Annotated in this window: 64 protein-coding genes, 1 pseudogene and 1 riboswitch (1 of these 66 only partly in view); of the genes and pseudogenes, 15 read left to right on the plus strand and 50 right to left on the minus strand. The window is 47.2% G+C overall.

Annotation, left to right across the window (positions count from 1 at the left end):
• From AKG09_RS06725 to zwf, 5 genes are all read right to left on the minus strand, one after another.
• Positions 1–1,445 carry the 5' portion of a DUF3360 family protein gene (locus AKG09_RS06725; protein WP_054618685.1) on the minus strand. It extends 28 nt beyond the left edge of the window, so only the first 1,445 of its 1,473 coding nucleotides appear in the window; it begins with the start codon at positions 1,443–1,445; the stop codon falls past the left edge of the window.
• Positions 1,446–1,653: 208 nt separating this feature from the next.
• The gene (locus AKG09_RS06730; protein WP_054618686.1) at positions 1,654–2,514 is read right to left on the minus strand and encodes an SIS domain-containing protein; all 861 of its coding nucleotides are present in this window, start codon (positions 2,512–2,514) and stop codon (positions 1,654–1,656) included.
• A 282-nt stretch (positions 2,515–2,796) separates the two neighbouring features.
• A complete protein-coding gene (locus AKG09_RS06735) occupies positions 2,797–3,819 on the minus strand; it encodes a glucokinase (protein ID WP_082391866.1) in 1,023 nt (340 codons plus the stop codon).
• Positions 3,800–4,501: a 6-phosphogluconolactonase gene (gene pgl / locus AKG09_RS06740; RefSeq protein WP_054618687.1), complete on the minus strand. Its 702-nt coding sequence runs from the start codon at positions 4,499–4,501 to the stop codon at positions 3,800–3,802. Before pgl ends, AKG09_RS06735 begins: the two co-directional genes overlap by 20 nt.
• A 121-nt stretch (positions 4,502–4,622) precedes the next feature.
• Positions 4,623–6,059 (minus strand): glucose-6-phosphate dehydrogenase, encoded by a 1,437-nt coding sequence (gene zwf, locus AKG09_RS06745; protein WP_054618688.1) that lies wholly within the window; start codon positions 6,057–6,059, stop codon positions 4,623–4,625.
• A gap of 527 nt (positions 6,060–6,586) precedes the next feature.
• Between zwf and edd the strand changes: the two genes are divergently transcribed.
• The 6 genes from edd (at position 6,587) to AKG09_RS06775 (ending at position 13,685) form a co-directional block, all read left to right on the plus strand.
• Positions 6,587–8,416, plus strand: coding sequence for a phosphogluconate dehydratase (edd, locus tag AKG09_RS06750; protein ID WP_054618689.1), 1,830 nt, complete (start codon positions 6,587–6,589; stop codon positions 8,414–8,416).
• Positions 8,417–8,495: 79 nt separating this feature from the next.
• A complete protein-coding gene (locus tag AKG09_RS06755; RefSeq protein WP_054618690.1) occupies positions 8,496–9,125 on the plus strand; it encodes a bifunctional 4-hydroxy-2-oxoglutarate aldolase/2-dehydro-3-deoxy-phosphogluconate aldolase in 630 nt (209 codons plus the stop codon).
• A 110-nt stretch (positions 9,126–9,235) separates the two neighbouring features.
• Entirely contained in the window at positions 9,236–10,057 is an 822-nt protein-coding gene (mutM, locus tag AKG09_RS06760; protein ID WP_054618691.1) for a bifunctional DNA-formamidopyrimidine glycosylase/DNA-(apurinic or apyrimidinic site) lyase, read from the plus strand.
• 207 nt (positions 10,058–10,264) lie between these two features.
• Complete coding sequence (locus tag AKG09_RS06765) at positions 10,265–11,071, plus strand: 1-acylglycerol-3-phosphate O-acyltransferase (RefSeq protein WP_054618692.1); 807 nt, start codon at positions 10,265–10,267, stop codon at positions 11,069–11,071.
• Positions 11,072–11,282: 211 nt separating this feature from the next.
• On the plus strand, positions 11,283–12,017 hold the full coding sequence (locus AKG09_RS06770; RefSeq protein ID WP_054618693.1) for a glutathione peroxidase: 735 nt from the start codon (positions 11,283–11,285) through the stop codon (positions 12,015–12,017).
• Positions 12,018–12,239: 222 nt separating this feature from the next.
• Positions 12,240–13,685, plus strand: a complete 1,446-nt coding sequence (locus AKG09_RS06775) for a dihydrolipoyl dehydrogenase (RefSeq protein ID WP_054618694.1) — start codon at positions 12,240–12,242, stop codon at positions 13,683–13,685.
• A 100-nt stretch (positions 13,686–13,785) separates the two neighbouring features.
• Here the strand turns inward: AKG09_RS06775 and AKG09_RS06780 are convergent, their stop codons facing one another.
• Entirely contained in the window at positions 13,786–14,424 is a 639-nt protein-coding gene (locus AKG09_RS06780) for an MBL fold metallo-hydrolase (RefSeq protein ID WP_054618695.1), read from the minus strand.
• Positions 14,425–14,580: 156 nt separating this feature from the next.
• On the opposite strand from AKG09_RS06780, the gene AKG09_RS06785 reads away from it, so the two are divergent.
• Both AKG09_RS06785 and AKG09_RS06790 read left to right on the plus strand, forming a co-directional pair.
• Positions 14,581–15,384: a DNA ligase gene (locus AKG09_RS06785; protein WP_054618696.1), complete on the plus strand. Its 804-nt coding sequence runs from the start codon at positions 14,581–14,583 to the stop codon at positions 15,382–15,384.
• An 87-nt stretch (positions 15,385–15,471) separates the two neighbouring features.
• The gene (locus AKG09_RS06790) at positions 15,472–15,666 is read left to right on the plus strand and encodes a hypothetical protein (RefSeq protein ID WP_054618697.1); all 195 of its coding nucleotides are present in this window, start codon (positions 15,472–15,474) and stop codon (positions 15,664–15,666) included.
• A 125-nt stretch (positions 15,667–15,791) separates the two neighbouring features.
• On the opposite strand, the gene AKG09_RS06795 is transcribed toward AKG09_RS06790, so the two are convergent.
• Together AKG09_RS06795 and AKG09_RS06800 are read right to left on the minus strand one after the other, a co-directional pair.
• On the minus strand, positions 15,792–16,193 hold the full coding sequence (locus tag AKG09_RS06795; RefSeq protein WP_054618698.1) for a hypothetical protein: 402 nt from the start codon (positions 16,191–16,193) through the stop codon (positions 15,792–15,794).
• A 106-nt stretch (positions 16,194–16,299) separates the two neighbouring features.
• Positions 16,300–17,775 (minus strand): DNA recombination protein RmuC, encoded by a 1,476-nt coding sequence (locus tag AKG09_RS06800; RefSeq protein ID WP_054618747.1) that lies wholly within the window; start codon positions 17,773–17,775, stop codon positions 16,300–16,302.
• A gap of 179 nt (positions 17,776–17,954) precedes the next feature.
• On the opposite strand from AKG09_RS06800, the gene dusB reads away from it, so the two are divergent.
• The 3 genes from dusB to purH all read left to right on the plus strand — a co-directional run bounded on the left by dusB (position 17,955) and on the right by purH (position 20,931).
• Positions 17,955–18,947 carry a tRNA dihydrouridine synthase DusB gene (dusB, locus tag AKG09_RS06805; protein WP_054618699.1) on the plus strand — a complete coding sequence of 331 codons (993 nt, stop codon included), beginning with the start codon at positions 17,955–17,957 and terminating at the stop codon, positions 18,945–18,947.
• 77 nt (positions 18,948–19,024) lie between these two features.
• Positions 19,025–19,270 (plus strand): Fis family transcriptional regulator, encoded by a 246-nt coding sequence (locus AKG09_RS06810; RefSeq protein WP_054618700.1) that lies wholly within the window; start codon positions 19,025–19,027, stop codon positions 19,268–19,270.
• A gap of 83 nt (positions 19,271–19,353) precedes the next feature.
• The gene (purH, locus tag AKG09_RS06815) at positions 19,354–20,931 is read left to right on the plus strand and encodes a bifunctional phosphoribosylaminoimidazolecarboxamide formyltransferase/IMP cyclohydrolase (RefSeq protein ID WP_054618701.1); all 1,578 of its coding nucleotides are present in this window, start codon (positions 19,354–19,356) and stop codon (positions 20,929–20,931) included.
• A gap of 199 nt (positions 20,932–21,130) precedes the next feature.
• Here purH and AKG09_RS06820 read toward each other — a convergent pair whose 3' ends face one another.
• Together AKG09_RS06820 and AKG09_RS06825 are read right to left on the minus strand one after the other, a co-directional pair.
• On the minus strand, positions 21,131–21,676 hold the full coding sequence (locus AKG09_RS06820; protein WP_054618702.1) for a DNA-3-methyladenine glycosylase I: 546 nt from the start codon (positions 21,674–21,676) through the stop codon (positions 21,131–21,133).
• 119 nt (positions 21,677–21,795) lie between these two features.
• Positions 21,796–22,194 carry a hypothetical protein gene (locus AKG09_RS06825; protein ID WP_156320812.1) on the minus strand — a complete coding sequence of 133 codons (399 nt, stop codon included), beginning with the start codon at positions 22,192–22,194 and terminating at the stop codon, positions 21,796–21,798.
• A 165-nt stretch (positions 22,195–22,359) separates the two neighbouring features.
• Here AKG09_RS06825 and AKG09_RS06830 point away from each other — a divergent pair, with 165 nt between their 5' ends.
• Positions 22,360–22,800 (plus strand): glyoxalase/bleomycin resistance/extradiol dioxygenase family protein, encoded by a 441-nt coding sequence (locus AKG09_RS06830; protein ID WP_054618704.1) that lies wholly within the window; start codon positions 22,360–22,362, stop codon positions 22,798–22,800.
• 79 nt (positions 22,801–22,879) lie between these two features.
• Positions 22,880–23,230 (plus strand): DUF1801 domain-containing protein, encoded by a 351-nt coding sequence (locus AKG09_RS06835; protein WP_054618705.1) that lies wholly within the window; start codon positions 22,880–22,882, stop codon positions 23,228–23,230.
• Between the two features lie 74 nt (positions 23,231–23,304).
• On the opposite strand, the gene AKG09_RS06840 is transcribed toward AKG09_RS06835, so the two are convergent.
• The 5 genes from AKG09_RS06840 to aldA form a co-directional block, all read right to left on the minus strand.
• The gene (locus AKG09_RS06840; protein ID WP_054618706.1) at positions 23,305–23,994 is read right to left on the minus strand and encodes an aspartate/glutamate racemase family protein; all 690 of its coding nucleotides are present in this window, start codon (positions 23,992–23,994) and stop codon (positions 23,305–23,307) included.
• A complete protein-coding gene (locus AKG09_RS12335; protein ID WP_255351131.1) occupies positions 23,991–24,122 on the minus strand; it encodes a hypothetical protein in 132 nt (43 codons plus the stop codon). The genes AKG09_RS06840 and AKG09_RS12335 overlap by 4 nt, the downstream gene beginning before the upstream one ends.
• A 26-nt stretch (positions 24,123–24,148) precedes the next feature.
• Positions 24,149–24,532 carry a glycine cleavage system protein GcvH gene (gene gcvH / locus AKG09_RS06845; protein ID WP_054618707.1) on the minus strand — a complete coding sequence of 128 codons (384 nt, stop codon included), beginning with the start codon at positions 24,530–24,532 and terminating at the stop codon, positions 24,149–24,151.
• A gap of 101 nt (positions 24,533–24,633) precedes the next feature.
• Positions 24,634–25,212, minus strand: a complete 579-nt coding sequence (locus AKG09_RS06850; protein WP_054618708.1) for a DJ-1/PfpI family protein — start codon at positions 25,210–25,212, stop codon at positions 24,634–24,636.
• A 183-nt stretch (positions 25,213–25,395) separates the two neighbouring features.
• Positions 25,396–26,838, minus strand: coding sequence for an aldehyde dehydrogenase (aldA, locus tag AKG09_RS06855; protein WP_054618709.1), 1,443 nt, complete (start codon positions 26,836–26,838; stop codon positions 25,396–25,398).
• A 583-nt stretch (positions 26,839–27,421) separates the two neighbouring features.
• On the opposite strand from aldA, the gene AKG09_RS11905 reads away from it, so the two are divergent.
• Positions 27,422–27,586, plus strand: a complete 165-nt coding sequence (locus AKG09_RS11905; protein WP_156320813.1) for a hypothetical protein — start codon at positions 27,422–27,424, stop codon at positions 27,584–27,586.
• Between the two features lie 166 nt (positions 27,587–27,752).
• On the opposite strand, the gene gcvT is transcribed toward AKG09_RS11905, so the two are convergent.
• Complete coding sequence (gene gcvT, locus AKG09_RS06860; RefSeq protein WP_054618710.1) at positions 27,753–28,853, minus strand: glycine cleavage system aminomethyltransferase GcvT; 1,101 nt, start codon at positions 28,851–28,853, stop codon at positions 27,753–27,755.
• Positions 28,854–29,015: 162 nt separating this feature from the next.
• Positions 29,016–29,112: riboswitch (glycine riboswitch) on the minus strand.
• A gap of 227 nt (positions 29,113–29,339) precedes the next feature.
• On the opposite strand from gcvT, the gene AKG09_RS06870 reads away from it, so the two are divergent.
• Entirely contained in the window at positions 29,340–29,825 is a 486-nt protein-coding gene (locus AKG09_RS06870; RefSeq protein WP_054618712.1) for an Lrp/AsnC family transcriptional regulator, read from the plus strand.
• 229 nt (positions 29,826–30,054) lie between these two features.
• On the opposite strand, the gene pntB is transcribed toward AKG09_RS06870, so the two are convergent.
• The 34 genes and pseudogenes from pntB to AKG09_RS11670 form a co-directional block, all read right to left on the minus strand.
• On the minus strand, positions 30,055–31,437 hold the full coding sequence (gene pntB, locus AKG09_RS06875) for a Re/Si-specific NAD(P)(+) transhydrogenase subunit beta (protein ID WP_054618713.1): 1,383 nt from the start codon (positions 31,435–31,437) through the stop codon (positions 30,055–30,057).
• A 10-nt stretch (positions 31,438–31,447) separates the two neighbouring features.
• Positions 31,448–32,983 carry a Re/Si-specific NAD(P)(+) transhydrogenase subunit alpha gene (locus tag AKG09_RS06880; RefSeq protein WP_054618714.1) on the minus strand — a complete coding sequence of 512 codons (1,536 nt, stop codon included), beginning with the start codon at positions 32,981–32,983 and terminating at the stop codon, positions 31,448–31,450.
• A 410-nt stretch (positions 32,984–33,393) separates the two neighbouring features.
• A complete protein-coding gene (locus tag AKG09_RS06885) occupies positions 33,394–34,743 on the minus strand; it encodes an NCS2 family permease (protein ID WP_054618715.1) in 1,350 nt (449 codons plus the stop codon).
• 79 nt (positions 34,744–34,822) lie between these two features.
• Positions 34,823–36,148, minus strand: coding sequence for a tRNA (N6-isopentenyl adenosine(37)-C2)-methylthiotransferase MiaB (miaB, locus tag AKG09_RS06890; RefSeq protein ID WP_054618716.1), 1,326 nt, complete (start codon positions 36,146–36,148; stop codon positions 34,823–34,825).
• A gap of 374 nt (positions 36,149–36,522) precedes the next feature.
• Positions 36,523–36,897: a 50S ribosomal protein L17 gene (gene rplQ / locus AKG09_RS06895; protein ID WP_009115879.1), complete on the minus strand. Its 375-nt coding sequence runs from the start codon at positions 36,895–36,897 to the stop codon at positions 36,523–36,525.
• A gap of 24 nt (positions 36,898–36,921) precedes the next feature.
• The gene (gene rpoA, locus AKG09_RS06900) at positions 36,922–37,905 is read right to left on the minus strand and encodes a DNA-directed RNA polymerase subunit alpha (RefSeq protein ID WP_054618717.1); all 984 of its coding nucleotides are present in this window, start codon (positions 37,903–37,905) and stop codon (positions 36,922–36,924) included.
• Between the two features lie 25 nt (positions 37,906–37,930).
• Complete coding sequence (gene rpsD / locus AKG09_RS06905; protein ID WP_054618718.1) at positions 37,931–38,551, minus strand: 30S ribosomal protein S4; 621 nt, start codon at positions 38,549–38,551, stop codon at positions 37,931–37,933.
• Between the two features lie 18 nt (positions 38,552–38,569).
• The gene (rpsK, locus tag AKG09_RS06910; protein ID WP_054618719.1) at positions 38,570–38,965 is read right to left on the minus strand and encodes a 30S ribosomal protein S11; all 396 of its coding nucleotides are present in this window, start codon (positions 38,963–38,965) and stop codon (positions 38,570–38,572) included.
• 20 nt (positions 38,966–38,985) lie between these two features.
• Positions 38,986–39,348 carry a 30S ribosomal protein S13 gene (rpsM, locus tag AKG09_RS06915; protein ID WP_054618720.1) on the minus strand — a complete coding sequence of 121 codons (363 nt, stop codon included), beginning with the start codon at positions 39,346–39,348 and terminating at the stop codon, positions 38,986–38,988.
• A gap of 59 nt (positions 39,349–39,407) precedes the next feature.
• Positions 39,408–39,521 carry a 50S ribosomal protein L36 gene (gene rpmJ, locus AKG09_RS11655; RefSeq protein ID WP_049259016.1) on the minus strand — a complete coding sequence of 38 codons (114 nt, stop codon included), beginning with the start codon at positions 39,519–39,521 and terminating at the stop codon, positions 39,408–39,410.
• A gap of 21 nt (positions 39,522–39,542) precedes the next feature.
• Positions 39,543–39,761: a translation initiation factor IF-1 gene (gene infA / locus AKG09_RS11660; protein ID WP_009115875.1), complete on the minus strand. Its 219-nt coding sequence runs from the start codon at positions 39,759–39,761 to the stop codon at positions 39,543–39,545.
• Positions 39,762–39,764: 3 nt separating this feature from the next.
• Positions 39,765–41,057 carry a preprotein translocase subunit SecY gene (secY, locus tag AKG09_RS06920; protein ID WP_054618721.1) on the minus strand — a complete coding sequence of 431 codons (1,293 nt, stop codon included), beginning with the start codon at positions 41,055–41,057 and terminating at the stop codon, positions 39,765–39,767.
• Between the two features lie 11 nt (positions 41,058–41,068).
• Complete coding sequence (gene rplO / locus AKG09_RS06925) at positions 41,069–41,503, minus strand: 50S ribosomal protein L15 (protein WP_054618722.1); 435 nt, start codon at positions 41,501–41,503, stop codon at positions 41,069–41,071.
• Positions 41,504–41,689, minus strand: a complete 186-nt coding sequence (rpmD, locus tag AKG09_RS11665; protein ID WP_082391872.1) for a 50S ribosomal protein L30 — start codon at positions 41,687–41,689, stop codon at positions 41,504–41,506.
• A gap of 5 nt (positions 41,690–41,694) precedes the next feature.
• Entirely contained in the window at positions 41,695–42,201 is a 507-nt protein-coding gene (rpsE, locus tag AKG09_RS06930) for a 30S ribosomal protein S5 (RefSeq protein WP_054618723.1), read from the minus strand.
• Between the two features lie 28 nt (positions 42,202–42,229).
• Positions 42,230–42,583, minus strand: coding sequence for a 50S ribosomal protein L18 (rplR, locus tag AKG09_RS06935; RefSeq protein ID WP_054618724.1), 354 nt, complete (start codon positions 42,581–42,583; stop codon positions 42,230–42,232).
• A 14-nt stretch (positions 42,584–42,597) separates the two neighbouring features.
• On the minus strand, positions 42,598–43,131 hold the full coding sequence (rplF, locus tag AKG09_RS06940; protein WP_054618725.1) for a 50S ribosomal protein L6: 534 nt from the start codon (positions 43,129–43,131) through the stop codon (positions 42,598–42,600).
• Between the two features lie 17 nt (positions 43,132–43,148).
• On the minus strand, positions 43,149–43,541 hold the full coding sequence (rpsH, locus tag AKG09_RS06945; RefSeq protein ID WP_054618726.1) for a 30S ribosomal protein S8: 393 nt from the start codon (positions 43,539–43,541) through the stop codon (positions 43,149–43,151).
• Positions 43,542–43,555: 14 nt separating this feature from the next.
• On the minus strand, positions 43,556–43,861 hold the full coding sequence (rpsN, locus tag AKG09_RS06950; protein WP_054618748.1) for a 30S ribosomal protein S14: 306 nt from the start codon (positions 43,859–43,861) through the stop codon (positions 43,556–43,558).
• Positions 43,862–43,863: 2 nt separating this feature from the next.
• A complete protein-coding gene (gene rplE, locus AKG09_RS06955) occupies positions 43,864–44,403 on the minus strand; it encodes a 50S ribosomal protein L5 (protein WP_054618727.1) in 540 nt (179 codons plus the stop codon).
• A 15-nt stretch (positions 44,404–44,418) separates the two neighbouring features.
• Positions 44,419–44,742: a 50S ribosomal protein L24 gene (rplX, locus tag AKG09_RS06960; protein ID WP_054618728.1), complete on the minus strand. Its 324-nt coding sequence runs from the start codon at positions 44,740–44,742 to the stop codon at positions 44,419–44,421.
• Positions 44,743–44,753: 11 nt separating this feature from the next.
• Positions 44,754–45,122, minus strand: coding sequence for a 50S ribosomal protein L14 (gene rplN / locus AKG09_RS06965; RefSeq protein WP_009115864.1), 369 nt, complete (start codon positions 45,120–45,122; stop codon positions 44,754–44,756).
• Between the two features lie 219 nt (positions 45,123–45,341).
• Complete coding sequence (gene rpsQ, locus AKG09_RS06970; RefSeq protein WP_054618729.1) at positions 45,342–45,605, minus strand: 30S ribosomal protein S17; 264 nt, start codon at positions 45,603–45,605, stop codon at positions 45,342–45,344.
• The gene (gene rpmC / locus AKG09_RS06975) at positions 45,605–45,796 is read right to left on the minus strand and encodes a 50S ribosomal protein L29 (protein ID WP_054618749.1); all 192 of its coding nucleotides are present in this window, start codon (positions 45,794–45,796) and stop codon (positions 45,605–45,607) included. The genes rpsQ and rpmC overlap by 1 nt, the downstream gene beginning before the upstream one ends.
• On the minus strand, positions 45,796–46,212 hold the full coding sequence (gene rplP / locus AKG09_RS06980; RefSeq protein WP_054618730.1) for a 50S ribosomal protein L16: 417 nt from the start codon (positions 46,210–46,212) through the stop codon (positions 45,796–45,798). The genes rpmC and rplP overlap by 1 nt, the downstream gene beginning before the upstream one ends.
• Positions 46,196–46,891 (minus strand): 30S ribosomal protein S3, encoded by a 696-nt coding sequence (gene rpsC / locus AKG09_RS06985; protein ID WP_054618731.1) that lies wholly within the window; start codon positions 46,889–46,891, stop codon positions 46,196–46,198. The genes rplP and rpsC overlap by 17 nt, the downstream gene beginning before the upstream one ends.
• Before the next feature lie 9 nt (positions 46,892–46,900).
• Entirely contained in the window at positions 46,901–47,230 is a 330-nt protein-coding gene (rplV, locus tag AKG09_RS06990) for a 50S ribosomal protein L22 (RefSeq protein ID WP_054618732.1), read from the minus strand.
• An 8-nt stretch (positions 47,231–47,238) separates the two neighbouring features.
• Positions 47,239–47,517: a 30S ribosomal protein S19 gene (rpsS, locus tag AKG09_RS06995; protein WP_009115858.1), complete on the minus strand. Its 279-nt coding sequence runs from the start codon at positions 47,515–47,517 to the stop codon at positions 47,239–47,241.
• An 11-nt stretch (positions 47,518–47,528) separates the two neighbouring features.
• Positions 47,529–48,359, minus strand: coding sequence for a 50S ribosomal protein L2 (gene rplB, locus AKG09_RS07000; RefSeq protein ID WP_054618733.1), 831 nt, complete (start codon positions 48,357–48,359; stop codon positions 47,529–47,531).
• A gap of 5 nt (positions 48,360–48,364) precedes the next feature.
• The gene (gene rplW / locus AKG09_RS07005) at positions 48,365–48,679 is read right to left on the minus strand and encodes a 50S ribosomal protein L23 (RefSeq protein ID WP_197272125.1); all 315 of its coding nucleotides are present in this window, start codon (positions 48,677–48,679) and stop codon (positions 48,365–48,367) included.
• Positions 48,676–49,296, minus strand: a complete 621-nt coding sequence (gene rplD / locus AKG09_RS07010; RefSeq protein ID WP_054618735.1) for a 50S ribosomal protein L4 — start codon at positions 49,294–49,296, stop codon at positions 48,676–48,678. The genes rplW and rplD overlap by 4 nt, the downstream gene beginning before the upstream one ends.
• Positions 49,296–49,940 (minus strand): 50S ribosomal protein L3, encoded by a 645-nt coding sequence (rplC, locus tag AKG09_RS07015; RefSeq protein WP_054618736.1) that lies wholly within the window; start codon positions 49,938–49,940, stop codon positions 49,296–49,298. The genes rplD and rplC overlap by 1 nt, the downstream gene beginning before the upstream one ends.
• 352 nt (positions 49,941–50,292) lie before the next feature.
• Positions 50,293–50,604, minus strand: coding sequence for a 30S ribosomal protein S10 (gene rpsJ / locus AKG09_RS07020; protein ID WP_002642322.1), 312 nt, complete (start codon positions 50,602–50,604; stop codon positions 50,293–50,295).
• Between the two features lie 19 nt (positions 50,605–50,623).
• Positions 50,624–50,750 (minus strand): annotated as a pseudogene (locus AKG09_RS11670) (elongation factor Tu); the annotation flags it as partial.

Raw genomic sequence — 50,750 nt, forward strand, 5'->3', positions numbered from 1 at the left:
GGAATACCGGGGAGCATGCCCACTGCGCCCATAGCCACGCACAAAATCGTAAAGCCGACCAACGGAACAACCACCCTACCGGCAAAACCCAGCTCCGTACTACGCTCCTTACAGCCGATCAAACCCAAATTATCAAGCAACATGGTCAAAGACCAACCAAATACCGGATTAACCAAAGCAGAAGCAAATACCACCACTGCGGCAGATTGCGTGGTTTTACCTTTACGGGTCATTTCCATACCGGCTTCCAGCAGAGGCACGTACACCCCTACCACCAAAGCCACGCTTAACACAGGCTGCCAAATAGCCAAGTCCATTGGATAGCCCCAAATACCGGCAACAATACAGAACAAAGCTGTCAGTACCGCACCTGCGGGAATCGGGCGTTTGGCAATCGACGCCGGCACAATATAAGTGCCCCACGATGAAGAAAAGTTCGCACCGCCCAAAATAGAGCCGACAGTTTGTCTGGCGGAGCAGCTGATCATTGTGTCATCAATGTTCATATGCGCTTTTTCCGTGCGTTCGGGATAACTGATTTTCTGGAACACTTGGTGTCCGAGGAAATCGGGCGACCACATCGCCACCGCCAAAACAGCAAACGGGAACACGACCAAAAAGCTTTTCATCGTCGGCAAGCCCAGCATCCAACCGCTGTTTTCGCCCCACCAATAAGCCGGGCTCATCGGCGGCAGGCCGGGGGCAGTTTTAAACTCAAACGGCGCGCCCAACAAATATGCGGTCACACCCGCCAGCAAACAGCCTAAAGGCACGGCCAGCCAGCGTTTCTGCCAGTGCTCCAGCAAGGCATACAAAAGAATCGTACCCAAAATCACAATAAAGGCGATATACGGCATATTAAAGCCTTCGGCCCAAGTGAACAGTTTTTTGACCTGCCCGGTTGTGCCGATAAAGCCGAGATAAAGTAGCAGCCCTCCGCACACACCGTTACTGGTCAGTTTAGCCATCAAACTCCCGCCTTTGGAGATACCGAGCAAAAATCCAAATAAGCCGATTAGCAAACCAAATGCCAGAGGGTGGCCGCCAGCGGCAACAACCAACGGAATCAGCGGAATCAGCGGACCGTGCGTGCCCGGCAGATTGGCAGTAGGCAGAAAAAAGCCTGACAATAGAAGAATAAAAATAGATGCGATGAGCAGCTCATAACGCACATTTTCCAATACAAAGCCTTCCGGCAAACCGAGCGGGCCGGCAAAAGCTGCCGCCACGGCACCCACCATCACAACTTTACCGATGGTGCCTGCCATGGCGGGAATCATATCTTCAAATTCAAAACGGTAGTCACGAAACGGCAGGTTGGCACGCCAGCGTTTCGGTTGCATGATTTGCAGCTCGTGTTCCAAATATTCATTTCGGGTTGGAAAGTCCGAACTCGGCTTATGCAGCTCTGCATAAGGTTTCTCGTGCGAGTGGCTCACAATCATCTCCTTATTGTTTTATAAAATTAACTTTTTTTATCAAATTTATTTGTGGGCGCATATTAGCACAAGGTTTTAAAATAGCAAAACAGCATGAAGCTTTTTCATATCTTCCAATAAAAAACGGAAATTACCCGAACGGTTTAAACCCGCTTCAGGTAATTTCCGAAGTGCTGAGTAATTTACTTACACCCAGATAAGATACTGGAATCTATCATTTTTTATTGTCTTGCGGCTCATATTCCACACGCTTGCTGTAAATGCTGCGTTTGCCTTTTTGCAGTTGCAAACTGGCGGTTTCCCCCAATCTCAAGGCCAAGCCGATCGCTAAAATATCCACCACCACAAGCTGCAACAAACGCGACACCATCGGCGTGTATTGCTCGCTGTTTTCCGAAGAAGCCACATTCAGCACACAATCGGCAAGGTGTGCCAAAGCAGAATCAGCCCGGGTAATGGCAATCACAGAAGCGCCGTTTTCTTTAGCGATACTCACCGCATCCAATATTTCAATCGACGAACCGGAATTGGAAATCACCACCAATACATCCTGATCGCTCAACACCGATGCAGCCATCAATTGGATATGCGGATCGGAATACGCCACTGTAGACATACCGAAACGGAAAAACTTATGTTGTGCATCCTGCGCAACGATGCCCGAATTACCCACACCGTAAAATTCGATGCGGCGCGCATGTGTCAGCATGGCAATAGCATTTTCCAGCTCTGTTTCGTTTAAATAACGGCGCGCGCCAAGTATGGAAGCAGCGGTATTACCCAGCACTTTTTCCATAACATCGCCCATATCGTCGTCGCTGTTGAGCTCAGCATGTACATACGGCATGCCTTCATGGCCGATACTGGCCGACAAAGCCAGTTTAAATTCAGGCAGGCCTTTATAGCCGAGGCTGCGGCAAAAACGGATGACCGTAGGCTGGCTCACAGATGCACGTTCGGCAATTTCTGCCACCGCCGCATGCACAAACCACTTCGGCTCGGCCAAAGCGCATTCGGCCACTTTCCGCTCGGCACCAGACAATTCGCTTAAGAATTCACTGATTTTACTCAACATTTTATCGTTCCTTGTACTTGGATTTGTTCTTCAGGAAGCGCGTAAACTCTGTTTTCAGACAGGCATTATATAGTTAAATCCATTTAAAACTTAAAACAGCCATTTAAGATGATAAGCAGGCTCTATAATACTGTTGAAAAATGATTCGACTATAAAATGCTCCGGTTGTCGGCGCAGGTAATCATGCCTGTCTGAAAAGTGCCGCATACCGTTATTTATTTAAAGTTACATTATTACAGTTTTCCACAAATTCAGTATATCTGCGGAAAATCATGCGATCTTTTATCGAATACCTTTGGCAGACAATTCGTTTTCCAAAGCCACCGCTGCACCGGAAATACCCGGATAGTCTGCCAATACGATATACACCGGAATGGCCGCCAAATAGGCATCAAAGCGGCCCTTGCTTTCAAAACGGTTACGGAACGGCGAATTTTTAAAGTAGTCAATAAAACGCGGGATAATGCCGCCGCAAAGATAAACACCGCCGCGCGCACCCAAAGTGAGCGCAAGGTTGGATGAAACCGTACCCAGCATGGCGCAGAAAATATCCAAGGTTAAGCGGCACAAAGGGGAAGTGCCGCTCAAAGCACGTTCGCTGATTCCTGAAGGCGTCAGCTTCTGCGGCTTAACTCCCTCGCGCGCCGCCAGCGATTCGTAAATCAGCCCCAAGCCTGCACCGCTCAAAAAACGCTCGGCTGAAACGTGGCCGAATTTTTTCTTTGCATACTGCCAAATCAGCATTTCCGCATCATCAAAAGGCGCAAAACTCACATGCCCGCCCTCTCCCGCCAGCGCGGTATAAGTATTATTGCCGTTCGGAATCAAACCGCTTACGCCCAACCCCGTGCCCGGCCCGAGCACGGCTTTCGGTGCGTTTGGAATCGGCGCGGAACCGCCTATCTGCACCAGTTTGTCGGAATCCATTTTGGTAATCGCCAAAGCCTGCGCAGTAAAATCATTTAAAAACAATAAAGTTTCCAAATGCAAAGCTTGGCGTGTGGTTTCAATGGAAAACGCCCAGTGGTGGTTGGTCATCTGCACCCAATCTCCCACAATCGGATTGGCAATGGCAATGGCCGCATGTTTGATGGTCGGATTGTCTACGCGGCTGAGATATTCCTTAATCGCATCCACAACCGTATCGTAATCATTGCACGGTAGCACTTCTACTTTTTCGATTTTCTGAGGAGATGTTTCCAGCGCAAACCGTGCGTTCGTGCCGCCGATATCGGCCACCAGACGCGGCCACAAAACGCTTGTTGTGCTCGAAGATGCTTGGGTTTTAGTTTGTGTAGTGGACATGGCAGACAACCTTTTTTGAATTGAGGACAAAACTTACCGGCAGCGCCTTATCGGCGGCGCCCGCAGCTTGATCAAACACCGCTTTCTTTTCCGCTCCGGCAATGGCCAGAAACACGGCTGCCGTATTTTCAATCGCAGGCAGCGTCATGGAAATGCGCTCATGCGGCGCCGTTACCGGCGTGGTATGCAACAACGGAACATCATTGCCGGCATCCAAACCTTTATCCAACTGCGGTGCCTGCGGAAACAGCGATGCGGTATGCCCGTCACCGCCCATTCCCAATACCAACACATCCGGCTGCTCGAAATGCTGCAATGCAAAGCCAACAGCCTTATCGCTGTCGGCCAAAGCAGCCTCATCTGCGCCCTCCTCAATCATAGGAATCCAGGCAGCTTTTGCAGCTTGGTTTTGCAGCAGATATTTGCGCACCAATCCGGTGTTGCTGTCGGCATGCGTGGTGGGTACGATACGTTCATCCACCAGCGTTATGCCTACCTTAGCCCAATCCAAATCTATTTGCGACAATGCCTCGAAAAAGGCTATCGGCGACTTGCCGCCAGACACAGCCAACACAGCTTTGCCTCTTTGTGTAATCGCATCCTTTAATGCAGCAGCAACCGCTTCCGCCAGAGCCTGAGCGGCTCCGCCGGCATCGGCGTGCGTATATAATTGATAAGTCATTATTGTATTCTCTCGTTTTAATTGTTTTCCTCTTCACGAGGTATTTTGTGTTTTCAGACAGGCATTGTCATCGCATGGATATGCCTGTCTGAAAATATGGTGTTTTTTAGGGGCTGAGATATTATTGGTCTTCCAGCCAAGCGTTGTTGTCTTTAGCCAATAAATCGCGCGCCGCCTGCGGCCCCCAGCTACCCGCGGCATATTGATGCGGTGCAACCGGGCTTTTTGCCCAATGTTCCATAATCGGCATGACCCATTCCCAAGCTGCTTCCAACTCGTCACGGCGGTTAAAACGGCTCAAACGGCCGTCAATCACTTCTCGCAACAACAATTCATAAGCTTCGGCACGCCGGCCTTCAACTGCGTGTGCCAAATCAATAACCATTTCCACAGGCATCGCGTTCATGCTGCTGCCCGGTTCTTTAATAAACACGCAGGTGCTCACGGTTTCCCGCGGCTGCATGTTTACAATCAGACGGTTTGGAGTGTTGGGAAACAAATCATCCAAATCTTCACGGAAATTCAGCACAATCTCCGCGGTTTTAGCCGCCAGGCGTTTGCCGGTTCTCAAGTAGAAAGGCACACCCTGCCAACGTTCATTTTCAATTTCAGCCTTGATGGCGACATAAGTTTCCGTGCGGCTGTCGGCCGGCACATTATGTTCTTCAAGATAACCGGCATGCCCTTCTGCTGCGGTATACTGCGCCCGTATCACATTAGCCTCCATATCCTCCGGGGATAATGGTTTGAGCGCTTTCAATACTTTCATTTTCGCATCGCGCATATCATCACCGGCCAGAGATTTGGGCCGCTCCATTGCTACAAAACACAGCATTTGGAGCATATGGTTTTGCACCATATCGCGCAATGCGCCGGTTGCATCGTAAAACTCGGCGCGTTCTTCCACGCCCAGTTGCTCGGCGATGGTAATCTGCACGCTTTTAATAAAATCTTTATTCCATACCGGCTCGAAAAACACATTGGCAAAACGCAGCGGGATTAGGTTTTGCAGGCTTTCTTTACCCAGATAATGGTCAATACGGTAAACTTGGGACTCTTCAAAATGCTCAGCCACATCGGCATTGATTTTCTGAGAAGATTTCAAATCGGTGCCCAAAGGTTTTTCCAACACGACACGCACATTTTCACCATTCAAACCCACTGCTGCGAGGTTGGCGCAAGCTTGGGTGAAAAAGGTAGGTGCAGTGGAAAGGTAGACAATCACGTTTTCTGTATTTTTTCTTGCCTTGACCAACTCTGCCAACCTATCGAAATCAGCCCGGTGCGTGACATCCACAGTGAGATATTGAATGCGTTTGAGAAACGAATTCCACATTTCTTCCGAGAAGTTTTTTTTGATGTGAACCTTGGCATCACTTTCTATTTGTTTCAAAAATTCAGCCGTATCCAGATTGCTTCTGCTTACGCCCAGAATACGCCCTTCAGGGTTTAATAAGCCCGCCGCATGTGCTTGGTATAGATTGGGTATAAGCTTACGCATCGCCAGATCTCCGGTCGCGCCAAACAACACCAAATCAAAATTTGTCTGTTTATTCATTACAATCTTGTTCCTTCAAAACATCTCAAAAATCTAGCAGATTTCAGCCTTTCGCATTCTTCCATTCGATTTTGGATTGAAAACTTATAACCAAAGTAATATTTACTACAAGGCATAAATCCGCAGGCAGCACTGTCTGTGATGCAAAGCGGATTCCACGCCGCGGGATATCGGTTTGGTTACATTTCAAAATACATCTCTCCAAAATTCCCTTATCATTGATTTATAAGAATAATTTATTGAGTGATATTTTTGAAATACCGTTTCATTCTGCGTAGCAATACTACACGCGGTTACATCTTTTGTCTATTGTTTCGTGCGCGTAAAAGTTTGACTTAAGTAAATACTTTCTCAAACTAAAATGCTATCATGTTGGAAAACTACAACGCAAAAATATCTAAAGTTGAAACGTTCGTGATCGTGTAACCCGGCTACACACTAAATATTTGTTTTTCATAAACCAAACCGTCGCGACATGTAAAGCAACACTGCCATTCTTCCGAATAAAACACCAACAGAGGGCACTCATGACTACCTTAAACCCTGCCTTACAAACCATAACCGAGCGCATTATTGAGCGCAGCCGCCCAACCCGCGAGGCCTACCTGAAACGCATCCGTGCTTTCAAACAACAAGGCCGTGTCGAACGCGACCGCCTGGGCTGCTCGAATCTGGCACACGGTTATGCCGCCATGCCCAAAGCCATCAAAATTGAAATGCTGCGTCCCACCGTGCCCAATTTAGGCATGATTACCGCTTATAACGACATGGTTTCCGCACACCAGCCTTTTGCCGAATTCCCTGCCTGGATTAAAGAAGAAGCGCTTAAACAAGGCGCCACGGCGCAAGTAGCCGGCGGCACGCCCGCCATGTGCGACGGTATCACGCAGGGGTACGAAGGCATGGAACTTTCCCTGTTTTCCCGTGACGTTATCGCCATGAGCACGGCCATCGGCTTATCGCACCAAATGTTTGATGGCGCACTTTATTTCGGCGTATGCGACAAAATCGTGCCCGGCCTAATGATCGGCGCGCTCAGCTGCGGCCACCTTCCCGGCATATTCGTACCCGCCGGGCCGATGACCAGCGGCATTGCCAACAAAAAAAAAGCGCGCACACGCCAGCAGTTTGCCGAAGGCAAAGTCGGCCGGGACGCCTTGCTGGCAAGCGAAATGGGCTCTTATCACAGCCCCGGCACCTGCACCTTCTACGGCACCGCCAATTCAAACCAAATGATGATGGAAATGATGGGGATGCACCTGCCTGCCGCAGCATTCTTCAACCCTTATACCCCCATGCGCGAGGCATTAACACGCTACGCGGCCGCCCATCTGGCCGAAAGCGTGAAAAACCAGACCATTAAGCCGCTTGGCGAAATGCTGTCTGAAAAATCATTTGTCAATGCCCTGATCGGCCTGATGGCCACCGGCGGCTCAACCAACCACACCATGCACTTGGTTGCCATGGCGCGCGCGGCAGGTATTATTTTGAATTGGGACGATTTCGACGAAATCTCATCCATCATCCCGCTGCTCATCCGCGTTTACCCCAATGGCCAAGCCGACATCAACCATTTCGCAGCTGCCGGCGGCTTGCCTTTTGTTATCCGGGAACTGCGCGATGCCGGCTTGCTACACGATGACGTGAATACCGTGGTCGGACACGGCATGGCGGCCTACACCCGAGAGCCTTTCCTGATCGATGGTCAGCTGGAATGGCGGGACGCCGTGGCCGAAAGCCGCGACGAAGAGATTTTGCGCCCACTCTCCCGCCCGTTCTCACCCGATGGCGGTTTGCGCCTGATGAAAGGCAATATCGGGCGCGGTGTCATCAAAGTTTCTGCCGTAAGAGAACATTGCCGTATCATCGAAGCCCCTGCGATTGTGTTCAACGATCAAAAAGAAGTGTTGGCCGCATTCGAGCGGGGCGAGTTGGAGCGGGATTTTGTGTGCGTTGTGCGCTTTCAAGGCCCGCGTGCCAACGGTATGCCCGAGTTACACAAGCTCACCCCGCCGCTCGGCATCTTGCAGGATCGCGGCTTTAAAGTAGCACTCGTTACCGACGGCCGCATGTCCGGCGCGTCAGGCAAAGTCCCCGCCGCCATCCACATGTCGCCCGAGGCACTGCTTGGCGGCGGCATAGGCAAAATCCGCACAGGCGACCTCATCCGCTTCAATTCGATTACCGGAGAACTTTCGGCACTGGTTAGCGAAGCAGAATGGAACGCCCGCGAAATACCCGAGCCCGACTTGAGCAACAACACCCACGGCATCGGCCGCGAACTGTTTGCCGGCTTCCGCAGCATCGCCGGCAGCGCAGAAACCGGCGCCATGAGCCTCGGCGGCGAATTTGCCTGAGCCTGATTTTTCAGACAGGCATTACCTACAAACCCAAACAATGCCTGTCTGAAACCAACAAATTCGGAGAAAACCCATTATGAAAAATGCACGCGAAATTCTGAGCGCCGGCGCAGTGGTTCCGGTGATTGCTATCGAAGATTTATCCACCGTCGTCGATTTAGCGCACGCTTTGGTTGAAGGGGGGATTCCCACGCTCGAAATCACCCTGCGCACCGAACACGGCATCAAAGCTATCGAACTGATCAAAAAAGAAGTGCCTAGCGCCATCGTGGGCGCAGGCACGGTAATTAACGGCGAGCAGCTCAAAGCGGTAGAACACGCAGGCGCCGAATTCGCCATCAGCCCCGGTTTCAACATCCACTTTGCCAAAGCAGCCGAGCGCAGCAGCATCGCCGTCATTCCCGGCATCGCCACTCCTGGCGAATTGATGCTGGCTTTAGAACACGGCATTGACACTTTAAAACTTTTCCCCGCCGAAGTAGTGGGCGGCCGCACCATGCTAAAAGCTCTATACGGCCCGTTTCCACAAGCCAAGTTCTGCCCCACCGGCGGCATCAGCCTTGAAACCGCATCCGAATATCTGAAACTGCCCAACGTATTGTGCGTCGGCGGCTCATGGCTCACACCCAAAGATGCCGTTGCCGCGAAAGACTGGGCTGCCATTACCCGCCTGGCCAAAGAAGCAGCGGCATTACGTTCAGCCTAAACAATGCCTGTCTGAAAACAAGCTTTCACGGAAAACTCAGCAGGTGCTTGAATTATCTGCACAGCGCACACATAATCCATGCGTTACGATAATATAAAACACCAAGCACCATGCCCGAACTGCCCGAAGTCGAAACCACCCTGCGCGGCGTTTCACCACACATCACCGGCAAAACCGTTGCCGCAGTCAACATCCGCCAGCCCAAATTACGCTGGCCGATACCCGCCCATCTGGCGGACACCCTGCACGACCAGCCCGTTACACACTGCACGCGCCGCGCCAAATACCTGCTCATCCATTTTCAGACAGGCATTCTGATTATCCACTTAGGCATGTCGGGCAGCTTACGCATTTTTACCCCCAACGCCGCACCGCCACCCGGCAAACACGATCATGCCGACATCGCTTTTGCCGACGGCACCATCATGCGCTACCACGACCCTCGCCGCTTCGGCGCCATCCTCTGGTTTGCCGGCATCGCCGAACAGCATCCCTTGCTTTCAAAATGCGGCCCCGAGCCGCTTAGCGAAGCATTCAGTCCCGAATATCTTTATCAAAGTCTGAAAAAACGCAAATGCGCCGTGAAGCTTGCCATTATGGATAACGCATTGGTGGTGGGCGTAGGCAATATTTATGCCAACGAAAGCCTGTTCCGCGCTGCCGTTTCGCCCAAACGGCAGGCTTGCAAAGTCAGCCAAAAAGAAGCCGCAGCATTATGCGCCCACATCAAAACCGTATTGCAGCGTGCCATCGATACCGGCGGCAGCACCCTGCGCGACTTTGTCGACAGCGAAGGCAACAGCGGCTATTTCCAACAGGAATACGCCGTTTACGGCCGCCATAACCAACCCTGCCCGCGCTGCGGCCAATTAATCCATAAAGAAACCATCGGCCAACGCGGCACGTTTTATTGCCCGAATTGCCAAAAATAGCTTTCAGACAGGCATTCTTTAAAGCCAATGCTGAAATTAACTTTATTTGAGATTCAATACCATACCCATCAAAACTATACTATTGATTTGAAATAACAATGCACACTTCATCTGCCAAATCGTTAAAATTAAGCAAACCCGCTCTACAAAAACCCCTCTACTTCCTATAATCCACTTTTGCTTCTTGTCGAACACACACTACAAATAATGTCTTACGAAAAAACGCCTCTTCTGCAACGGTTTGGCCGCCTCTGGCGCCTGAGCAAACTCATCCTCGTTCAAAGCCGTCGGTTTACCCGCCCCGAATCCGCTGTTATCAGCACCCGCAACCACATTATCAGCAGCATGAGCAGTGAAATTCTGAATGTGATGAATGTGAGGCTTGAAGTGCTCACCCCAAAAAACGGAGCCGGCCACAGCAGCATGCTGGTTGTTGCCAACCATGTTTCATGGCTGGACGTTTTCGCCATCAGCGCCTTGTGTCCGAGCAGCTTCATCGCCATGAAAGAAATGCAATCATGGCCGCTGCTGGGCAAAATCGCCACCAACGCAGGCACTGTGTTTATCGACCGCAAAAACCGCAAAAATATCAATCCGATCAACAAGGCCATCAGCGCTTCCTTGGAAGAGGGGCACAACGTTTGCTTTTTCCCCGAATCCGCCACTTCCTCCGGTATCGGCCTGCTGCCTTTTAAAGCAGCACTGTTCGAATCTGCCATCCAAGCCGATGCGCCCATACAGCCCATCGCCCTGCGTTATTACGACAACACCGGCAGCCGCACCGCCGTGCCTTCGTTTGCAGATGTCAACTTAGTCAAATCGTTATGGCGCATACTGTCTATGAAAGAAATCACCGTAGCCGTAGATTTCGCGCCGCCTGTCGTTCCTTCCGAGCATCCCGGTAAAGACCGCTTTGCTTTGAAAGATATGGCAGAAACGCCCATCCGTGAAAAAATTTACGAAGACTCACCCGAACAGCCGCCAGAAAGTGACGTATTCAGTAAAGTTCCGTAAACAACATTGAGTCCTATACAAGCAACCTAATATATTTTGAAAAGTTCGGTTTATTCGAACAGGATATAGCTTTTCACAATAAAGGCTATTTGGATTATAAATCAGTTTCCTAACCACAAGCAGCTTATAATTAATTAATTAATTAGTTAATGATTTATAAAATCTATATCATACTTTATCTAACAACATAAATTCTATAAGGAGTATCATAATGGCATTTCAAGACCGTACCGGACAACAAGTACCAAGCGTTGTTTTCCACACCCGCGTAGGTGATGCATGGAAAGACGTATCTACCGATGACTTGTTCAAAGGTAAAAAAGTCGTTGTATTCTCCCTGCCCGGCGCTTTTACCCCCACTTGTTCTTCTACCCACCTGCCACGCTACAACGAGCTGGCTAAAGAATTCAAAGCCCGCGGCGTAGACAGCATATTGTGCGTATCTGTAAACGATACTTTCGTAATGAACGCATGGTTGGCTGACCAAGAAGCCGAAAACATCGTTGTAGTACCTGATGGTAACGGTGAATTCACTGAAGGCATGGGCTTATTGGTTGACAAAGACAATCTGGGCTTCGGCAAACGCTCTTGGCGTTATTCAATGCTGGTAAACGATGGCAAAATCGAAAAAATGTTCATCGAGCCGGAAAAAGAAGGCGATCCCTTTGAAGTTTCCGATGCCGATACCATGCTGAAATTCATTGATCCGAACTGGAAAGAGCAACACTCTATCTCTATCTTTACCAAACCGGGTTGCCAATTCTGCGCTAAAGCCAAACAATTGTTGCAAGACAAAGGCTTAGACTACGAAGAAATCGTATTGGGCAAAGACGCAACCACCGTTTCCTTACGCGCCATCACAGGTAAATCTACTGCTCCTCAAGTATTTATCGGCGGCAAATACATCGGCGGCAGCGAAGAATTAGAAACATTTTTAGCCAAATAATTTATTCTTTTAAAATTATGGTTTAAATACCGTATCGCAACGTGCCGTTATCAAACCATAACGGCACGTTTTAAATATCCAGACTGCCAGCATTTAATATCCCTATCACTTAAAAAATCAAGCACCGCAAGATTTCACCAGCTGTACTGATCTGAATCGTTCCCCTTAAAACAGTCTGAACCCGAAACAGCATTCCTATTATTAATAAAGGACAACAAGCAAATGAAAACAATCCAAGCAGATGTAGTGGTTATCGGTGGCGGCACAGCCGGTATGGGCGCCTTCCGCAACGCCCGCCTGTACACCGACAATGTTTATCTGATTGAAAGCCACGTATTCGGCACAACGTGTGCCCGCGTAGGCTGTATGCCTTCCAAACTGCTGATTGCCGCAGCAGAAGCCCGTCACCATGCGCTGCACACCGACCCGTTCGGCATTCATCTGGACAAAAAAAGCGTTACCGTTAACGGCGAAGAAGTGATGAACCGAGTGAAATCCGAACGCGACCGATTTGTTGGTTTTGTCGTTAGCGATGTAGAAGAATGGCCTGCCGACAAACGCATTATGGGTGCGGCAAAATTTATCGATGAGCATACCGTCCAAATCGACGACCACACCCAAATCAAAGCCGACCGCATTGTGATTGCAACCGGTTCCCGCCCCATTGTGCTGCCACAATGGCAGGCCTTGGGCGAAAAACTGATTATCAACGATGACGTGTTTTCATGGAACACCCTGCCCGAACGCGTGGCTGTGTTCGGGCCCGGCGTAATCGGTTTGGAACTTGGCCAAGCCTTGCACCGCTTGGGCGTGAAAGTAGAAATTTTCGGTGTTGGCGGTATGCTTGGCGGCATTTCCGATCCGGTAGTGCTGGAAGAGGCCAAAACCATATTCGGTGAAGAACTGGTCATGCATCTTGATGCACAAACCGAAGCCAAGCTGAACGACAAAGGCGAAGTGGAAGTCAGCTGGACTGAAAACGGCGAAAGCGGCGTATTCACAGCCGACTATCTGCTCGCCGCCATCGGCCGACGTCCGAATGTCGATCAAATCGGCCTGGAAAACATCAATATCGAATTAGACAACCGCGGTGTGCCCAAAGCCCATCCGCTGACAATGCAAACCAGCATTCCGCACATCTTCATTGCAGGCGATGCTTCCAACCAACTGCCGCTGCTGCACGAAGCCAGCGACCAAGGCAAAATTGCGGGCGACAACGCCGGCCGATACCCCAATATCCAAAACGGCCTGCGCCGCAGCCCGATCGGCGTGGTATTCACCAGCCCGCAAATCGCTTCCATCGGTTTGAAATACGCCCAAATGACGGAGCGTTATAAAAACCCCGAATGCGTGGTTATCGGAGAAGTATCATTCCGTAACCAAGGCCGCAGCCGCGTGATGCTGGTTAACAAAGGCCACATGCGCGTTTATGCCGAGCAAGGTACCGGTGTGTTTATCGGCGCCGAAATCGTCGGTCCGGCCGCTGAACACTTGGCGCACCTCTTAGCTTGGGCGCACCAGCAGAAAATGACCATTCCTCAAATGCTGGATATGCCTTTCTATCATCCGGTTATCGAAGAAGGGCTGCGTACCGCATTGCGTGATGTGATGTCTAAGCTGAAAGTCGGCGAGCAGCACAGCGAGTGCAAGGAATGCCCCGGCGCATAATATGGTTTGAAACCAAACACAATGCCTGTCTGAAAATTTTTTCAGACAGGCATTACTTATGACCGATTGCCGTGAAACAAAATATGCCGCACAGCAAACTTTACGGCGATAAAAATGGATTATGCATTTTCTCATGGCCTATGGTCGTGGTGCGGCCGTGTCCCGGTATCACCAAAGTATCTTCCGGCAAAGTAAACAGCTTGGTGCGGATATTGTGAAGCAAATCTTCATGATTACCGCGCGGGAAGTCAGTTCGGCCAATGCTCTCATAAAACAGCACATCCCCCGCGACCAGCAACTTATCGTCCGGCGAGTAAAACACCACATGGCCGGGCGTGTGCCCCGGAATATGCAGCACCTGGAAACAGTGCTTGCCCACCATCAAATTCTCACCCTCATTCAGCCAGCAATCGGGCATGAATGAAGGCGACACCGGAAAACCATAATTCGCGGTTACTTCAGGCAGGCTTTCCAGTAAAAACATATCGTCTTTATGCGGGCCAATTACCGGTAGCGGCTTTTTACCCAACATATCCACCACGCCACCCGCATGATCAAGATGGCCGTGCGTGAGCCAGATGGCTTTTACATTCAGTCCTAATTTCTCTGCCTCTTCCAGCAAAAATGGCGCGTCTCCGCCCACATCGGTAAACACCGCATCGCGCGTTTCTTCATCCCACAAAAGGGTACAGTTCTGGCGGAACGGTGTAACAGGCATAATTTGGCATTTTAGTGTCATAACTTCTTTCAGACAGGCATTGTTCTACAGCAGAACTCCGGCAGTCGGTGCAAAGCGGCAAACCAACGCCGTAACGGTTAAACAAGAATTCCACCATATTTTATGAAACGTCGAATTATGCCATAATCAAACCACAACAAAAACACGGGGAAAACCATGAAAACCATACTTTACATACTGCTGTTAAGTGTTGCGGTAGGTGCAGGCGCGCAAGATTTACTCTTGGCCAAAACCTTCGAAGGACAAAATCTCAGCGGCTGGGCAATGAGCGAAAAGCTCGACGGCGTGCGCGCTTATTGGAACGGCAAACAGCTCATCAGCCGCCAAGGCTACGCATTTACGCCGCCACCAAACTTCACGCATAACTTTCCGCCCTACCCGCTTGACGGCGAATTATTCAGCGCACGCGGCCGGTTTGAGCAGATTTCCGCTGCCGTGCGCACCCATTCGGGCAACTGGCAAAGCATTAAATTCCATGTGTTTGATGTACCGCGCGCCGAGGGGAGCTTGTACCAACGCCTGCAAGTGATTGAAGAGCGGCTGAAAGTTTATCCGGCAAATATCGAAGTGATAGCGCAGATTCCGGTTCGCAATAATCAGCATGCGCTTGATTTTATGAACCAAATCATCGCGGCAGGCGGCGAAGGCGTGATTGTGCGCGACCCCGCCTTACCTTACACCGGCGGCCGCAGCAACGGTTTTTTAAAGCTCAAACCCGAACAAGATGCCGAATGCACCGTAACCGCCCATCATGAAGGCAAGGGCAAATATACCGGCAAGCTCGGTGCCATCAGTTGCCGTAACGAATTAGGCGAATTCAGAATCGGCAGCGGCTTTAAAGACAACGAACGCAGCAACCCACCGCCTATCGGCACACTGGTTACCTACAAACACCGCGGTTACACACAAAAAGGCCTGCCCCGCTTCGCCACATTTTTACGCGTGCGCAGCGACCGGTAGGCAATAATATAGTTGTAGAATAAAAGCTTAGCCCTATCACTTACCAAGCAGCAAAACCTTCATCCCCAATCATACTTCATAACCATTATGCAAAAAGAAAAGCAAGCCGCACTCAAAGCAGCAGCAAAATTGAAAACAAGCAAAGAGGCCAAGCTGAAAGAATGGCGCGACGTGTCGGCACAGCAGAGTTTCGCCAACGAATTTACCGTGTCCGCCCGCTTGGGCGAGCCTGCGTTCACACAAGAGCAAGCCGATATGGTGGCCGCCTTGTTCGGCAAGTAGACCATGCCTGCCTGAAGACTTGGTTTCGCAAAATCCGCAGTTTGCCCTTGACCGCAAATCGAACTTCAGCTTCTGGTCAATTTACCAACTATTCTAAATAGCCGGAAAATCAAATAATTGTTCGATTAATCTTCATTTATATCAACCACTCTGTCATATAATGGTTTGGGAATTTCCAAACTCCATCCGAATGCCTCAAGAACTCCTCTGGCCAATCTTCTGATATCTTGCCATTCCTGACCGTACAGCTCTGAGTTATTTAACCATAAATCTTCTCCTTTTTGTTCACATAAATTTAATAAATAATGATCTAATTTTTGCAAACAATAAAGCTGCTCTTTCGTACAAATTATCAATGTATTTATTTTTTCAAAATCTACACCTACCGCCGCTTCATATTCCAAAATAATTTCTTCTCCAACCGCAGAATTTACCGGCAACAAGCTTTTTTGTGTTTCGGGGTCTTGCGACAAAGCCATTAAAGACCACTTTAATTTATCGGTATAATATTGAACTAACTTATTCATTTTTATTGCCTAATTTACAGTAAATAGTTTTTTGGTTTTCAGCCTAACTAGAAACATAATGCCTGTCTGAACACTTTTCAGACAGGCATTTTCCAAACCCGCACACTCACGCTTCCCCGTCGCTTCCAACCGCTTCGATTTGGGGCATCTCCTGCTCCGCTGCCGCCTGCTCGGTAAGGCTTTTTTCTAATTGTTTGCTCGCTTTAATGCCCAGCTTGCGCAGTTTTTCGGCGCGGTTTACCAAATTGCCGCGGCCTTCGTAGAGCTGTTTGTACGCCGCCTGATACTGGTTTTGCGCCTGCTCGATGTTTTTGCCCACGCTTTCCAGGGTTTGCACGAAGCCGACAAATTTATCATAAAGCTTGCCGCCCTCTTCCGCTATGGTCAGCGCGTTTTGGTTTTGCTGCTCGTTGCGCCACAAATGCGCTACCGTGCGCAAAGTGGCCAGCAGCGTGCTCGGGCCCGTGAGCATGATGCGCTTGTCGAAACATTCTTGGAACAGGCTGTTATCGTGTTGTAGGGCGAGCAGATAAGCGGGCTCGACCGGAATAAACATAAACACGAAATCCAATGTGTTCACGCCCTCGATTTCGCTGTATTGCTTGAGTGACAAGCCCTTGATGTGGTTACGCACGCTGGCGGCGTGGGCAGCCAGCTCGCGCGCTGCATCTTCCTGCGTTTGCGCCTGCGTGTAGCGCACATAGGCGGTGAGCGACACTTTGGCATCGATGATAATCTGTTTGCCGTCAGGCAGGTTCACCAACACATCGGGCTGAAGGCGGCGGGTGCTGCCGTCTTCTTCCTGGCGGGTGGAAGATGCCTGCACAATATATTCTCGCCCTTTTACCAAACCTGAATTTTCCAGCACGCTCTCCAATATCATCTCGCCCCAGTTGCCCTGGGTTTTGTTTTGCGTGCCAATCAGTGCCTGGGTAAGCGCTTTGGCGTCGATATGCAGTTGGTTATTCAGGGTTTGCAGCCGTTTTAATTCGTTTTCCAGCGTCAGCCGTTCTTTGGTTTCTTTTTCGTAGGTGTTCTGCACCAATTGGCTGAAGCCGCTGATGCGCTCGTTGAGCGGGTTGAGCAATTGGTTAAGATTTTCACGGTTTTGCTCGGTAAAGCGTTTGGTTTTTTCTTCTAAAATATCATTGGCAAGCGTTTGGAACTGATGGCTCAGATTGGCACGCGCGTCTTGCAGCAGCTCGATTTTTTCTTCGTGAATACGCCGCTCCTGCTCTATTTGCGCGTTCAACCGCTCATTGCTCACACGCAAGTCTTCATAATCTTTTTTCAGACAGGCATAATCGCTCTGCCGCGCCTGCAAATCCTCAATATGCTGGTTGGCGGCAGCCAGGTTGCTTTGAACCAATTGGTGGTTTTGGCGCAGTCCGGCAAGCTCGGCTTCCGCTTCTTCTTTTTCCTGCGCGGCAAAACGGTATTGCTCGGAACGCTCGGCAAGCTGGGTTTGCAACACTTGCCGCACGGTTTGGTAGCGGTGGCGCAACACCGCCCAAGTCAGTAAAAACACAAACAGGCAGGCTGCGGCGGCTGCGATAAGCAGATAAATGAGTTGGTCGGTCATATTGATGCGAGAAAAGCGGAAACAAAGCCGCATGTTAGCAGATTTCGCCCCCATTCTGCCGCCAACCAAGATAATTTTCAGACAGGCATACAAATACGGCATTCTGTTGCTTGGCTAAATCTGCCTAAAAATTGTACAATTACGTTCCTGATAATAAGCAAGACCACACACCATCTACTATGCTCATCGGCCCCTACCAAACCGAATTCCCGATAGCTCTGGCGCCGATGGCAGGCATTACCGACAAACCGTTCCGCAACCTTGCCCGCTCATTCGGCGCAGGTTGGGCGGTAAGCGAGATGCTGACCAGCGACCCCTCGCTCAGAAACACCCGCAAAACCCTGCGCCGCAGCGATTACCAAGGCGAAAACGGCGTGATTGCCGTGCAGATTGCCGGCAGCGATCCCGCCCAAATGGCCGAGGCCGCGCGTTATAATGTCGAACAAGGCGCGCAGGTTATCGACATCAATATGGGCTGCCCTGCCAAAAAAGTGTGCAACGTATTGGCCGGCAGCGCATTGCTGCAAAACGAACCTTTGGTCGAAGCCATTCTGAATGCCGTGGTGAGCGCAGTGGATGTGCCCGTTACCCTGAAAACCCGTTTGGGCTGGAACGACGACAATAAAAACATCCGCACCGTCTCCCGCATGGCCGAAAATGCCGGCATTGCCGCATTGGCTATCCATGGCAGAACGCGCACCCAAATGTATAAAGGTGAAGCCGAATACGGGCTGATTGCCGAAGTCAAACAGAATATCGGCATCCCGCTGTGGGTCAACGGCGATATCACCAGCCCGCAAAAAGCCGCTGCCGTGTTGGCGCAAACCGGCGCCGACGGCGTGATGGTAGGCCGCGGTGCGCAAGGCCAGCCTTGGTTGTTTGCCGACATCCGCCACTATCTGCAAACCGGCGTGCTGCCTGCCCCGCTGCCGTTTGGCCAAGCCGCGGCCACCATGCTGGCGCATTTGCAGGCCATGCACGATTTTTATGGAGAAACCGCAGGCGTGCGCATCGCCCGCAAACATATCGGCTGGTACACCGCCCGCCTGCCCCAAGGCGAAGCCTTCCGCAAAGAAGCCAACCGCCTGGAAAGCGCAGCCGCCCAATATGATGCCGCAGCCCGTTTTCTCGAAAGCTGCCCGCTCGAATACTGGCCGACCGATTACCGATAAAATTACTGTGCCTGCCTGAAAAAGTTTTCAGACAGGCATTCCGTCAGACAATATGAATTACTATAAAGGAAAACAATATGCCCGGTAGAGTGCCCGACATCGCCCATACCATCGAACAAAACCTCAACCAATATTTCCGTACGCTCGACGGCGAACCCGCCCAAGGCGTGTACGATATGGTTATCCACCAAGTAGAGCAGCCCCTGTTACGCTGCGTGATGGCACAATGCAGCGGCAACCAATCCAAAGCCGCCGCCATGCTCGGGCTGAACCGCAACACCCTGCGCAAAAAATTAATGCAGCACGGATTATTAGAATCATAACAAAGGCCTGCCTGAAAACCTTGATGTGTTTTCAGACAGGCTTTTTCATACCAACCCACCGACCCAACCCATAAGGAACCAAAATGGCAACCGTAAAACGTGCCCTCATCAGCCTGTCCGACAAAACAGGCGCCGTAGAATTTGCCCGCGCATTAAGCGAAATGGGTGTTGAAATCCTTTCCACCGGCGGCACCGCCAAGCTTCTGGCCGACGCAGGCGTGCCCGTGGTAGAAGTAGCCGACTACACCGGCTTCCCCGAAATGCTCGACGGCCGCGTCAAAACACTGCACCCCAAAATCCACGGCGGCATCCTCGGCCGCCGCGATTTGAGCGAACACGTTGAAAAAATGAAAGAACACGACATCGGCAACATCGACTTAGTGTGCGTCAACCTCTACCCCTTTGCCGCCACCATCGCCAAGCCCGGCTGCACGCTGGAAGACGCGATAGAAAACATCGACATCGGCGGGCCCACCATGGTGCGTTCCGCCGCCAAAAACTGGAAACACGTTGCCATCATCACCGACAACGGCGACTTTACCCCCGTCATCGAAGAACTGCAAAACAACAGCGGCAAGCTGAGCGACAAAACCCGCTTCAACCTCTCGCGCAAAGCCTTCAGCCATACCGCCCAATACGACGGCATGATTTCCAACTACCTCACCAGCGTGTGCGACGAAAAACTCAGCGGCGAGCCGCAAATCAACGAATTTCCCGCCCAAATCAACCAAAGCTGGATCAAAGTGCAAGAAATGCGCTACGGCGAAAACCCGCACCAGCAAGCCGCGTTCTACCGCGATTTCTACCCCGCTGCCGGCAGCCTTTCCGCCTATACCCAGCTGCAAGGCAAAGAATTGTCCTACAACAACATCGCCGACGCCGATGCCGCATGGGAAGCCGTGAAAGCCTTCGACCAACCCGCCTGCGTGATTGTGAAACACGCCAACCCCTGCGGTGTGGCCGTGGCAAACGACACGCTCACCTCCTACAAACTGGCCTTTGCCACCGACACCACCAGCGCATTCGGCGGCATTATCGCGTTTAACCGCGAAGTGGACGCCGACACGGTAGAAGCCGTAACCGGCCAGTTCCTCGAAGTGTTGATGGCGCCCAAGTTTACCGACAAAGCCAAAGAAATCATCGCCGCCAAGAAAAACGTGCGCGTACTCGAAGTGCCACTGATGGCCGGCGCCAACCGCTTCGAACTCAAACGCGTGGGCGGCGGCCTGTTGGTGCAAACGCCCGACATCCACCGCATCAAACGCGACGATTTGAAAGTGGTTTCCAAACGCCAGCCGACAGAGCAAGAGTGGCAGGACTTAATGTTTGTGTGGAACGTGGCCAAATTCGTGAAATCCAACGCCATCGTATTCGGCAAAGGCGGCCAAACCTACGGCATAGGCGCCGGCCAGATGAGCCGTGTCGATTCCACCCGCATCGCCGCGCGTAAAGCGCAAGACGGCGGTTTCGACCTCAACGGCGCCTGCGCCGCCTCCGACGCCTTCTTCCCCTTCCGCGACGGCATCGACGTGATTGCGGAACAAGGTATCAAAGCCATCATCCACCCCGGCGGCTCCGTGCGCGACGAAGAAGTGTTTGCCGCAGCCGACGAGCACGGCATCGCCATGGTGCTCACAGGCGTGCGCCACTTCCGCCACTAATACCCGCATAAACAATGCCTGTCTGAAAACTTTTCAGACAGGCATTTTGTATTGTTGGCAAGGCATGACAATAAACTTAAAAATCAACACACCCGTCATACTCGGGCTTGACCCGAGTATCTCGAGTTTCAGTAACTTTAGGAGATACTCGGGTCAAGCCCGAGTATGACAGTATCGTTATTATGTAAGTCGATTCACTCTATTCCAGCCATTTCGGCTGCCGCTTCAACACCTCCTCATAAACCGGGCAGCTTACCGCATGCGCGCCGGGCAAATACCCCGTGCTCATCAGAAACTCTTTCACAATCTCGCCGCCGACAAACTTAAAATGCTTTTTAAACAGCTTCACCCATTCAGACAGGCCTCTCGGGTGATGCGCGTCCAGCCAGTTCTTAAACGAACCGTATTCCTGCTGCAAAGCCAAAATCCGCCCGGCATTATAAATGGCCGCATTGATTTTCAAACGGTTGCGGACAATGCCCGCATCATTCAGCAAACGCCCGCGGTCGGCTTCGGTGTAAGCCGCAACGGCGGCAATGTCAAACCCCGAATAAGCCGAGCGAAACGCCGCCTGCTTCTTCAAGATTAACGTCCAACTCAACCCGGCCTGATTGATTTCCAACACCAGCCGCCCAAACAATTCATTGTCGTCATCAATCGGAAAGCCGTACGCACAATCGTGATAATGCTTGTTCGGATTATCCGTATCCGGCGGCAGCGAGTTGGCAAAGTCGCAATAAGTCATTTCAGACAGGCCTTTTATATAGACAATGTTATCGACACACAGTAACGACGTGATTAAACCATCATCATAACAATAGGAGGGCATCGTTTATTACGCCCTCCCGATTCTTGAAACAAAGATTAATACGTCGCTTTCTGCCCCAACCCTGCCGACTTGCAATAATTGCCGTGATCCGACCATTTGGCGCGCTCGCCTGAAAGGGGGCGGCCGCCGGTCGCATAATTATCACAGGCGGGATTAAAATGTTTGGTGGCAGAATGGTCAGGATAAGGTTTGACAGTCAAATTATCCGTATCGAGATAACTGCATGCGCTTAATAAACACACGCAAAGAGCAGCCGAAAGCCTCTTTGCCGCCGTCGTTTTGGCGGCGGCACACATTGCAGATGCAGAATACAAAAAGGTCTCCAAGCGATTCGCACAGGCAAAGTCCCGATTCGGATTTCCGCCCTTATCCTCAAGCAGGGGAAGATTTCCCGAAATGTATTCTGATTTTTGCACCTTATTTTGCCGCATCATCAAGCTCCTACGCTAAATTTGTCAAATCCGATTAACTGGAAAATAGTTGCATGCATTTTCTTCATGCGTCGTCGTGACCTTAAAAAATCTCTACTTGTCTTTGATGTTTTTTTTATGATAATTAAGAACAGTTAACTTATACAAAACTCAAATTAGGAGAAGACCATGAACCAAAAAGTAAAAAATCTGCTAAAAATAAGCAAATTAACACCTGTTGTTGCGGTGGAAAATGTACAGAAAACTGCCGAATTTTATACCAAACATTTAGGTTTCCAATTGGCTTTTGCCGTTCCCAATCACGATGCGGTGGAGCAACTCTTTGAAAATGGCAAAGAATATCGTTATGCAATGCTGAAATCAGGGGAATTAGAGATAGCATTTCAGCGACTAGATACTTTTCAAAACGATATTCATTTTGCTAAAAATCAGCCTATTGGGGCTTCGGTCTCTTTTTATATGGATGTTGATAATATCGAAGATTTATACAATCGGTTAAAGTCTGAAAATTTGGAAATTACCGAACTGAAAACTACTTGGTATGGAGTTCTCGAATTTTATCTAAAAGACCTAAACGGATACACCTTGGGATTTGCCCAACCAGCTTAAAATCAATCCAATGAATTTCGTGTTATTAGTTGAATTTAAGAACAATTGATTTATACAAAACTCAAATCAGGAGAAAACCATGAACCCAAAAGTAAACAATCTACTGAATGACTGGAAAATTGCTAATCCCGCCTTGTATGAAATTGTCAATAGTGTGCGCACGAGAATATTGCAACTGGCAGGTACAGTAGACGAAGAAGTGAAATATGGCGGTATTCTGTTTGCCGCACCTGAACCGTTTTGCGGCATTTTTGTTTATAAGCAACATGTATCTGTGGAATTGAGTCATGGCGCCGAGATAGTAGACCCACACGGTTTATTAGAAGGAAAAGGCAAAGGCCGTCGTCATTTGAAATTACATACGCTTGAAGACGTAGAAAATAAGTATTTGACGGATTACTTACGATTGGCGCAAAAAGCAGCAGAATAAGTGGAATACCGCCTTTTTGTTCGCAGGATTTACGTTTTTATACCGATTTATGATGGCCCTGCTGCAAAACAAGTTCACCCCAACGCAAAATCCACCGCCGCCAGCGCATGGATTTCTGCGCTGTCAAACACGGGAATCGGACAATCCTGCCGCTTGAGCAAAAGTCCGATTTCGGTGCAGCCGAATATCACGCCTTGCGCGCCCTGCTCTTTCAGACAAGCAATAATGTCGAGGTAAGCGCGCTTGGCAGCCGGCTCAAAGCGGTTTAGGCACAGCTCCTCGAAAATGATGCGGTGGATGGCGTGCTGCTGCGTATCTGCGGGCACCAATGTTTCAATACCGTGTTGTTTCATACGCTCGGTATAAAAACCGTCGCTCATGGTGAAACGTGTGCCGAGCAGGCCGACGGTGTTCAACCCTTGCGCTTTAACGGCTTCGGCGGTGGCATCCACCACATGCAGCAAAGGGATACCGACTGTGCTTTGTATGGCGTCGGCAATTTTGTGCATGGTATTGGTGGCCAACACCAACACATCCGCCCCCATACTTTCGAGTTTACGCGCGCTTGCCGCCAAAATTCGGCCGGCGCCCGCCCAATCGCCCGCTTTTTGCAGGCGCACAACGGTTTCAAAATCAATGCTGTGCATCACGATGTCGGCGCTGTGGTTGCCGCCCAAACGGGCGTTCATTTCGCGGTTGATGATTTGGTAATACGACACGGTGCTTTCAGGGCTCATGCCGCCGATGATGCCTATGGTTTTCATGATATGCCGCCGGATGGTTTTTCAGACAGGCATTCGTCTCCCATGAAAGCTTGATGCCTGCCTGAAAAATATAAATCAACTGTAAAGCGGGCTTCCTTACCCGCCGTCTCTTGCAAAAAAGCGGGCAAAAATGCCCGCCCTATTCTGGTTGCTATTAAGCGATTTCCGCAGCGTATTGCTCGGCAGTCAGCAAGCCGTCCAAATCAGCCGCGTTAGCCGGTTTGATTTTGAAGAACCAGCCTGCGCCGTAAGGCTCGCTGTTGGCCGTTTCGGGCGCGTCTACCAAATCCTGGTTGATTTCCACCACTTCGCCGGCAATCGGTGCATACACATCGGAAGCGGCTTTCACCGATTCCACCACACCGGCCTGCTCTTCGGCAGCCAGGTTCGCACCTACTTCGGGCAGCTCCACAAACACAATGTCGCCCAGCAGCTCTTGCGCATGCTCGGTGATGCCCACGGTTACGGTGCCGTCTGCTTCCAGACGCAGCCATTCGTGGCTGGATACATATTTCAAATCAGCAGGAATATTGCTCATGGTTTGTTCTCCGTTGGTTGAGACGGGCGGAACGGCCGCCGCGATGGTTAAACAGTTTTTTCAGACAGGCATTGTATCAAGATGCCTGTCTGAAATAAAAATCAAATCTTAATTTCCGCACCCAAAAGCTTCACAAACTGTGCCAGCCATGCCGGATGCGCCGGCCATGCGGGCGCGGTAACCAAATGGCCGCTGGTTACGGCATCGGTAACCGCAATATCGGCATAATCGCCGCCTGCCGCGCGCACGTCGGGCGCACAAGCCGGATAAGCCGAACAGCGCCGCCCTTTCAGAATATCCGCCGCCGCCAAAAGCTGCGCGCCGTGGCACACTGCGGCAATCGGTTTTTCAGCCGCATCAAACTCGCGCACAATCTCAATCACGCGCGGATTGAGCCGCAAATATTCCGGCGCCCGGCCGCCGGGAATCACCAAACCGGCATAATCGGCGGTGTTTACTTTGTCGAAATCATAATTCAGCGCAAAATTATGGCCGCGCTTTTCGCTATACGTTTGCTCGCCTTCAAAATCATGCACCGCCGTCGCCACCGTGTCGCCCGCTTTTTTATCGGGGCACACGGCATGAACTTCGTAGCCCAATCCCAGCAAAAACTGAAACGGCACCATGGTTTCATAATCTTCGGCATAATCACCCGCCAACAGCAGGATTTTCTTGCTCATTGTATTCTCCTTGTTATTGTTTGTGTTTTCAGACAGGCATATCAGTAAAATGCCTGTCTGAAAAATGTGGCTGTTTACCACTCGTTTTCCAACTCATTGCGGCAGGTTGGATTAGGCAAAACCGTATCCGACACGTTGTTTCCGCTCGGCTACGGCCCGGCAGCCCAATCTGCCCGAGGAAGTTTAAATATTGGTTTCCAGATAAACCATCTGTGTTTGCAGATACTCTTCCAAACCGTGTTTGCCGTCGGCACCGCCGATACCCGATTTTTTCCAACCGGCATGGAAACCCTGCATGGCCTCGAAGTTTTCACGGTTGATGTAGGTTTCGCCGAATTGCAGGCGGCGGGTTACATAGAAGGCTTCATTCAGATTGGTGGTGTACACCGAGCTGGTAAGGCCGAATTCGCAATCGTTGGCCAACGAAACGGCTTCGTCCAGCGTTTCAAAAGTGGCAATCGGCAGCACGGGGCCGAAGGTTTCCTCTTTCATGATGTCCATGCTGTTATCGACATCGGTCAACACCGTCGGCTCGAAGAAATAACCTTTGCCCTCGGCACGTTTGCCGCCGCATACCAGCGTCGCACCTTGAGAAACGGCGCGCTGCACTTTTTCCGCCACTTCTTTCACCGCGCGCTCTTCAATCAGCGGCCCCATTTCCAACGCACCTTCAGCCGCCTCGGCAGGATTGCCGAAACGCACGGCTTTCATGGCGGCGGTCATTTTCTCGATAAATTGATCTTTAACGCTCTTATGCACATACACGCGTTCGGCGCAGTTGCAGATTTGGCCGGTATTGCCCACGCGCGAAGCCACGATCGACTTCACCGCCAAATCCAAATCGGCATCTTTCAACACCAGCGCAGGCGCTTTGCCGCCCAATTCCAGCGACACTTTGGTGATGTTTGCCGAAGCCGCTTCCATCACTTGGCGGCCGGCTTCCACCGAACCGGTAAGGCTCACCATCGCCACTTGCGGATGCGATGCCAACGCATTGCCGATTTCCGCGCCCGGGCCGTTCACCACGTTGAACACGCCCGCAGGCAGGCCGACGCTGTGCACGATTTCGGCAAAAATATGGCAATTGATCGGCGTAACGCTGCTGGGCTTAACCACAATCGTATTACCCGTAACCAGCGCAGGCCCCATTTTGCGGGCAATCAGGAAAAACGGGAAATTCCACGGCAAAATACCGCCGATCACGCCCAACGGACGCTTAAACAGGAAAATATTCTCTTTCGGACGGTCGCTCTGAATAATCTCGCCCTCATAACGGCGCGCCCATTCCGCCTGATAATCCAAATAATCGGCGGTAAACATCACTTCAATACGCGCCAAATCTTTAGTTTTGCCGCCTTCGGCCACAATCGTATCCGTCAACTCGTCGGCACGCTCGCGGATGCCCGCCGCGATTTTACGCAGATACGCACCGCGCTCCACCGCCGGCACACGCTCCCACGCAGGCTGCGCCGCATACGCCGCCGCCACCGCTTTTTCCACATCGGCACGGCTGCCCTTCGGCTCCTGCGCAATCACCGCCTCGGTAGCCGGGTTCAACACATCGCGGTAGCTGCCTGCAAAATCAGACACAAACGCACCGTTGATATACATCGCTAATTGTTTCATGCTGTTACTCCTTTTTCCTTTGTAGTGTCGGATAAATTTTACGGGTATGTGTGGTTTGGGTGTAAAGCGGAAACGGCTCTTTTTCTTGTAAATCTTTTTCTTATAAAGTGATTCAAGCTGTTTTCAGACGGCATCGTAGAAACAGATGGATATAGGTTTCGTTAAGAGGCCGTCTGAAAGTTTAGTGTTGGTAAAACAATTCTTGCTTGCCTCGCGTAGGGTGTGCGGCTCAAGCCGCGCACGCGTTCTCAACCATTCCCAACCAACGCGTGCGTGCCGGTAGCACGCACCCTACTCGCTGTATGGCCAACCAATCAGTAACAGCAAACACAGGGAACCAAACAACTTGCAAGCTACGCTGCCCAAATGTAGGTCGGATTCTTGAATCCGACAAAATAGGGAAATTCCCTGTTCAAGAAAAATAATTCAGACAGCCTTGAAGGATTTGTCGGATACAAGTATCCGACCTACACTTGCTTGTAAAGTGATTCAAGCTATTTTCAGACGGCATCGTAGAAACAGATGGATATAGGTTTCGTTAAGAGGCCGTCTGAAAGTTTAGTGTTGGTAAAACAATTCTTGCTTGCCTCGCGTAGGGTGTGCGGCTCAAGCCGCGCACGCGTTCTCAACCATTCCCAACCAACGCGTGTGTGCCGGTGGCACGCACCCTACTCGCTGTATGGCCAACCAATCAGAACAGCAAACACAGGGAACCAAACAACTTGCAAGCTACGCTGCTCAAATGTAGGTCGGATTCTTGAATCCGACAAAATAGAGAAATGCCCTATTCAAGAAAAATAATTCAGACAGCCTTGAAGGATTTGTCGGATACAAGTATCCGACCTACGCTTGCTGAACCACTTTTCTTTTCAGACGGCCTCTTCATACTCAAGGCCGTCTGAAAACTCCAAACCTCAATCAAACTGCTTCTGCCCATTCCGTACAAACGGCAGTTTCAACACGCGCACGTCCACTTCTTTGCCGCGAATCACCACTTTGGCGGCGTCGCCTTCAAACGTTTTGGGCACGCGGGCAATGGCGATGGATTGTTTCAGGCTGGGGGAAAACACGCCGCTGGTGGTGATGCCTTTGCCTTGTTCGGTAACGACTTCCATGCCTTCGCGCAATACGCCGCCTTTGGCCAACAGCAGTCCGACTTGTTTCACGTCCACGCCTTTTTCTTTGAGGGCGACGAGGGCGGTTTTGCCGATGAAGTCGCGGTTTTCGTCTTTCAAGTCCACCGTCCAGCCCATGCCGGCTTGCAGGGGGCTGGTTTCGTCGTTCATATCGTGGCCGTAGAGGTTCATGCCGGCTTCCATGCGCAGGGTGTCGCGTGCGCCGAGGCCGCAGGGTTGTACGCCGGCTTCGCGCAGCGCGGTAAAGAAGGCGGTGGCTTCGGTACCGGGCAGGATTACTTCTACACCGTCTTCGCCGGTGTAGCCGGTGCGGGCGACAAACCAGTCGTTGCCCAAATCTGCGCCTTGGAAGGGCTTGAGCGCGTTGACGGTTTCGGCCCATTCGGGTTTGACGGCGAGCAATTTTTCAATGGCTTTGGGGCCTTGTACGGCGAGCATGGCGAGGTCGTAGCGGGGGGTGATTTCGATGCCGAAGGCTTCGCCGACTTTGGCAAATTGTGCCAAGTCTTTTTCGCGGGTGGCGGCGTTGGATACGATGCGGTATTGGGTTTCGGCTTCGTTGGTGCGGTAAACGATGAGGTCGTCCATCACGCCGCCGTTGTCGTTGAGCATGGCGGAATAGAGGGCTTTGCCGACGAATGAAAGTTTGGCTACGTCGTTGGCGAGCAGTTTTTGCAGCCATTGCTTGGCTTGGCTGCCTTTGATGTCGGAAACGAGCATGTGGGATACGTCGAACATGCCTGCGTCGGTGCGCACGGCTTCGTGTTCTTGGATTTGCGAGCCGTAGTTGACGGGCAGCTCCCAGCCGGCAAAATCGACGAGTTTGCCGCCTGCTTCTTTATGGGCTTGGTTGAACGGGGTGGTTTTGAGGGTAGTCATGTTTCAGGTTCTCCGAATAGGGGGAAATGGCCGCAACACATCTATGCGGTTGCTTTTCACGCGCCCCTATCTGTCCTTTAACCTGAGATTTTCGGCCGGTTTGAAGCATTCAAACGCCTTTTCCCCTTCGGTGGGCGCTGCTGCGCCGCTCTCCAGATGTTTGTGATAAATGCAGTCCTTTTGCCTGAGCGATTTAAGGGTGTCTGCGCCTTCGGCGGTTACTGTGTAATCTGATGTAACGCTCTCCTGCACGGGGGTGATTATGGCTAAAATCACCCTCAGCGGCAAGATTTTCATCAAGAAAAATCATGCCTGATCTGCATATGATTGATGCTGACAGTTTGTGTCTTAATCTGTCCGACCAAAAAAACATATAATTTTAAAAAAAAATAATTTTTTAAACTATTGTGCGTTAAATAAAATTATCATATATTTGGATTCCCGCACTCTACATTGTCTACATTAAAAGAAAAAAAGGATGAAACCATGCCACAAACCGTAACCCTAGATAAAACCGATCTGAAAATCCTGCAAGTTTTGCAGGAAAACGGCCGCTTAACCAACGTGGAGCTTTCAGAGCGCGTTGCACTCTCCCCCTCACCCTGCTTGCGCCGCTTAAAACAGCTTGAAGACGCAGGCATTATCCGCCAATATGCCGCGCTGCTTTCCCCCGTGGCGGTTCAACTCGGTTTGCAGGCTTTTATCAGGGTTTCTATCAATAAAGCCAGCGAAGCGCGCGATGATTTCGCTGCTTCGGTGCAAAGCTGGCCCGAAGTATTAAGCTGCTTTGCGCTCACCGGTGAAACAGATTATCTGCTGCACGCTTTTTTCACGGACATGAACGCTTTCTCACATTTCGTGCTCGACACCCTGCTCTCCCACCCCGGCGTGCAAGACGCCCAATCCAGCTTTGTGTTGAAAGAAATCAAAAAAACCACAGCCCTGCCGCTGGGGCATTTGCAAAAGGATTAACGCCTGTCTGAAAAAGCAATGCCTGTCTGAAAGTTTTTCAGACAGGCATTAAATTTAAAAAACACACCTCGTCATATTCGGACTTGCCCCAAGTATCTTAAATGCCAATCGCTTTCGGATATGCCCGGGCAAGGCTGAGTATGACAGATGTACTTTAATGAAACTGGTTCAATACAGAAATGCCTGTCTGAAAAGTTTCAGACAGGCATTTTGTTTGCTCGAAGCGGCTTTATTTCTTCAATTCCGCCAGAATCTCATCCACAGTCGCTTTCGCGTCGCCGAAGCACATCACGCTGTTTTCATTGAAGAACAGCGGATTTTGTACGCCTGCGTAGCCTGTGTTCATCGAGCGTTTGAACACCACCACCTCTTTGGCCTTCCACACTTCCAATACCGGCATGCCAGCAATCGGGCTGTTCGGGTCGGTTTGGGCGGCGGGGTTCACGGTGTCGTTCGCGCCGATGACCAGCACCACGTCGGTTTCGGGGAAATCGTCGTTGATTTCGTCCATTTCCAACACGATGTCGTAAGGCACTTTGGCTTCGGCCAGCAATACGTTCATGTGTCCGGGCAGACGGCCTGCTACGGGGTGGATACCGAAGCGCACTTCCACGCCTTGTTTGCGCAACAATTCGGTGATTTCAGCAACGGGGTATTGCGCTTGGGCAACGGCCATACCGTATCCGGGCGTGATGATCACTGAATTTGCGCCTCTGAGCATTTCGGCTACTTCGGCGGGTTTCACTTCGCGGTATTCGCCAATTTCACCTTCTGCTGCTGCGGAAGAGCCGTCGGTGCCGAAGCCGCCTGCAATTACGGAAATAAACGAGCGGTTCATGGCTTTACACATAATATAAGACAGAATCGCACCGCTTGAGCCGACCAGCGCACCGGTAACAATCAGCAAATCGTTGGAAAGCATAAAGCCCGCCGCCGCCGCTGCCCAGCCTGAATACGAGTTCAGCATGGAAACCACCACCGGCATGTCTGCACCGCCGATAGAAGCCACCAAGTGCCAACCGAAAGCCAATGCGATGGCGGTCATCACAATCAGAGCCAACCAGCTGCCGTCAGCCGATACAAACACCAGCATCAGGATAAACGACACCACCAAAGCGGCCAGATTCAGCTTGTGTTTGTGCGGCAGTTGCAACGGCGCGCTGCTGAGTTTGCCGTTCAGTTTGCCGAATGCCACAATCGAGCCGGTAAAGGTTACGGCACCAATGAAAATGCCGAGGAACACTTCAACCAAATGAATGGTGTGCATATCGGAGGATACATTGCCCGATTCGATAAAGCTGTTAAAGCCCACCAACACGGCCGCCAAACCCACAAAGCTGTGCAGCAAGGCAATCAGCTCGGGCATTTCGGTCATTTCCACTTTTTGGGCTTTGTAAACACCGATAGCCGCACCGATGACCATAGCAATGATGATCCAGCCCAAGCCTGCGGTTTGTTCGCTGAACACGGTGGCAATCAGGGCGATAATCATACCGGCGATGCCGTAATAGCAGCCGTTTTTGGCGGTTTCCTGTTTCGACAGGCCGGCCAATGAAAGAATAAATAAGATTGCGGCGACGATATATGCCGCGGTAACTAATCCTAATGACATTCTCGCCTCCTTAACCTTTACGGAACATATTCAACATACGGCGGGTAACGTAGAAGCCGCCGAAGATATTGATGCTGGCAATCAGCACGGCAATAAAGGCGAGGGACGACACCACGCCGTTACCCTGCCCGATTTGCAGCAACGCGCCCACCACGATAATGCCGGAAATGGCATTGGTTACCGACATCAGCGGTGTGTGCAGCGAATGGCTCACGTTCCACACGACGTAATAACCGATTACGCAAGCCAGCACGAATACGATAAAGTGGTTTAAGAACTCGGCAGGCGCAACGGCACCCATCCACAATACCAACACTGCACCGATTACGGCCGGAGCCAGTTTTTTCCATGTCGGAACGGGTTTCGGCTCGGGTTTTGCCACAGGAGCGGCTTGCGATTGCTGTTGCGGCGCGGCGGAAACCTGAATGGCGGGCGGCGGGAAAGTGATTTCGCCCTCTCGGGTAACGGTCATGTTTCGGATAATCACGTCTTCAAAATCCAGCGCGATTTCGCCGTCTTTATTCGGGCTTAACAGCTTGCTCAAGTTCACAAGGTTGGTGGCGTAAAGCTGTGAAGATTGGCCTGCCAAACGGTTGGCCATATCGGTATAGCCGATGATTTTCACACCGTTATCGGTAACGAACAGCTCGCCCGGTTTGGTCAGCTCGCAGTTGCCGCCGGTGGCCGCCGCCAAATCGACAATCACCGAACCCGGCTTCATGCTTTCTACCATTTCTTTGGTAATCAGCTTCGGCGCAGGTTTGCCCGGAATGGCCGCAGTCGTGATGATGATGTCCACTTGTTGGGCTTGCTCGGCAAACAGTTTCATTTCCGCCGCGATAAACTCTTCGCTCATCACTTTGGCATAACCGTCGCCGCTGCCGCCGGACTCTTGCGGGAAGTCGAGCTTCAGGAATTGGCCGCCCATTGATTCGATTTGTTCGGCCACTTCCAAACGGGTATCGAATGCTTTAACTATTGCGCCTAACGAGTTTGCCGTACCAATCGCCGCCAAACCCGCTACGCCTGCACCAATCACCAGCACTTGCGCTGGCGGCACTTTGCCCGCAGCGGTAATCTGGCCGGTAAAGAAACGTCCGAACGCATTCGCTGCTTCAATCACAGCGCGGTAGCCGCTGATGTTCGCCATAGACGACAACGCATCCAACGCCTGTGCGCGAGAAATACGCGGCACCATATCCATCGCCAGCACGTTCACTTTTTGATCAGTGAGTTTTTGCACCAGTTCGGGATTTTGTGCGGGCCATAAAAAGCTTACCAATGTTTGGCCTGCACTCAAATATTCAATTTCAGTTTCAGATGGCGCGTTCACTTTATAGATCAACGGGCAAGACCACACTTCGGCTGTGTCAGCTACCGTTGCTCCGGCAGCCTCATATGCCGCATCGTCCAAACTGGCTGCCAAACCCGCGCCTTTTTCCACTACCACTTCAAAACCCAACTTTTGTAGCTGAGTTACAGTTGAAGGGGTACCGGCAACGCGTGTTTCCAGCGCCAATGTCTCCTTCGGAATGCCGATTCTCATAATTAAATCCTTTAATAGATTAAAAAATTAAACAAGCTAAAACCAAGAATCTAATTTGTAAATTAATTACAAAATTTATTTAATTGCTCAAAATTTTGTTACACCTTTGTTATAACGAATTTAGCAGCCGCTGACAATACTTATAGCTGAAAAACTTAATACTTAGCTAGCCGTAGACAGTATGGATAATCTAGAAAATCGGGGCAATACAGTGGGATATGAATTTTGTAAGCGTTTTAGCTTCCCTATAGCAAATAAACTTAGCTTTTGCTACAGCGGAAAAGAGAAGTTAAAGAGATGCTCTGCCCATACCAATGTTTAAGGAGATGAACTGTTAAGCATAATTCCAAATAAAGATGCCTGTCTGAAAATTTTCAGACAGGCATCTCTACATGAACAAATCAATTGAATTATGTACCTAAATACCAGAATTTAGCTGCCCACGCCACCGCAACAATCCAAACCATCGGCGTCACTTCTTTGGCCCGACCGCAGATCAATTTAATCATAGCATAAGTGATAAAGCCCATTGCAATGCCATCCGCAATAGAATAAGAGAAAGGCATAAAAATAATGGTAATAAAGGCAGGCGCGGCTTCGGTCATATCGTTCCAATCGATTTCCGTTGCGCTGCGCATCATGTGCACGCCAATATAAAGCAAAGCCGGGGCAGTAGCAAACGCCGGCACTGCTTTTGCCAGCGGAGAAAACCATAAACATGCCAACATCAACACGCCTACGGTAACGGCTGTCAAGCCGGTTCGGCCGCCTGCCGCCACACCGGAAGCGCTTTCAATATAAGGCGTGGTAGAAGATGTGCCCAAAGCTGCGCCGGCCACAATAGCAGTAGAATCGGCAAACAAGGCCTTTTTTAAGCGTGGCAATTTACCGTTTACCAAAAGCCCTGCCCGATGTGATACACCAACCAAAGTACCGGTACTATCAAATAAGTCTACTAAGAAAAACACGAAAATTACCGCAATCATACTGCCGTTAAACAGACCATTAAAATCCATCTGCATAAACGTTGGCTCAATGCTCGGAACAGCAGCTATCAGCCCTTCGAATTTGGTTAAGCCTAAAGCTGCTGCGATTGCTGTAATTGCTAAAATCGCAAGAATAATCGCACCTTTCACTCGGAAACGATCCAGCATAATGACAAGAAAAAAACCTAGCAAAGCCAAAATGGGCGGCCAATTAATCATTGTTACTTCAGGATTATCCGGTGAAGGCAGGCGAAATTGCCCCATACCAACCAAAGTGGCCGGATTATCAACAATCACCCCGGCACCTTTTAACGCAATCAATGCTAAAAACATGCCAATACCTGCCGCAATAGCCATTTTCAGACTCATAGGCAAAGCATTGACCAACATTTCCCGCACTGTCAGAAAACTGAATACGATAAAAATAATACCCGACATAAACACTGCCGCCAAAGCTACCTGCCAAGGCACCCCCATACCATCTACTACGGCGTAAGTAAAATAAGCATTCAAACCCATGCCCGGAGCCAGAGCAATCGGATAATTAGCCAAAGCACCCATGATAAAGCAGCCAATGGCAGCTGAAATACAAGTGGCCACGAACACCGCGCCAAAATCCATACCGGCGTTAGACAAGGTTAGCGGATTCACAACCACGATATAACACATGGTTAAGAAAGTGGTTACACCCGCCAATATTTCGGTACGGACATTGGTACCGTTTTCCTTAAGCTTGAATAGTTTTTCAAGCAGATTATTTTGTGAGTCAGTCATAATCATTCGATTGAATAAAAGTTAATAAAACACAATGCAGAATGCCTGTCTGAAAACTTTTCAGACAGGCATTAACATATTAAGCCGCCACCATCTCGCCGCGCAATGAGAATGTAAATGCTTCGGTAATCTCAAGCTCCACCATCTGGTTAATTAACGCAGGGTCTCCGGTAAAGTTGACAACACGGTTATTCGCTGTACGCGCTTGTAGCTGGTCGGGATCTTTTTTCGATACGCCTTCAACCAGACAACGCTGGATTGTACCCAACATAGTTTGATTGATACGAGCCGTTTCTTGCTCAATTACTTCATTCAAAGCTTCAAGACGACGCACTTTTTCTTCATGCGGCGTTTCATCAGGCAGGTTTGCCGCCGGCGTACCCGGACGCGGACTATAGATAAATACAAAGCTCAGATCAAAAGCAATATCTTTCACCAGTTTCAAAGTCTGCTCAAATTCCCGCTCAGTTTCCCCTGGAAAACCCACAATAAAATCTGAGCTCAAGCACAAATCAGGGCGGATTGCTCGTAATTTTCGGATAATAGACTTATATTCCAAAGCCGTGTAACCGCGCTTCATTGCACTTAACACACGGTCAGAACCACTCTGAATCGGCAAATGTAAATGCGACACCAATTTTGGCAAGTCTTTATAACATTCAATAATCCTGTCGCTGAATTCACGTGGATGACTCGTGGTAAAACGCATCCTCTCAATACCTGGAATTTCATGCACAATCCGCAGCAACATCGCAAAATCACAAATCTCGCCATCGTCCATCAACCCGCGGTAAGCATTCACATTTTGCCCCAGCAAGTTAATCTCTTTCACACCCTGCTGAGCCAAATTAGCAATCTCGGTTAACACATCGTTTAAAGGACGCGAAAACTCCTCTCCGCGCGTATAAGGGACCACACAGAAAGAACAGTATTTCGAACACCCCTCCATAATGGAAACAAATGCCGAACCACCTTCAACCCGTGCAGGCGGCAAATGGTCAAACTTCTCAATTTCAGGAAAGGAAATATCAACTTGAGATTTGCCAGTTTCTTTCTTATCATCAATCATTTGCGGTAAACGATGCAGTGTTTGCGGCCCAAACACAACATCAACAAAAGGAGCACGCTTAACAATCGCCTCACCTTCTTGCGAAGCAACGCACCCGCCCACGCCAATAATCAAATTAGGATTCTTTTCTTTTAAAGGTCTTACTCGCCCTAAATCCGAGAATACTTTCTCTTGTGCTTTTTCCCGAACGGAACAGGTATTGAACAGAATAATATCTGCCTCATCAGCATTATCAGTTTGTTCTAAATCTTCACCCTCAGCCAAAACAGACAGCATTTTTTCACTATCGTATTCATTCATTTGGCAACCAAAAGTACGGATAAATACTTTTTTCATAATAAGGTTCTACTTTCTTCAGGTAACCCGTAATCGCGGGGCTGACTAACTTAAAAAACTATTCACTTGTAAAAACGCCATAAACTTAATTGGCGTTATAAAATTTTATTTTGAAAATTCAGATTCTTTTCCATTCAGTATGAAATATTCAGTCTCATAGTTATCGCCTCAACTCTTTTAGACAGGCCTTAAAGCTTATAACAATTAAACTCAATAACCAGCACAAAACTGCCAGCCATATAAAAATCAAAACTAATCAAAATATTAAGGACCGAATTCCATAATAAAACAATATGGATTTCAGTCCTTTTTCATGTCAACTACCTAAGTATAGGTTGAAAGTTAACAGCATTAATTGATACAACTTATAACAATTATTCAGCAGCCTCTGCCGCTTTGTCTACCAATTCAACCAAAGCAAGAGGAGCATTGTCGCCTTTACGGAAACCGTATTTCAGGATGCGCACATAGCCACCATTACGGCTAGCAAAACGCGGACCTAAATCATCAAACAGTTTAACAACAACATCACGATCACGAGTGCGGTTGAATGCTAAACGACGGTTGGCCAAAGAAGGCTTCTTACCCAAAGTAATCAGGGGTTCAACAACACGGCGCAATTCTTTAGCCTTAGGCAAAGTAGTCACAATTGTTTCATGTGACAGTAAAGAATTCGCCATATTGCGCAACATTGCAGCACGGTGGCTGCTGGTACGGTTTAATTTACGGTTACCATTACGATGACGCATGTCATTATCCTTTAATATTTAAACTTACGGCTTTTCCAATCCAACAGGAGGCCAAGCTTCTAGTTTAGAACCCAACGTCAAGCCTTTGGATGCCAATACTTCTTTAATTTCATTCAAAGATTTACGACCCAAATTTGGAGTTTTTAATAACTCAGTTTCAGTACGTTGGATTAAATCACCAATATAATAAATATCTTCAGCTTTTAAGCAGTTAGCCGAACGCACCGTCAGTTCCAAATCGTCAACCGGTCTAAGTAGAATAGGATCAATAGGTGGAGCTTTCTCCTCAACCTCTTCTACCGAAGTCCCTTGCAAATCAGCAAAAATAGACATTTGGTCAATCAAAATGCGAGCAGCACTACGGATTGCTTCCTCTGGATCCAAAGAACCGTTTGTTTCTATATCCAGAACTAAACGATCTAAATCCGTACGTTGTTCAACCCTTGCAGCTTCTACATCAAAACTAACTCGACTGATAGGCGAAAAGCTCGCATCCAGTTGAATAGAACCAATCCTGTTATCATCACGCCCTGCTCGACGACCAGAAACAGATTGATAGCCACGCCCTTGTTCAACTTTGATTTCCATGTCAATGCTACCTGCACTAGCCAAGTGACAAATCACATGATCAGGATTAATAATTTCTACATCATGTGGTAAATCAATATCACCAGCCAAAACCGGACCAGCACCCGACTTCTTCAAAGTCAATAGAACTTCACTACGGCCATGGAGCTTAAACACAATACCTTTAATGTTCAGGAGAATATCAACAACATCTTCCTGAACACCATCTAAAGTAGAATATTCGTGTAATACCCCGGCAATAGTAACTTCAGTAGGCGCGAAACCATTCATGGACGACAGTAAGATACGGCGCAAAGCATTACCTAAAGTATGACCGAAACCGCGCTCAAAAGGCTGCATAGATACTTTTGCTCTAGTTGCAGATAAGGTATCTACATCAATTTGACGAGGTTTCAAAAATTCGGAAGTGCTATTTTGCATTTAACTGTCCCTCACAGAGCTAGTATTATTTAGAGTAAAACTCAACCACTAGCTGTTCATTAATATCGCCATACAGCTCAGATCGATCTGGCATATTTTTAAATATACCTTCCATCTTGCCTGCATCCACAGAAACCCAGCTCGGCAGACCGATTTGTTCTGCCAATCCTAATGCTTCTTGAATACGAACTTGCTTTTTAGCTTTTTCACGTACAGCAACTACATCACCTGGTTTGACTTGGCATGAAGGAACATTTACAACCTGTCCATTAACAGTAATTGCTTTATGCGATACCAATTGACGTGCTTCCGCACGGGTAGAACCAAAACCCATACGATACACAACATTATCTAAGCGAGATTCCAACAATTGGAGCAATAGCTCACCTGTAGAACCTTTACGACGTGAAGCTTCTGCAAAATAACGACGGAATTGACGTTCTAACACACCATAAATACGGCGGATTTTTTGCTTCTCACGTAATTGCAAACCATAGTCAGATAAACGAGGTTTCTTGGCACCATGCTGACCAGGAGCAGAATCAATTTTACATTTAGACTCCAAAGAGCGACGTGCACTCTTCAGAAACAAATCAGTGCCTTCACGGCGAGCTAATTTACATTTAGGGCCGGTATAACGTGCCATGTTTCAATCACTCCAAAATTAAATACGACGTTTTTTAGGCGGACGGCAACCATTGTGGGGCAATGGAGTAACGTCAGTAATACTGGTAATTTTGAAACCCAGAGCATTCAATGCACGCACAGAAGATTCACGACCAGGCCCAGGACCTTTAATACGAATTTCCAAATTTTTTACGCCATACTCTTGGGCAACTTTACCAGCTGCTTCTGCTGCCACTTGAGCAGCAAACGGTGTACTTTTACGTGAACCTTTAAAACCAGCGCCCCCAGAGGTAGCCCAAGACAATGCATTGCCCTGACGGTCGGTGATAGTAATGATGGTATTGTTAAAAGATGCATGAACATGCACAATACCTTCACTCACAGTTTTACGTACTTTTTTACGTACACGCGAAGCTGTGTTTGCTTTAGCCATCTAAATTAATCCTTAAAAAATTATTTCTTACCTGCAATAGCTTTACGTGGGCCTTTGCGAGTTCTAGCATTCGTGCGAGTACGCTGACCACGACAAGGCAAACCACGACGATGACGGAAGCCACGATAGCAACCCATATCCATCAATCGCTTGATACTCATTGTTACTTCACGACGCAAATCACCTTCAATTTCATATTTGCTAACTTGCTCACGCAAAGCTTCCAATTGAGTTTCGTCTAAATCTTTTACTTTAGTGCTAGCAGATACTCCTGCAGCTTCGCAAATCAATTTAGCACGAGTAGATCCAATACCGTAAATAGCTTGTAAGCCAATAACGATGTGGGAATTATTAGGGATATTTACCCCTGCAATACGAGCCATATTTATTTCCTCTAAGGCAAAAACTCGTCACTATACCATAAAATCCTTAAGCCTAGAAATTAACCTTGGCGTTGTTTATGACGAGGATCTGTACAAATTACACGAACTACACGGTTACGTCGAATAACCTTACAGTTGCGACAAATTTTTTTAACAGACGGCTGAACGCGCATCATTAGTTCCTTTCATCAAGATTACCGTGTTCTAAAAACAATTCGAGCACGAGTTAAATCATAAGGGGTCAGCTCAACAGTTACTTTATCTCCCGGAGAAATTCGTATGTAATGCATACGCATTTTTCCCGAAATATGACCTAACACCACATGATCATTTTCAAGCTTTACTTTAAAAGTAGCATTGGGTAAAGTTTCTAAAATCTCACCCTGCATTTGTATAGTATCTTCTTTAGCCATTTTTTACTTACGAGATAAAGACTTCATATTAAAATGCTCATACCGTTCAGTCATCTTATAGGAAGCGATTTGAGTGCTAAAATCCATGGTTACAACCACCAGAATCAATAAAGACGTACCACCCAAATAAAATGGGATATTAACCTTTAAAGTTAAAAGTTCCGGCAATAAACAAATACTTGTTATATAAAGTGCACCAAAAAAAGTTAAGCGCATTACAAGTTTTTCTAGATAATTAGCAGTCTGTTCACCTGGTCTGATGTTAGGAATAAAAGCACCACTTTTCTTCAAATTTTCCGCCATTTCTTTTGGAGAAAAAACGAGAGCTGTATAAAAATAACAGAAAAATATAATCAAAAAGGAGAATAATAATAAATACAAAGTCTGCCCATGACCTAACATTGACACCAATTGCGTCAACCAAGTTTCATTTTGGTTATTGCCAAGCCAACTTCCTATTGTTGCAGGAAACATGATTAGACTGGATGCGAATATCGGAGGAATTACCCCTGACATATTCAATTTAAATGGCATATGGGTATTTTGTCCGCCAATTACTTGCCTTTTTGCATAATGAATAGGCACTTTTCTTAATGCGCTCTCAAAACATACAACAATATAAACTAGGAAAATAACTCCCAATCCAATACCAATAACTTGCAGCACACCAGTAGAGTCATTATTTAATAATGCAAATAATTGTTTTATTCCTGAAGGGATACCTGCAGCAATACCTGCGGTGATAATCAAAGAAATACCATTACCAATACCTCGCTCAGTCATTTGTTCACCTAGCCACATCAAGAACATAGTTCCACCAACCAAACAAACTATTGTTGAGATATAAAACTCAAATTTAGAAACAATGACTAAATTTTCTTGGCTATAAACCAAACTTGCGACACCAATACTCTGCAAGGTAGCCAATAAAACTGTACCAATTCGCGTGTATTTAGTAATAACTCTTCTACCAGCATCACCTTCTTTTTTCAAAGACTTTAAAGAAGGTAATATTTCAGACGCCAATTGCATTACAATTGACGCTGAAATATAGGGCATGATACCAATTGCAAATATACTAAAACGTTCCAAGGACCCACCCGAAAACATATTTAGCATACCGAGTATTCCAGTGCTTTGATTTTGATAAGCCTTAGCAAGAATAGCTGCATCGACACCTGGTACAGGTATATGAGTACCAATTCTATAAATAATTAGTGCCCCCAGTAAAAATAATAATCTATTTTTCAAATCATTAAATTTTACAGAACCTGATTTAGATTGTTGATAAGCCAATTTACTAAACCTTACTCTTCTACTTTACCACCAGCAGCCTCGATTGCAATCTTAGCGCCCTGAGTCACTCTAATACCTTTTAAATAAACACTTTTTTTGATCTCTCCTGAAGCGATCACTTTTACAGCTGTGCTATTTAAGGGAATTAGTCCGGCTTGTTTCAGAACCAACAAATCAATTTCCTGAACTGCAATTAAATTCAGCTCATTCAATCGAACTTCTACCGAGAGTCCGGCAGTTAGTGATTTAAAACCACGCTTAGGTAAACGACGTTGTAACGGCATTTGTCCACCTTCAAAGCCTGTCTTATGAAAACCACCTGATCTGCTCTTCTGGCCTTTATGGCCTCGACCACAAGTTTTACCTAAACCACTACCAATACCACGACCAACTCTACGTTTCGCATGTGTAGCACCTTTGGCAGGTTGAATAGTATTCAATAACATTTAAGACTCCACTTTTAAAAGGTAACTTACCTTATTAATCATACCGCGATTTTCTGGAGTATCTAAAACTTCAACAGTATGTTCACGATGGCGCAATCCTAAGCCTCGAACACAATTACGATGAGAGCCGATTGTACCAATTAAACTTTTTACTAGTGTTACTTTAATTTTTTTCTGCTCAGTCATCATTCTCACCCAGAAATCTCTTCTACTGTTAAACCACGTTTAGCTGCAATTTCAGCAGGGGTATATAACTTAGACAAACCATCCAAGGTTGCCCGAACTATATTATAAGGATTCGTTGAACCGTGGACTTTTGCAGATATGTTATGAATACCCATTGCATCAAAAATCAAACGCATTGGACCACCAGCTTTTACACCACTACCTTCTTTAGCAGGTTGCATAAAAACACGAGTTGCTCCGTGTTTACCTATCACTTCATGATGAATAGTTCCATCTTTTAAAGGAACTTTAATCATTGAACGACGAGCTTGATCCATTGCCTTCTGGACAGCAACAGGTACTTCACGTGACTTACCTTTACCCATACCAATACGGCCATCACCATCGCCAACAACAGTTAGTGCAGAAAAGGCCATAATTCGACCACCCTTCACTACTTTGGTTACACGATTAACAGCTACCATTTTTTCAATTAAGCCGTCGCCGCGCTCTTCTGTATCATGTTTTGCCATGTCTCAGATCTCCAAAATCCTTTAATCTTTAGAAACTCAAACCATTCTCACGAGCTGCTTCTGCCAATGCTTTAACTCGACCATGATATTGAAAACCAGATCTATCAAAAGCAACCACATCAATACCAGCTGTTTTAGCTTTTTGCGCAATACGTTTACCAATAAATGCCGCAGCTTCAATATTTGAGCTTGATTTCAATTCTTTCCGAACATCAGCCTCTAAAGTGGATGCCGATGCCAGCACTTGACCGCCATCAGAGCTAATTACTTGAGCGTAAATATGGTTATTTGTACGGAAAACGCACAATCTAACAATTTTTAAATCCGCAATTCTCGCACGTGTTTTTCGAGCACGGCGGAGTCTTGTTGCATGTTTATCCATTAATGGAACCTCAATTATTTCTTCTTGGCTTCTTTCATCACAACCACTTCACCCACATAACGAACCCCTTTACCTTTGTAAGGCTCAGGTGGACGAAACGCGCGAATTTCAGCCGCTACTTGACCAACAACTTGCTTATTAGCACCATTCAATACAATTTCTGTTTGAGTCGGTGTTTGAACTGTAACACCCTCTGGCATCTCATAATTGATTGGATGAGAGAAACCTAATGATAAATTTAAAACTTTACCTTGAGCTTGCGCTCTATAACCAACACCGATCAATTGTAACTTCTTTTCAAAACCCTCAGAAACGCCCTTTACCATGTTAGCAACTAATGCACGAACGGTACCAGACATCGCACGGGAATGTTTACTGTTATTAGCAGCAACAAAAGTTAACTGGTTGTTATTCAATTCAACCTTTACTTCGTCACCCAAAGGAAATGATAATTCACCATTTTTACCCTTGACAGTCAAAACATCTGTTCCAAATTTAATTTCTACGCCAGTTGGAACAGTTACTGGATTTTTTGCTACGCGAGACATCTTAAGAATTCTCCCTGTTATGCAACTACACACAATAACTCACCACCAACACCAGCAGCGCGAGCTTTACGGTCAGTCATAACTCCCTTTGAGGTACTAATAATAGCAACCCCTAACCCATTCATAACAGTCGGAATTTCACCAGAACCTTTATATACCCGCAATCCAGGTCTTGAAACTCTTTTAATTTGTTCTATAACTGGTCTACCTGCATAATATTTCAACTGAATTTCAAGCACCTGTTTTAAATCACCTAAAACAGAATAACTTTCAATATAGCCTTCCTCTTGTAAAACTTTTGCAATCGCACATTTTAGTTTAGAAGATGGCATCGAAACAGCAGCTTTGTTAGCACGCTGAGCATTACGGATACGAGTTAACATATCGGAAATAGGATCATGCATACTCATTTAATTCTCTCCTATTACCAGCTGGCTTTAATAACACCTGGGATTTCGCCACGCATAGCAATTTCCCGGATTTTAATACGGCCCAAGCCGAATTTACGAAATGTTCCGCGGGGGCGGCCAGTAATCGCACAACGACGACGCTGACGAACTGGTGCAGCATTACGCGGAATAGTTTGCAGTTTCAAACGAGCCTCGAAGCGTTCTTCATCAGCAGCTTGAGCATCATTAATGACTGCAAAAATAGCTGCACGCTTAGCAGCATATTTTTTAGCTAACGCAATACGTTTAGCTTCTCGATTAATTAGTGCCTTTTTAGCCATGATCATCCTTTAAACGGAAACTTAAACAGTGATAATAATGCCTTAGCTTCATCATCAGTTTTAGCAGTAGTAGTGATCGTAATATTCAACCCACGCAAAGCATCAATCTTATCATATTCAATTTCAGGAAAAATGATTTGTTCACGCACACCCATATTATAGTTACCACGACCATCAAATGACTTACCACTCACTCCACGAAAATCGCGCACACGTGGCAAAGCAATAGTAACCAACCGGTCAAGAAATTCAAACATTTGACCACGACGCAAGGTTACCTTACACCCAACTGGATAACCATCACGTATCTTAAAGCCAGCAATAGACTTTCTAGCCACAGTCACTACAGGCCTTTGCCCTGCAATCTTTTCTAAATCAGCAACGGCATGTTCCATTACTTTTTTATCAGCAACAGCCTCACCAACCCCCATATTTAAAGTTATCTTTTCAATACGGGGAACTTCCATAATTGACTTATACCCAAATTGCTTTGTTAACTCAGGCACTACTACATCAGTATAATAATCTTTCAAACGAGCCATCTTAACTACAACTCCTTAAACACCAATCTCAGCACCATTAGATTTAAAGATCCGAATGCGCTTAACTTTGCCTTCAGCCTCAACCAACTTAATACCAACTCGGTCAGCCTTGTTTGTCTCAGGATTTAAAATAGCAACATTAGAAATAGCCAAAGGCATATTCTTTGTCACAATACCACCTTCAACACCTCTCATCGGATTGGGTTTTTGATGGCGCCTCACTTGATTGACACCACCAACTACTAATTTATCACCCAGCACCCGAAGTACCTGCCCTTGTTTACCTTTATCCTTACCAGCAATAACAACAACCGTGTCACCTTTAACAATCTTATTCATCGCCACCTCCTTTATAACACCTCAGGCGCCAATGAGACAATCTTCATAAAGCGCTCAGTACGAAGCTCTCGAGTAACCGGACCAAAAATTCGAGTCCCCATTGGCTCAAGCTTATTATTCAGCAACACAGCAGCATTATTATCAAACTTAATCAACGCACCATCAGGACGACGAACACCTTTCGCAGTACGCACAACCACTGCATTATACACATCGCCTTTTTTTACTCTTCCACGAGGAGCCGCATCTTTAACTGCCACCTTAACAATATCGCCCACATTAGCGTAGCGACGTTTAGATCCACCCAATACCTTAATGCACATCACACGGCGCGCACCAGAATTATCAGCCACATCTAGAATGGTCTGCATTTGAATCATTTTTTTACCTTAATAATAAATCCAACTTAATTTACCACTTTCAAAAGTTTGCTTTGACGATCGAAAATAAACTTTTGAAACCTATATGGTTCAAGTAAACCAGTCTTGGGTCCCGAAGGGAGAATCTTTCAAGAACTGAAAGCAATTAGCGGAGTTTACAGAATTTTTATAATTTCCGCAAGCTCCGCCTCCAACTATTTACACACAACTAACATAAAGTTAAACAGATCGGGCTTTTTCAACCATTTTCTTTACTGTCCATGATTTAGTTTTCGACAGTGGACGACTTTCTTCAATTACGACAATATCACCAATACCATATTGATTTTGTTCATCATGCGCATGAATCTTAGTAGAGCGACGAATTACCTTCCCATATAAAGGATGTTTAACTTTACGCTCCACCAATACTGTTACAGTTTTGTCCATTTTGTCGCTTACAACTCTACCCAACAAAGTACGTACATTTTTTAATTCGCTCATTATCTCACACCTTTTTCAGTTAAAATAGTTTTAACACGAGCAATATTACGACGCACCTTGGTCAACTCGCTAGTATTACCCAACTGGCCAGTAGCGTGTTGCATTCTGAGACTAAATTGTGTCTTCAACAGATCCAATAAATCGACTTGAAGTTGCTCAACTGATTTGTTTTTCAACTCATTAGCTTTCATCATTTACCTACCTGTCTAGTTACAAACGCCGTTGGAATTGGCAGTTTCGCAGCAGCCAAAGTAAACGCTTCTCGAGCTAAAGATTCTGCTACACCATCCATCTCATATAAAACCTTACCAGGTTTTACTTCAGCAACATAATATTCAACAGAACCTTTCCCCCCCCCCATACGAACTTGAATGGGTTTTTCAGTAATAGGCTTATCAGGAAACACTCGAATCCAAATACGACCGCCCCTTTTAATATGACGAGTCATTGCACGACGGGCCGCCTCAATTTGACGAGCAGTCAAACGACCTCTTCCTACAGCTTTCAATCCAAAATCACCAAAACTTACTACGTTACCGCTTGTTGCGATACCAGTATTGCGACCTTTATGCTGTTTCCGATATTTCATTCTAGTTGGTTGCAGCATTTCGACCACCCTTTCTGCGTTTATTTTCTTGCTCTGAACGAGGCTGAGCTAACTCTTTACCTTCTCCAGTATATACCCAGACTTTTAAGCCAATCACACCATAAGTAGTATGAGCTTCACTAGTAGCATAATCTACTTTGGCTCTCAAAGTATGCAACGGAACACGACCCTCTCGATACCATTCACTACGTGCAATATCTGCACCATTTAAACGACCTGAAGTCATTATTTTAATACCTTTTGCACCCGCTCTCATTGCATTCTGCATAGCACGCTTCATTGCACGGCGAAACTGCACTCGCTTCTCCAGTTGCTGTGCAATACCGTCAGCAATAATTTGTGCATCTAACTCCGGTTTACGAATTTCTTCAATATTAACATGAACTGGAACGCCTAATAATTTCTGCAGATCATGCTTTAATACTTCAATATCCTCGCCTTTTTTACCAATTACTACACCAGGCCGCGCAGTATAAATGGTAATACGAGCAGATTTTGCAGGCCGCTCAATAATTACACGACCAACAGACGCACCAACTAAACGTCCACGTAAATAATCACGGACATCAATATCTTGCTTTAAAACTGTCGCAAATTCATTATTTTTAGCAAACCATTTAGATGACCAATCTTTATTTACTGCCAAACGAAAGCCAGTTGGATGAATTTTTTGTCCCATAGCTTTTCCTTAATTACCTACTGTCACATTGATATGACAAGTCTGTTTTTCAATGCGATTACCACGACCTTTAGCCCGAGCTTGAAAACGTTTTAGTGATGCAGCTTTATCAACATATATGGCAACCACTTTTAATTCATCAATATCAGCACTTTCATTATGCTCTGCATTTGCAATAGCCGATTCCAGCACTTTTTTAATTAGTTCAGCGCCTTTTTTAGGACTAAATGTCAATATATTCAAGGCTTGGGCAACACCTTTACCACGAATCATATCTGCAACCAAACGAGCTTTTTGAGCAGAAATTCGTGCATTTTTATGTTGTGCATATACTCTCATGATTAACCTTATTTCTTTTTAGCTTTTTTATCAGCTAAATGACCTTTAAAAGTACGAGTCAATGAGAACTCACCCAATTTATGACCAACCATATTATCACTAATAAATACTGGCACATGAGTGCGTCCATTATGAACAGCAATAGTTAAGCCAATAAAATCAGGCAATATAGTAGAACGACGAGACCAAGTTTTAATTGGGCGTTTATCATTATTTGCACGAGCTGTATCTACTTTTTTAAGTAGGTGCAAATCTACATATGGACCTTTTTTTAGAGAACGAGCCATATAATTAACCTTTATTTAGAATAACGACGACGAACAATCATATTATCCGTACGTTTATTGTTACGGGTTCGATAGCCTTTAGATGGAGTACCCCATGGACTAACAGGCTCACGCGCTTCACCTGTGCGGCCTTCACCACCACCATGAGGATGGTCAACAGGATTCATTACCACTCCTCGAACTGTAGGACGAATACCACGCCAACGATTAGCACCTGCTTTACCTATTTTCTTCAGACTTTGCTCTTCATTACCAACTTCACCAACGGTTGCGCGACAATCAATATGGATCCTACGAACCTCTCCTGAACGCAAACGAACTTGAGCATAAATACCTTCTTTCGCTAGCAGAACAGCTGAAGCACCTGCAGATCTTGCTATCTGAGCACCCTTACCAGGCTTAATTTCAATACAATGAATTGTTGTGCCAACAGGAATATTACGAATAGGCAAAGCATTACCTACTTTGATTGGCGCTTCAGAACCAGATACTAAGACATCTCCAGCCTGAACACCTCTTGGGGCAATAATATAACGTCTTTCTCCATCAGCGTAACATAACAATGCAATATATGCAGTTCGATTAGGATCATATTCAATGCGTTCTACCTTTGCAGAAATACCATCCTTACTATTACGCTTAAAATCTATCACACGATAATGGTGTTTATGTCCACCTCCTTTATGTCGCGTAGTAATGTGTCCGTTATTATTACGACCAGCGGTAGAATTTTTTTTCTCCACCAGAGGTGCGTATGGGGCACCTTTATATAATTCTTTTGTTACAACACGAACCATACCACGACGACCAGCAGAGGTAGGCTTCATTTTTACAATAGCCATAATCTTTATTCCTTATCTGCAGTTGCAGCAGCAGCTTCTAAGTCTAATGATTGCCCAGAAACCAATTTCACATAAGCTTTCTTGGCATCATTACGTCGCCCCAATGTTCGACCAAAACGTTTCACCTTACCTTTAGTAGAAACAGTTGTCACAGAAGCTACTTTTACACTAAATAACAATTCAACTGCAGCTTTAACTTCAAGCTTAGTTGCATCAGGCAACACTTTAAACGTCATTTGATTACGCTTTTCAGCTAACAAGTTGCTTTTTTCAGAAACAACAGGAGCTAGAATTACTTTCATTAAACGTAATTGATTCATACCCATTGCTCCTCAAGTTGCGCAACAGCCTCCTTAGTAACCACTACTTTTTTATAACGAAGAAGACTATATGGATCTATATGCTGAACTTCCACGACCAGCACATTTGGTAAGTTACGAGAAGAAAGATAAATATTTTCATCTAATTGCTTAGTAACAAATAACACTTGCTCCATTCCTAATTGTTTTACTTTATTAGCAAATTCTTTAGTTTTTGGAGTAGCTGCAGACAAATTCTCAATTACATACAAGCGCTCATCCCTAACCAACTGAGACAAAATAGTAGCCATCCCAGCACGATACATTTTACGATTAACTTTTTGTGTAAAATTCTCATCAGGCTTATTAGGAAATGCACGACCACCACTTCTCCACAAAGGGGAAGAAGTCATACCCGAACGAGCTCTACCAGTACCTTTTTGACGCCAAGGTTTTTTAGTAGAGTGTTTTACTTCTGCTCGTGTTAACTGAGCACGATTACCTAAACGAGCATTTGCCAAAAAAGCTGTAACTAACTGATGAACCAACGCTTCATTATACTCACGATCAAACAAAGCATCTGACACTGCTAAACTACCAGAAACTTGACCTTGAGCATCGATTATTTTTAATTCCATTACGCACCCACTTTCACGCTAGGACGCACAATTACATCACTATTTACCGCACCAGGTACAGCACCTTTTACCAACAGCAATTGGCGCTCCTCATCAACACGAACAACTTCTAAATTTTGCACCGTTGATTTTGTATTGCCATATTGACCTGCCATGCGCTTACCAGGAAATACACGACCTGGATCTTGCGCCATACCAATAGAGCCAGGAACACGATGGGAACGAGAGTTGCCATGAGAAGTTCGCTGCGCACCAAAATTATGGCGCTTAATCGTACCAGAGAAACCTTTACCTTTTGAGGTACCTGTCACATCTACCAGCTGGCCTTCAGAAAAGATAGTGACAGCAACTTCACCACCAGCCTTCAGCTCACCTAAATCATCTTCAGACAAACCAAACTCAACTAAGCCACGACCAGCTTCCACACCTGCCTTAGCAAAGTGTCCAGCTTCAGCTTTATTGACATGGTTAGCTTTTTTCTCACCAAAGGTAACTTGAACAGCATTATAGCCATCAATCTCTTTGGATTTTACTTGGGTAATACGATTCATAGACATATCCAACACGGTTACCGGAATAGAAACACCTTGTTCCGTAAACACTCGAGTCATGCCTACCTTACGCCCAACCAGACCTAACGTCATGATTTTTCCTTATAAACTTAAATTCGATTGCGATTGATCGATTATTTTTAGCAAAAATAAACTTGGCAAAATGCCAAGTTTCAAACTATACCATATTAACAACTTCTTTTACAAGAGAAATTTAATACAGCATCTAAAATATGATATTAAAGTTAACTATAATTATGGAACTTAATCCGTCATACTTCGCTAAATTGCCTTGCTGCCTTAGTTTAAAACACCTACAACTCCCCACCTTATGATAGATAGATGTCATCTCCATAACAATAAATCTAATTATTCGCACACAAAAAAACTCCTAGACAATTAAAATATCTAGGAGTTTTCTAGGCATCACTCAAACCGAGGATATTTATTGAACTTTAATTTCTACATCTACGCCTGCAGGCAAGTCTAGCTTCATTAATGCATCAGTAGTTTTATCAGTCCAATCAACAATATCCATCAAACGTAAATGAGTTCTAATTTCCAATTGCTCACGTGAAGTTTTATTTACATGAGGTGATCGCAAAATATTAAAACGCTCAATTTTTGTTGGCAAGGGAATTGGGCCTTTTACTACAGCACCTGTACGTTTAGCAGTTTCTACAATCTCTTGAGCTGAACGATCAATCAGACTATAGTCATAAGCTTTTAAACGGATACGGATTTTTTGATTTGCCATTTATCTATATCCTTCTGAATTAAGCAATGATAGAAGAAACCACACCAGCACCTACGGTACGGCCACCTTCACGAATCGCAAAGCGCAAGCCTTCTTCCATAGCAATCGGTGCAATCAGTTCTACAGTAATCGCAACATTCTCACCC

This window comes from Neisseria sp. 83E34, from assembly GCF_001308015.1.
GTDB lineage: Bacteria > Pseudomonadota > Gammaproteobacteria > Burkholderiales > Neisseriaceae > Neisseria.

What these genes read in the sequence shown, in the direction of transcription:
- purH (WP_054618701.1), top strand. Translation starts at nt 19,354, where the DNA reads ATGGCAACCGTAAAACGTGCCCTCATCAGCCTGTCCGACAAAACAGGC.
- rplV (WP_054618732.1), bottom strand. Translation starts at nt 47,230, where the DNA reads ATGAGAGTATATGCACAACATAAAAATGCACGAATTTCTGCTCAAAAA.
- rplX (WP_054618728.1), bottom strand. Translation starts at nt 44,742, where the DNA reads ATGAATAAGATTGTTAAAGGTGACACGGTTGTTGTTATTGCTGGTAAG.
- gcvT (WP_054618710.1), bottom strand. Translation starts at nt 28,853, where the DNA reads ATGACTACCCTCAAAACCACCCCGTTCAACCAAGCCCATAAAGAAGCA.
- gcvH (WP_054618707.1), bottom strand. Translation starts at nt 24,532, where the DNA reads ATGAGCAATATTCCTGCTGATTTGAAATATGTATCCAGCCACGAATGG.
- rplR (WP_054618724.1), bottom strand. Translation starts at nt 42,583, where the DNA reads ATGGATAAACATGCAACAAGACTCCGCCGTGCTCGAAAAACACGTGCG.
- rplW (WP_197272125.1), bottom strand. Translation starts at nt 48,679, where the DNA reads ATGAATCAATTACGTTTAATGAAAGTAATTCTAGCTCCTGTTGTTTCT.
- infA (WP_009115875.1), bottom strand. Translation starts at nt 39,761, where the DNA reads ATGGCTAAAGAAGATACTATACAAATGCAGGGTGAGATTTTAGAAACT.
- rpsJ (WP_002642322.1), bottom strand. Translation starts at nt 50,604, where the DNA reads ATGGCAAATCAAAAAATCCGTATCCGTTTAAAAGCTTATGACTATAGT.
- AKG09_RS06850 (WP_054618708.1), bottom strand. Translation starts at nt 25,212, where the DNA reads ATGAGCAAGAAAATCCTGCTGTTGGCGGGTGATTATGCCGAAGATTAT.
- AKG09_RS06835 (WP_054618705.1), top strand. Translation starts at nt 22,880, where the DNA reads ATGAACCCAAAAGTAAACAATCTACTGAATGACTGGAAAATTGCTAAT.
- AKG09_RS06830 (WP_054618704.1), top strand. Translation starts at nt 22,360, where the DNA reads ATGAACCAAAAAGTAAAAAATCTGCTAAAAATAAGCAAATTAACACCT.
- rpsK (WP_054618719.1), bottom strand. Translation starts at nt 38,965, where the DNA reads ATGGCTAAAGCAAACACAGCTTCGCGTGTACGTAAAAAAGTACGTAAA.
- rplC (WP_054618736.1), bottom strand. Translation starts at nt 49,940, where the DNA reads ATGACGTTAGGTCTGGTTGGGCGTAAGGTAGGCATGACTCGAGTGTTT.
- AKG09_RS06735 (WP_082391866.1), bottom strand. Translation starts at nt 3,819, where the DNA reads ATGTCCACTACACAAACTAAAACCCAAGCATCTTCGAGCACAACAAGC.
- rplP (WP_054618730.1), bottom strand. Translation starts at nt 46,212, where the DNA reads ATGCTGCAACCAACTAGAATGAAATATCGGAAACAGCATAAAGGTCGC.
- rplB (WP_054618733.1), bottom strand. Translation starts at nt 48,359, where the DNA reads ATGGCTATTGTAAAAATGAAGCCTACCTCTGCTGGTCGTCGTGGTATG.
- rpmJ (WP_049259016.1), bottom strand. Translation starts at nt 39,521, where the DNA reads ATGCGCGTTCAGCCGTCTGTTAAAAAAATTTGTCGCAACTGTAAGGTT.
- rpsN (WP_054618748.1), bottom strand. Translation starts at nt 43,861, where the DNA reads ATGGCTAAAAAGGCACTAATTAATCGAGAAGCTAAACGTATTGCGTTA.
- rplF (WP_054618725.1), bottom strand. Translation starts at nt 43,131, where the DNA reads ATGTCTCGCGTAGCAAAAAATCCAGTAACTGTTCCAACTGGCGTAGAA.
- mutM (WP_054618691.1), top strand. Translation starts at nt 9,236, where the DNA reads ATGCCCGAACTGCCCGAAGTCGAAACCACCCTGCGCGGCGTTTCACCA.
- AKG09_RS06820 (WP_054618702.1), bottom strand. Translation starts at nt 21,676, where the DNA reads ATGACTTATTGCGACTTTGCCAACTCGCTGCCGCCGGATACGGATAAT.
- AKG09_RS06785 (WP_054618696.1), top strand. Translation starts at nt 14,581, where the DNA reads ATGAAAACCATACTTTACATACTGCTGTTAAGTGTTGCGGTAGGTGCA.
- dusB (WP_054618699.1), top strand. Translation starts at nt 17,955, where the DNA reads ATGCTCATCGGCCCCTACCAAACCGAATTCCCGATAGCTCTGGCGCCG.
- rplD (WP_054618735.1), bottom strand. Translation starts at nt 49,296, where the DNA reads ATGGAATTAAAAATAATCGATGCTCAAGGTCAAGTTTCTGGTAGTTTA.
- rpoA (WP_054618717.1), bottom strand. Translation starts at nt 37,905, where the DNA reads ATGCAAAATAGCACTTCCGAATTTTTGAAACCTCGTCAAATTGATGTA.
- edd (WP_054618689.1), top strand. Translation starts at nt 6,587, where the DNA reads ATGACTACCTTAAACCCTGCCTTACAAACCATAACCGAGCGCATTATT.
- rplQ (WP_009115879.1), bottom strand. Translation starts at nt 36,897, where the DNA reads ATGCGTCATCGTAATGGTAACCGTAAATTAAACCGTACCAGCAGCCAC.
- rplO (WP_054618722.1), bottom strand. Translation starts at nt 41,503, where the DNA reads ATGTTATTGAATACTATTCAACCTGCCAAAGGTGCTACACATGCGAAA.
- aldA (WP_054618709.1), bottom strand. Translation starts at nt 26,838, where the DNA reads ATGAAACAATTAGCGATGTATATCAACGGTGCGTTTGTGTCTGATTTT.
- AKG09_RS06770 (WP_054618693.1), top strand. Translation starts at nt 11,283, where the DNA reads ATGGCATTTCAAGACCGTACCGGACAACAAGTACCAAGCGTTGTTTTC.
- AKG09_RS06790 (WP_054618697.1), top strand. Translation starts at nt 15,472, where the DNA reads ATGCAAAAAGAAAAGCAAGCCGCACTCAAAGCAGCAGCAAAATTGAAA.
- rplE (WP_054618727.1), bottom strand. Translation starts at nt 44,403, where the DNA reads ATGGCTCGTTTGAAAGATTATTATACTGATGTAGTAGTGCCTGAGTTA.
- AKG09_RS06825 (WP_156320812.1), bottom strand. Translation starts at nt 22,194, where the DNA reads ATGATGCGGCAAAATAAGGTGCAAAAATCAGAATACATTTCGGGAAAT.
- zwf (WP_054618688.1), bottom strand. Translation starts at nt 6,059, where the DNA reads ATGAATAAACAGACAAATTTTGATTTGGTGTTGTTTGGCGCGACCGGA.
- AKG09_RS06775 (WP_054618694.1), top strand. Translation starts at nt 12,240, where the DNA reads ATGAAAACAATCCAAGCAGATGTAGTGGTTATCGGTGGCGGCACAGCC.
- pgl (WP_054618687.1), bottom strand. Translation starts at nt 4,501, where the DNA reads ATGACTTATCAATTATATACGCACGCCGATGCCGGCGGAGCCGCTCAG.
- AKG09_RS06795 (WP_054618698.1), bottom strand. Translation starts at nt 16,193, where the DNA reads ATGAATAAGTTAGTTCAATATTATACCGATAAATTAAAGTGGTCTTTA.
- rpsS (WP_009115858.1), bottom strand. Translation starts at nt 47,517, where the DNA reads ATGGCTCGTTCTCTAAAAAAAGGTCCATATGTAGATTTGCACCTACTT.
- rpsE (WP_054618723.1), bottom strand. Translation starts at nt 42,201, where the DNA reads ATGGCAAAACATGATACAGAAGAGCGCGGCGACGGCTTAATTGAAAAA.
- AKG09_RS06880 (WP_054618714.1), bottom strand. Translation starts at nt 32,983, where the DNA reads ATGAGAATCGGCATTCCGAAGGAGACATTGGCGCTGGAAACACGCGTT.
- AKG09_RS06810 (WP_054618700.1), top strand. Translation starts at nt 19,025, where the DNA reads ATGCCCGGTAGAGTGCCCGACATCGCCCATACCATCGAACAAAACCTC.
- AKG09_RS06780 (WP_054618695.1), bottom strand. Translation starts at nt 14,424, where the DNA reads ATGACACTAAAATGCCAAATTATGCCTGTTACACCGTTCCGCCAGAAC.
- rplN (WP_009115864.1), bottom strand. Translation starts at nt 45,122, where the DNA reads ATGATTCAAATGCAGACCATTCTAGATGTGGCTGATAATTCTGGTGCG.
- rpsD (WP_054618718.1), bottom strand. Translation starts at nt 38,551, where the DNA reads ATGGCACGTTATACCGGCCCTAAATGTAAATTAGCTCGCCGTGAAGGC.
- AKG09_RS06730 (WP_054618686.1), bottom strand. Translation starts at nt 2,514, where the DNA reads ATGTTGAGTAAAATCAGTGAATTCTTAAGCGAATTGTCTGGTGCCGAG.
- rpsC (WP_054618731.1), bottom strand. Translation starts at nt 46,891, where the DNA reads ATGGGACAAAAAATTCATCCAACTGGCTTTCGTTTGGCAGTAAATAAA.
- rpsM (WP_054618720.1), bottom strand. Translation starts at nt 39,348, where the DNA reads ATGGCTCGTATTGCAGGGGTAAATATCCCTAATAATTCCCACATCGTT.
- pntB (WP_054618713.1), bottom strand. Translation starts at nt 31,437, where the DNA reads ATGTCATTAGGATTAGTTACCGCGGCATATATCGTCGCCGCAATCTTA.
- AKG09_RS06755 (WP_054618690.1), top strand. Translation starts at nt 8,496, where the DNA reads ATGAAAAATGCACGCGAAATTCTGAGCGCCGGCGCAGTGGTTCCGGTG.
- miaB (WP_054618716.1), bottom strand. Translation starts at nt 36,148, where the DNA reads ATGAAAAAAGTATTTATCCGTACTTTTGGTTGCCAAATGAATGAATAC.
- AKG09_RS06765 (WP_054618692.1), top strand. Translation starts at nt 10,265, where the DNA reads ATGTCTTACGAAAAAACGCCTCTTCTGCAACGGTTTGGCCGCCTCTGG.
- rpsH (WP_054618726.1), bottom strand. Translation starts at nt 43,541, where the DNA reads ATGAGTATGCATGATCCTATTTCCGATATGTTAACTCGTATCCGTAAT.
- AKG09_RS06885 (WP_054618715.1), bottom strand. Translation starts at nt 34,743, where the DNA reads ATGACTGACTCACAAAATAATCTGCTTGAAAAACTATTCAAGCTTAAG.
- rpsQ (WP_054618729.1), bottom strand. Translation starts at nt 45,605, where the DNA reads ATGAGCGAATTAAAAAATGTACGTACTTTGTTGGGTAGAGTTGTAAGC.
- AKG09_RS06840 (WP_054618706.1), bottom strand. Translation starts at nt 23,994, where the DNA reads ATGAAAACCATAGGCATCATCGGCGGCATGAGCCCTGAAAGCACCGTG.
- AKG09_RS06800 (WP_054618747.1), bottom strand. Translation starts at nt 17,775, where the DNA reads ATGACCGACCAACTCATTTATCTGCTTATCGCAGCCGCCGCAGCCTGC.
- AKG09_RS06870 (WP_054618712.1), top strand. Translation starts at nt 29,340, where the DNA reads ATGCCACAAACCGTAACCCTAGATAAAACCGATCTGAAAATCCTGCAA.
- rpmD (WP_082391872.1), bottom strand. Translation starts at nt 41,689, where the DNA reads ATGACTGAGCAGAAAAAAATTAAAGTAACACTAGTAAAAAGTTTAATT.
- rpmC (WP_054618749.1), bottom strand. Translation starts at nt 45,796, where the DNA reads ATGAAAGCTAATGAGTTGAAAAACAAATCAGTTGAGCAACTTCAAGTC.